This window comes from Alicyclobacillus fodiniaquatilis, from assembly GCF_042678105.1.
Classification (GTDB): domain Bacteria; phylum Bacillota; class Bacilli; order Alicyclobacillales; family Alicyclobacillaceae; genus Alicyclobacillus; species Alicyclobacillus fodiniaquatilis.
In genome coordinates this window covers 57,672-115,342 of sequence record NZ_JBHUCX010000024.1, presented here as the reverse complement: position 1 = coordinate 115,342, position 57,671 = coordinate 57,672, and the positions used below count along the sequence as shown (strand labels likewise).

Sequence of the window (57,671 nt, the reverse complement as noted above, 5' to 3'; positions counted from 1 at the left end):
CAACGACCGCCAATCATTTTTTTCATTTTCCCCCAAAACCCTTTTTTCTCTTCAAGTGACATCAGGGGCACCGCGTCGCCGAGAATGCGACGCGCAATATTGCGATAGGCGATTCCTGCCGGTGTGTCCGGCCGCATCGCACAAGGTTCGCCTAGATTCGAATTTTTAATCACAGCTTCGTCATCTGGTACGATGCCAAGCAAGTCAATCGAAAGAATTTGAACAATTTCATCAATATCCAACATTTCCCCACGCTTGACCATTTGCGGACGAATGCGATTGACCACCAGGCGCGGTGGATCGATCTGCTCTTTTTCCAGCAAGCCGATAACCCTGTCCGCATCCCGTACGGCCGCATTTTCCGGCGTGGTTACCACCACTGCGAAATCCGCTGGCGCAATGGCAACGCGAAACCCTTCCTCAATCCCGGCTGGGCAGTCGATCACGACGTAATCATACGACGCCTTCAATTCTTCGACCAATTGTGTCATCACAGCCGGTGTCAAAGCTCGCTTGTCCTTGGTCTGCGCAGCTGGCAACAACACAAGATGCTCAAATCTTTTATCGCGAATCAGCGCTTGCTGCAAACGGCAATCTTGATTTGCCACGTCGATGATGTCGTAAATGATGCGATTTTCCAACCCCATGACTACATCTAAATTGCGAAGGCCAATATCAGCATCGACGATACAGACCTTCTTGCCAAGTAAGGCAAGCGCAGTCGCTATGTTGGCTGTAGAGGTCGTTTTGCCAACGCCTCCCTTGCCCGAGGTGACCACAATTGCTGAACTCATTGTCGCCGCTCCTTCCGACTGTCAGGTTTACGCCTGCGCGACTGAAACCAATTTGAAAAATGGCGCATTTGGGCTACCGCCAGTTGACCGTGCTCCAAATAGGCAAATTCCATAAACGCCTGCAATGGCCCATTTGCGTCATTGGGTGCGCGACTGACAACATCCCCTATCCGCAGTTGCATTGGCGAAAATTCTGTAGCCGCAATGACACTGGAAGTATCTCCAGCCACCCCTGCATGGGCAATGCCAAGCAAGCGACCAAACACGAAAATATCCCCGGTCGCCTCCACCTGTGCGCTCGGATTGACATCTCCTACAATCACCACGTCACCGTCAAACAGCATCGGTGCTCCGGCTCGAACCGTACCATAGTAAATGGTCTGATCACGCGCCGACGTCTTCTTCTGAAAAAGGGACTGGCGTGCCGCGGTCCCCCCACCCCAGGCCTTAATCAGAAAGTTAGGGTGTTCCATAAATAGAGAGATGAGCCGATTGCAATGTTCCGGCGACATCCGTCTCTTTCCATAATCTATCACAATCTCGACAGTCGGTCCGTCAAAAACTTTGCCAGATTCGCCCGACAACAGCTCGTTCACATACGTGTAGAGCGCGTCAAATTCGGCGTATTCATCTAGTAGAAAAAGAAGCCCCTCCCGCGTGCCTTTTACCGTGACAAGCGGTTTTGTATCATACAATAATTCACTATTGACAATCAAAGCGGTGTCCCTCCAGCGTAGGCCCCTGCCCGCCAGCCTTTATTCGCGTTTCACAGCACAATTTCCTTCTATCTTGAAAATAAAGTCGGTACCCTGATGCGCCATTCGCGATGCTTTGATTGACACAGATTTTCATGTTGCTGGTGCAGATGCGTCGCGCCGGTTCGATACATCACCTTATCGGGCCGGGTTAAAACAAAAACAACTCGCGTGTTGCGAGTTGTTTTTGGATACGACCAAGGCGCTTTTTCGGCTTACCCTTCCGTCTGGGATGCATCATAGCGACTTCGTTGTCGCGGCGTAAACAACTTTGTCAAAAGCGGATAGAGCATCAACGTGAGAATACCATTGATGATCATCGCGACCAATGACTGCGATAGAACATAAGGCCAACGCTCTGCCGTGACATCAAACAATCGCGTCAAACCGTACGTCAGCCATGTGTGAATAAAGCTGAACAACATAGATGTCAAAAACGTGATCGCCAAGTTTCGGTGGAGAAACTGACTAAACAACGCTCCAGCAAAATAGGCAATCACACCGTAACAAAACGCGTTTAAACCGATAAACGTACCGTAACAAACATCTTGAATCAGACCGATGGCGATACCAAACAACACAGCCGTATTCGGACCGCGCATCAGCGCAATTAACACCAAAGTGACCAACACAAAACCAGGGTGAATGAGATTGATTGGCGGAATTTGAAACAATGTAGATTCCAAAATCAACCCCACCCACAAGATCACAAATGCCAACGTCAGCCTCATTGTTGACTGCCCGCCTGTTTTACTTTCAAGACGACAAATACGTCTTGCAGGTAATCCAAATTCGCACTCGGTTGAACAACCGCAGATTGCGCAGTGCTGTGTGGCCCATATTGCACCTTTGTAATTTTGCCAATGATGATGCCACGCGGAAATGTCGAGGTCAGTCCAGACGTGATGACATCGTCACCAACCAATTGTTTGGCAGGTAACTGCACCAACTTTCCCCAAAATGTCAAATCAAGTTCCCCTTGATTGCGAGTGGATCCTGTGACAATGCCGAACGGCTGCTGCGATGAAGCCTGTGTCAATGCAGAAACACCATCACCTAATTGCGTATCTGTAACTAGAATGACCTTGGAACTTTGTGATGCTACGTTGGCCACTCGGCCAACAAGGCTGCCATCAGGTGCAACCACAGCTAGATTCGGCTTTACGCCCTCTTTGCTGCCAACATCAATTGTCAACTCTGAATTCCAAAGAGACGGTTCGCGCCCTACCACATGCGCTGCGACATAATCCCAGCTTGTATGATGGTTTACGAACTTCACCATTTTTTGCAGTGTTGCCACCTGTGACTTTTCATCGTTCAACTGCGATTCTATCGACTGATAGTTTTGCATTTCATGTTTCAGTTCCGCATTTTCTTGGTACATGGAACGCAGATCGCTCAAGCCGCCAAAAAAGCCGGTCAGTTTACTCACTGGACGATAAACCCAGGAAGAAACGGTCGTCTGTACATTCATGACAATCTGCTCTGGCCAGCTGGCTACTCGCCCACCTCGGGATATGGTCAATCCAGCGATGACCATCAGTAGGATGATACTGGCTAAGAGCACAAACAATCTTCGACTTGTTAGGTAACGGGACACCCGTATCCCTCTTCCCTCAACGTTCTTTAGAGATTTTCCTCCCAAGTTGGCAGCAGGCTATTCGAGCCAACCTTGCGTTGCAAACATGTTTGAGCCAAGCGAGAAACTAGGCTCTGCCCTGCGCCTTGCGCAAGGCGACGCTGCGCTTGCGATAGACATCATAATTGTCGAGCGCTTTGCCTGTTCCCACTGCAACACAATCCAGCGGCTCCTCAGCGACCAACACCGGCATCCCCGTTTCATCGCTCAGCCGCTTATCTAAATTGCGCAGCAGTGCGCCGCCGCCAGTCAAGACAATCCCCCTGTCCATGATATCCGCAGCCAATTCCGGCGGTGATTTCTCCAGTGTCACCTTCACGGCCTCAATAATGGACCCTACAGTGTCCGCCAAAGCGTCACAGATTTCTCCAGAGCTGATGCTGAACGTCCGCGGCAAACCCGTAAGCAAATCACGTCCGCGAATATCCAAGCTCTTAGGCTCGTCCAGCGTACTGGCAGAACCAATTTGAATCTTCAATTCCTCGGACGTCCGCTCACCAATCATCAGATTGTATGCTTTTTTCACGTACTGAATGATGGCTTCGTCCATCTCGTCGCCAGCAACTCGAATAGAGCGACTTGTCACAATCCCACCTAATGAAATAATGGCAACCTCTGTGGTGCCGCCGCCAATATCTACGACCATTGAACCAGTGGGTTCTCCGACAGGCAATCCAGCGCCAATCGCGGCCGCCATCGGTTCTTCAATAATTTGCGCATCTTTTGCGCCTGCCTCCAATGCGGCATCCTCCACCGCGCGCTTTTCAACTGCAGTAATGCCAGAAGGCACGCTCACCATCACCCGCGGCTTACCCGACCAGTTTGATTTGGTCTTCATCGCCTGCCGGATGAAGTGGCGCAACATCGTAGAAGTCGTTTGAAAATCCGCAATGACCCCGTCTTTCATTGGGCGCACAGCGACAATATTTCCTGGGGTGCGGCCAATCATCTGTTTGGCTTCTGAACCCACTGCTTCAATGGCCCCATTGTCGGTGCGAATCGCGACAACCGAAGGCTCACGAACAACAATCCCGCGCCCTTTTACATAAACCAGCGTATTCGCTGTACCTAAATCAACACCCATATCACGAACTGCAAACATCGTCTGATGGATCCCCTCTCAAATCAGTTGTCCATATAACCAGCCGCTCGCAAGCTGACATAGCGCCCGTCCCCAATCACAATGTGGTCAAGCACTTCAATACCAAGTACACGTCCTGCCTCCTCCAGCCGCCTAGTCACAGCGATATCTTCGGAACTAGGGGATGGATCTCCACTGGGGTGGTTATGGACGCACAGAATTGCCGAAGCACTCCGTCGAATCGCAAACCGAAAGACCTCTCTCGGATGAACAATCGATGCGTCCAAACTTCCGATGGATGAAGTGTCTTCACCAATTAAACGATGTTTGGTATCTAAGAGCAGCGTTACAAAATGTTCCTTTTTAAGGTACCTCATCCTATCCATAACATACGTGGCAGCATCATCCGCTGTCCGAATTTGTAGGCGCTGGTCACTTGGTTTATGAACAATTCTGCGGCCCAATTCGACAGCTGCGGCGATTTGTAAAGCTTTTGCTCGACCAATTCCCGGTACAGACAACAACTCCGCGACGTCGATGTCCGCCAAGGCGTAAACCCCGCCAACGTACTGCAGAAGCTTGGTTGATATCTCGTAAACACTCTGCTTGCCATTGCCCGATTGCATAATACAAGCTAACAATTCGTCTGTCCGCAACGCCGCCGGCCCTAAGCATAGCAGACGTTCGCGCGGCCCTTCAAACTGTGCTGTGGTGCGCTGAATGGCTCCCCCACCATCTACCATAACCATCCCTCCATCGTACATCTCTTCCACTGTACGGAGGAAATGGGTTCACCACAAACCCTAAACTATATGTATCTATACCTTGTCAATCAATCGGTAAAAGTTTTATTTGACGCGTCGAGAAAGCAGATAACCAACCACAAAGCCGACAAGCGAGCCCCAGTTGACCGAGAATGTCAATGCCATTGAGAATTGAACAACCGCCAAGTCGATGCTCGGATGCCAGGAGACATGCGTATGCGGCCGCAGGAACGGCAAGCGACTGGAAACCAACGTATCCGCTAACGTTCCAACGACCGTCGACACTGCAATTAAAACAAAAGAGCGCCATGAGGTTTTGCGCACTACTTTCATACCTTTCCAGAGTCGTGCATGACAGATAGGTTTCGACAGCACAAAGGGGATTCCTGCCGAACATTGTCGGCTCATTTATGAACAAGCTGTGGCAAGTTACGAAACCAGCTCATTCACGCCTTGGATATTCAGCAGTTGCACAAAGGCGTTCAATGTTTGTTGCGCAGCGGCTGTGTTATCGTGCTTTACAAACGATTCATCAGCTGCTTGCAGCGATTGATGCAAACCCATCAACTGGTTCTGCAACCCAGTTTCCGCGACGGATGAATCGCCGGGATACGCTTCTTTGGCCGACGCAAGTGCAGTTTGCGCATCAGCAATGCGACCGTGATCGGCCAACCATGCGGTGAGCGCGAGCAATCCGCTTGTGCTGTCAGCTAGCCAGTGCTGAACCGAATCGACCGTAGTTGCTGTCGTTTTGCCTAGTATGGCAATATTTCTCGATTTCGCCTGGATTGTTTTCACCTTGGCCGCTGGCGCAACAGCCTGTGCCTGTTTGGCGATGGTGTCCGCATCAGAAGCTTGAACACACGCGGCAGAGACAACCGCAAATCCGTTTAAAGAGACGATGTACGACGTCAAGCTATGGCTTTTCAACGAAGCGACTTCCGCCTGAGCCTGCGCTGCTGTATTGTAAACGCCATATTCCACCAGATAGATTCGAAAACCTGGCACAGCCATCGCCTTCTGTGGCACACTGGCGACAATCGGGGTCGACGGTTGTTCGGTGGTATTTTGCGGCACAATGGCGCTTGTCGACAACGGCGCCATCTGATGAAAGAGGAACACAGCCAAACAGCCAAATATCATGCCGATGATCAAACCGCCCTGCAGGCTGGCAAGCAACCGATTGGCGTGTCTAGGTAGAATTGTCCGCGCAATATAAACTACGACGCGCGTGACGAATCGATAGAATGCGCGCAATCCATGACGCCTGGGACCATGCATCTGCGCATAGCGCGCCCGCGCTGGATGAACACGCTTTTGTGGACTCAATCCCCGCAGACCAATGGGCTTGTCCAACCGCAATCGAGCTGTATTTTGCACCTGCTTTTCGCTTTCAGGCTGGGCTGTTTGCGTTCGCACTACCCACGCTTCTTGACCCATGCGCACAAGCAGCGACGATGTATCCGACGACCGTTGTTTGATGTCCGCTTCTGCCACACCGTTCTCCCCCAAACTCATAGAGTCATTCCTACTCTATGTCCGGGAACTAGATTCTATGCCGGTGAGTCCAACCACTCTTTCGCGATGTCGTCAGAGATGACACCTTCTTGAACGAGATTTCGCACTGCCATGGCAAACGTCTGCATACCTACATGCCGCGAGGTCTGCATCACCGACTTCAGTTGATGTGTTTTTTGTGTGCGAATCAAATTTGCCACCGCTGGCGTGTTTACCAACAGCTCTGCAACGGCGATCCGCCCTTGTCTATCCATGGTCGGCAACAGCCGCTGTGAGATGACAGCTGATAATGTAGCGGCAAGTTGGAACCGAACCTGCCCTTGCTGCTCTGCTGGAAACATATCAATCAATCTATCGACGGTCTGTACCGCGTCGCTTGTATGCAGCGTCGAGATGACCATGTGTCCAGTCTCCGATGCGGTGACAGCCGTTTTCACCGTCTCCAAATCTCGCAATTCGCCTACAAGAATCACATCCGGATCTTGACGGAGCGCAGCTCGCAGCGCGATCGCGAAACTGGCGGTATCCGCGCCAATTTCGCGCTGGTGGATGATGGACTGAACGTGTGGGTGAATGTACTCAATCGGATCTTCGAGTGTAATGATATGTTTGCTTTGCTGGAGGTTGATGGTTTGAATCAAGGCTGCCAGTGTCGTCGATTTTCCGCTCCCTGTTGGGCCAGTGACCAAGATCAGTCCATGTGGCCGCTCAATCAGCTTCAACAAAGCGCGCGGCAGCCCCAGTGCTTCAAATGAGGGAATTTGCTGATTGATCACCCGGATGGCCATGCCGATGTTCCCCTGTTGGCGAAACACATTTATCCGATAGCGCCCGCCAACGTCATCCGTATAGGCAAAATCGATCTGACCTTCTTGCGACAAAAGCGCTGCTTGTTCTGGTTGCAGCAAGTTTTCTGTCATCTCCTGTAAAACTGTCGAAGAAAGTTCGCCTCCTTCGCCGACCAACCGACCATGAATTCGAAACATGGGCGCATGCCCGACACCAAGATGCAAATCGCTGGCCTTTAACCTCGACGCACTGGCCAACAACTCCTTGATAAGCATATGACTCCCTCCGTGCGTGTGACATGCCGATTCATTCGCCGGAACAAATAGGTTGTCCTGCTGCACCTAGACAGATGAAGACAAACTCAGCGCAAAATATATGTTGCGCCGCGAAAATACGTCCGTATTGAACAGCGTAATTTCTGCAAAACCTCGCCAAAAAAGAAAAAAGCGAAACCATATGGTTCCGCTTCGCTGCCTTTACCCTATCATACCTTCGAATTTGTTCAATGCAGTATATACACCGTGATTGTACGTTCGCCCCATGCTGCGGCTGCAGACTCCGAACTCATACAGATATCGATATGGCGACCGATAATCGCGCCACCCGTATCTGCTGCAATCACATCGCCTATGCCCGGGATGTAAAGCCGCGTTCCCAGTGGGATGACACTCGGGTCAACCGCCACAACGCCAGGTTGCGCGGGACGACCACTCGCAGTGATACCTCCAGCCGTGTAGGCTGTCGCCAATACGGTCATGGCCGACTGGACCACACCCGCTGACGGGGAACTACTACGACTTGACAAGGTGTACTGATGAACAACTGGTACGGGTTTTGCTCCTACCTCAACCAGCTCATCGACTGGCTTGCGAACAACTTTTTTCTTTACTGTTTGGGATGTTTTCTTTCCATCCCGATAGACGCTGGTGGTCTGTACTTGCAGCAACCCTTCCACACCGTGCGTCGCCACTTGCTCATGTCCTTTTAGCAAACCATCGGACTGACGGCGTATGGTCTGAAATGGTATCTTTTGCGTCTTCGTAGCTATCTTTCTCATGATGCGGTGAATCTCAATCTTTTCGCCATTGGACAGTGACGAATTCGTATCGACGTTCATGTGATCATACTTTGTGAGGGCAATGCCCTGCTGTTCGAGCAACTTGTCGACGTCGTGATCAAACGTCCAGATATCTCTTTCTTTTCCCCGATTGTCTAAATAGATCCGCTTCGGATGCACAATGTTGACAATCTGGTGGTTTTTCACAGAACTACTGAGCGCTGGGCTGACGCGATCCCGCTTGTTCACATGGATGTTATATCGCTCTAGAAACTGCCCAACGGTTCCTGTACTAAATCCATGTAAAACCTTGCGTTGCCCACTGTCTTGAACCGTCACCGTCTTGTACGTCGCCCCATACACGGTACCCGCGCCGCCAAGCAACGCTAGCGCCGATGCGGCAAAGACGTAAACGGCCTTCGACTTTGGTAGACGCACTCCATCACCTCTTCCTAACCTACCCGCGAGAGAAAGAAGGTTGATAAGGGATTAAGGCTGGGCTCAGTATATCTATCCCCTATCACAAATGCAAGCGCGCATTTGTCAACCTATTTGCTCTCGGTAATTGGGGATAGTGTATAACACACGGTATGACACTTGTTGACGAAACATGTCGGCGAATTTATCTGCAGGTATTAAACTTTTTGACAAAGTTCGTCAAAGCCTGCCCTGACGCCGTTTATCCCAGGTGAAGCAACGTGTGAATATACCATTGTGGCAACCCGTTTGCCAAAAATTCCGCTGAACCAACCCCCATGACAATGAACGGTACAAACGGTATCAATTGCTTTTTGTGAAACTGACCTGTGCAGCGCAAAAAAAGGCCAATTACGGCTCCAAAAATGGAGGAAAATACAAAGGATTCAATCGTCAACCAAGGGCCGAGTACCGCGCCAATGGATGCATATAACTTGGCGTCACCCAGACCCATTCGACCTCTAGATAAAAAGTAAACCAAAAGAGGAATGCCAAAACCAACCAACATAAAAAACAACGGCTTGACAAAATTGCGCTCCAGGAGACTCATCAGCACATAAACCACGATGGCATTTGAATAGGTCAACCAATTGGGCACCATCAAAACAATCACATCTGTGGACATTGCCACCACTAGCGTGAACCAAAGCAAAGAAGATACGAGTGCCGCAAGCCAAGATGAAGACTGCCAACAGAGCAATACTGCTACGGTGCCAAGTGTGCTTTCGGCAATTGGATAATGGATGGGAATGCGGATGTGACATCGCCTACATCGGCCCTTGAGCAAAAGCCATGACCAAATCGGAATCAATTCAAATGCAGCCAGCGGTTTCCCGCAATTTGTGCAGTGTGATCTCGGACGAATCACCGATTCACCGCGTGTCGACCGTTCGCCAAGCGCGGCGGCAAACGAACCAAACACACTGCCCGCAATAAAGAGATCTACCAACAAAAAGACATGTGTGATGTCTGGCAAACCACTCTCCCCTTTCACATCCAACAAACGTGGTTTCGACATCCAATGTCCAGCCCCTGCAAAAAAAAGATAAAGTTTACAAAATCGCATATTTACTGCTTCTTGTGCGCTTGTGGTCATACATCATCACTTCCAAACACTACTCACGTTGTGCCAGGTTTGTACGCCCTTTGAATATCAAACCGCACGAAGACAAATATTGTCGAAACGTGATATAATGTGTTTATTGGACAACCATTCTTGGAGGGATGTTGGTATGTATAACCGACCCTCGTTTTTGATTTCAGCCATTTTGTTTATCGTGCTCTTGTTTGTACTATCGGCGTTTCTTGTCTTTTTCATCAAACTGGCATTTCTTGCTTTGGTGTTAGCGGCAGCGTATTATCTGTACGCTCGAGCAGCAGCGGCACGGGGACGCCGCCCGCGTTGGCCACATCGAGATGACCGCTGAGTCAAAACGGTTTACCTACTCATGAAATAAAAAAGGTTCAGACCACACATTGGTGGACTGAGCCTTTTTGTTTTAAAACAACCCATTTTCCTTCATGAACAACCAATATCTAAACTCCAGCAACAAAATAAACCTTCTGCATTGATCTGCGAAGGCTGAAATGCTATGATTTAAAAACGAGCCAAACCAAATTCAAAAAACCATAATACTACTTGTAAAAAGTGTACTATGGCTACTCCGAATTGTCAAGTACCCTTTTACAATCCATCTCATCCCATTCGAATAGGAGCGATTCCATGGGTATCACTGAACAAGACTGGCACGAAGAAAAGAGTCGCGTGCTGGATGTTACGAACCAAATTCAGGAACGAATCGAGCAATTGACAAATGAAGTTGGCAAAATCAAAAGCGATGTCATCGATATCCGCAAAAATTTTTGGGACGAAGTGACCATCAATATAGGGACTACAGAGGACATCATCGAGACCCATTTCAGCATTCGGCAACAAGCTGAAATCCTCTCGGAACGCGAACGGCGGTATCGTCATTCCGCAGCGACGCTCAAGCAATTAACCCGTCTGGTAGACGCTCCTTACTTCGGACGGATTGATTTTCAAGAACATGGCGAACAGGAGACTGAACAGATTTACATCGGCATCACATCGTTTAGAAATCAGGACGAGAACACATTTCTGGTCTATGACTGGCGTGCGCCGATAGCTAGCCTGTACTATGATCACATCCCAGGTCCTGCGACATTTCAGGCGCCCTTTGGCGAAGTGACAGGTGATATGTCATTGAAGCGACAATACGTCATCCGCAACAAGGACATCCAGCTGATGTTTGACAGCGGCGTGACCATTGGCGACGAGTTGCTCATGCAAGCGCTGAGTCGCCATTCGGACGCCCAAATGAAAAGCATTGTCGCCACCATTCAGCGTGAACAAAACCGGATTATCCGCAATGACCAAAGCAGAATGTTGATCGTCCAAGGGGCCGCAGGCAGCGGCAAGACATCGGCCGCCCTACAGCGCGTGGCCTATCTTCTATATAAGTATCGCAAAACCTTACAGGCGGACCAAATGGTCTTGTTTTCTCCCAACCCGATGTTCAACAGCTATGTCTCCACCGTGCTGCCCGAACTCGGTGAGGAAAATATGCAACAAACGACATTCCAGGAATATTTGGAGCACCGGCTTGGTGCTGAATTTCAAGTAGAGGATCCATTTGCGCAAATCGAATATATATTGACCGCCGTCGATACGCCGGACTATCAGGCGCGCATCAACGGCATTCAGTTTAAGGCTTCTACTGATTTTTTAAACATGGTTTCAACTTATAAAGAGGTTCTGGAACAGAGTGGAATGGTCTTTTATCCCGTCAAGTTTGAAAATGAGATCATCATCACCGCCGAGCAGATCAAAACACACTTCTACGATTTTGATCCGTCCATTCAGTTGATCAACCGCATCGAACTGATTTGCGAATGGTTGCTCAACACGTTGACCGACTTCGTCGAAAGCCAATTGGATACCGAATGGGTCGAAACAGAAATCGAACTGCTGGACGCGGATGAGTATGATCGCGCTTACAAAAAATTGCTTCGAACGCAAAAAGGCAAAGACATCACATTTGATGACTTTGAACAAGAAAAACAACTGTTATCCCGAATGGTGATACAAAAACGGCTTAAGCCCCTGCGTAAGTGGATCAAACAATTTGAATTCGTCGATGTCAAAGCGCTGTATACGCAGTTGTTCTCCGACCAACAGCTATTTACACGACTCATTGGCGACGCCGCACTGCCTGACGATTGGTCAATCATTTGCCAACAGACGATTGCGAGACTGGATGAAGCATCGCTTGCCTATGAAGATGCCACCCCATTTCTCTATTTGAAAGAAATCATGTTCGGCATGCGGACCAATACTGCAGTTCGCCACGTCTTTATCGATGAAGCGCAAGATTATTCGCCATTTCAGTTTGCCTTCTTAAAGCGACTGTTCCCGCGGGCCAAAATGACCGCGCTTGGCGACTTAAATCAGGCGATTTACGCACACATGTCATCTCTAGACAGACTGGACACCATGCCCTATCTGTATGGTCCAGAGCACAGTGAGACTATCCGCCTGACGCGAAGTTATCGGTCAACACGCGAAATTGTGGAATTTACACGCGGCATGATACCTGGCGGATCGGAAATCGAGCCGTTTAATCGACATGGCGACAAGCCACAGGTGACCGCAGTGGAAACCCGCGAGGCATTGCATAGTGGCATTGTCGCGGAGATTGAACAACTGAGTAAGGATGGATACAAATCCATCGCCATCATTTGCAAGACGGCCAGTGAGAGTGCGGACGCATATGCAGCGCTGCAAAAACAAATTCAGCTTCACCTGGTGACCAAATTCACACCCACCTTTGATAAACAGACACTGGTGATTCCAGCGTATCTCGCCAAAGGTGTAGAGTTTGACGCAGTCATCATTTACGATGGATCAACCAATCAATACCACCAAGCACATGAACGCAAATTGTTCTACACTGCGTGCACGAGGGCGATGCACCGCTTGCAAATATACACGCTAGGCGAGATGAGTCCGTTCATTCGCACTCAACCCAGCGACACCTTCACATACAACAAACTCGCCAATCCTTCATAAGGATATCGTTGGCACAATTGTAAGCCGTCCATGGGCCACCCAACAAAAAACGTGAGCGCACCCCAACAACCGAAGGGGTGCGCTCACGTTTTTCGTGCCTCAAACATTTGGTGCGAGTTAAACCAGCGCCTGTGAAGACGGATATTCGAGGCCCTCGCCAACCCATTCCGCCACTTTCCAGATGTCTCCGGCGCCCATCGTCAATATCAGATCTCCTGGTTGAACCATTCCCAGAAGGTATTTTACGATTTCATCTTTACTGGCAATATAACGCGTATGTTCATTGCTTTGGACGCGAATTTCCTGTGCTAACTTTTCCGCAGTCACGCCCTCAATCTGCGCTTCTCCAGCAGGAGAATATATGTCTGAAATAATCACTTCATCGGCATCCTTGAACGATTTCGCAAAAGCATCAAACAAAAAGTAAGTGCGAGTGTATCGCTGCGGTTGAAAAACGGCTACGATTCTGCGTTGCGTCGCTTTCGCCGCGGCGATGGTCGCACTGATCTCGGTTGGATGATGCGCATAATCGTCGATGATCAAGATGTCATTTTTCTCGGCAACGACTTGAAAGCGCCGTTTTGCGCCATGAAATTCGGCGAGCGCCATCGCGATTTGGGTAAACGTAAGCCCTGCTTCGCGTCCAACCACGTAGGCGGCAAGCGCGTTATGCACATTGTGTTGACCCGGAACAGGCAACATCAACCGACCGACGAATTCTCCATCCGCATAAATTTCAGAAACGCTCGTTCGATCCAGCAGTTGTACGTTTTTAGCCTGCACATCCGCATCATCGGCAAAACCGTACGTGATGACACGCGCCTCTGCCTCCGATTTCAATTCCCGCAAGTGCGGGTCATCCGCAGATAACACGGCCAATCCGTCTGCCGGGATCTGTTGAATAAACGTTCGATACGCATTGCGCAGATTTTCAAACTGACCGTCATAATGTTCGAGATGATCCGCTTCAATATTTGTGACGACAGCGATAGAGGGACGGTAGTGCAAAAATGAGCCATCCGATTCATCCGCTTCAGCTACGACAAAACGCCCGCCGCCCGCTTTCGCGTTGTCGCCAATGTTCGATACGACCCCGCCAATGACAAACGTTGGATCCAGATGATTTCGCTCCATCATATAAGCGATCATCGACGTGGTTGTCGTCTTTCCATGTGCACCGGTGACAGCTACCCCCACCCGATCCGCCATCAGGCGAGCGAGCATTTCGGAGCGATGGATCACGGGAATATTACACGCTTTGGCCTCGAGTAATTCCACGTTGTCCGCATGCACAGCAGTGCTGTGTACGACGATGTCAGCTCCATGCACTTGCTTTTTTTCATGCCCGTAAAACACTTGCGCTCCACGCGCGGCTAACCGCTCTGTCAGCTCTTGACAAGAAACATCAGATCCGGAGACCTGATAGCCCAAATCCAACATGACGCGAGCAATGGCGCTCATCCCGTAACCACCGATGCCTACAAAATGCACGTGTTCTGAACCGCGCACGCGCCTCACCGTCCTCATATCCAGTAGTTCATTTCCAGTTTTGAAATAGTTTCCCTCGCCTGCTCCACCATATACAGAGATCCCCAAATAACCAATGCGTCTGCTTCCCGAACTGCCACACTTGTCGCTTCATGAACGTTTTCAATCACGCGAACCGGCAAGTCGGGACGCAACATGTGGACAGACGCACGAATGTCTGCAGGATCTGCTCCACGTACATGATTGGGTCGACAAATGATCACATCTTTGGCATGTGGCAACATGCTCCGCAACATCGGTGTGACATCCTTGTCAGCCAACACACCTATCAACATACTCCATTCATTTTGGCTCCCCTGTGACACAGAAAAATCCGTCAACGCACGGGAAAGCTGAAATGCCGCGCCTGGATTGTGTGCACCATCGAGCACAACGGGACCACTTGCCCCTCTGAACACTTCAAACCGAAGCGGCCAGCGCACCGTTGGCAGCGCAGCGATGGCGCGCGCCCAATGGTCTGTCTCACGGTTGTCAATTTGAGTCTCCAACATCGCAAGTGCAACCGCGGCGTTGGCCAGTTGGTGACGGCCAAACAACGACAAGTTCACTTCAGCTGTATCCCGGTGCAAACCACGATAATACCCCGTCTGGGAGAGGCCTGTTTGGCCCGTGCGCACCAGTGAAAAGTCTCGCGTGAGACGCATCAACGGCGCGCCCTGTGTTTTTGCAACTTGCTCTATCATACGGTACGCTTCACCGTCTGCTCCGGTCACAACCGGAACCCCATGTTTGATGATACCTGCCTTGTCAAATGCAATATCAGTCAATGTGGGCCCCAAAATCTGGACGTGATCGTAAGAAACATTTGTAATGGCGGTGACACAGGGCGTGACCACGTTGGTGGCATCATAACGGCCGCCAAGCCCTGTCTCCCACACCACCACATCGACAGCGGCCGCTGCAAAGTACAAGAGCGCCATCACCGTCAGCACTTCAAACTCTGTGAGGGGATCTTCCCCCCCGTCAGCTTCCATCACATCACGCACACAAGCGGCATAGCGGGCGAATTCATCATCTTCGATGCGCTGTCCATCGATGGTCATGCGCCCATTAAATCCAGCCAACCCAGGTGACGTATAGACGCCGACCCGGGCTCCTGTGGCACGCAACATGGCGGAGAGCATCGCGCAGACGGAACCTTTGCCGTTGGTGCCTGCTACATGGTAAAAACGCAACCCCTTTTCTGGATTGCCCAAAGCCGCCAATACACGCGTCGTTCGTTCGAGGCCTGGTTTGATGCCAAACCGGCGCAATGTGGAAAACCAATCCTGCGTCTCCTCAATGTTCAAAGCTCACACCTACATTATGACAAGTCTTGTATCCGCGCCTGCACTGCAGCCAATTTCTGCTCGTAGTCTTCCATTTTTGACCGCTCTTTTGCCACGACATCCGCTGGTGCCTTGGCCACAAATCCGGCATTGCCGAGTTTCTTTTCAATCCGTTCGACTTCGCCCTTTAATCGCAGTGCTTCTTTGTTCAAGCGGCCAATCTCCGCTTCTATGTCAATCAAACCCGCCTGTGGAATGTGGATTTGCGCGCCGCTCACGATTTGGGTCACCGATTTTGCCGGCGCGTCGCCGCCGACCACGATGGTCAAAGCATCACTGTTGCAGAAACGGGCAATATCTTTTTGCACCGTCTCAAACAGCGTAGCAACATCTTCATTCTCACAATTGATCTGCATGGGAATCGGTTTGCTTGGCGCGACATGCAATTCCGCGCGCACGTTGCGCACCGCACGGATGGCATCCATGACCAAGTTCATCTGCGCAACAGCCGCTTCATCTGCCAAATCCGGCTCCGCTTCCGGCCAATTCGACAAAATCAGCGCTCCATTAGTGTTCGGCAACGCTTGCCAGATCTCCTCCGTGACAAACGGAATATACGGATGGAGCAATGTGATGAGCGACGTCAAGACGCGATGGAGCAACGTCTGCACCACAGCTTTGCGGGCTTCATCCTCGCCGTACAGCGCGATCTTGGAAAATTCGATATACCAATCGCAAAAGTCATCCCAGGCAAAGTCATACATTGCCCGAGCCGCTTCCCCATAATCATAGCTATCCAAGTGGTGCGTCACGGCCGCCACCGTCTCCGACAGGCGATGCAAAATCCATCTGTCCGCCACATCCAGTTGCGCCTTTGTCAACAGAGCCGGTGTGAAATCTGCCGGTAGATTCATTGCCACGAAACGCGAAGCATTCCATATCTTGTTGATAAAATTGCGCGCACCTTCAATTTTGTCCCAGGTAAACCGTTGATCGTTCCCAGGCGATGTGGATGTCGCCAGCATAAAGCGCAGTGCGTCCGCACCGTATTGGTCGATCACGGCAATGGGATCGACCCCATTCCCCTTGCTCTTCGACATCTTCTGCCCTTGCGCATCGCGAACCAACCCGTGTAATACAACGGTTTTAAACGGCATCTCATCCGTAAATTCGAGCCCCATAAAGACCATGCGCGCCACCCAGAAGCCCAAAATATCGTAGCCGGTCATCAGGGCGCTGGTCGGATAATAGCGTTTGAAATCTGCCGCTTCTGTATTTGGCCACTCCAGCGTCGAAAACGGCCACAGCGCGGAAGAGAACCAAGTATCGAGCACATCTTCATCCTGGCGAATCCGCTCGGATTGACAGTGGGAACAACGAACCAAGTCCGTTTTGGCGACGCTGATTTCACCACAATCGTCACAGTACCAAGCGGGAATGCGGTGGCCCCACCAAAGTTGGCGTGAAATACACCAATCGCGCATATCCTCCATCCAACGAGTGAAAGCTTTGCCAAAGCGGCTCGGCACAAACTGCAAATCCCCTCGGTTGAAACCATCCAGCGCGCGGGCCGCCAGCTTCTCCATGCGGACAAACCATTGATCAGACAGATACGGTTCCACTACGGTGTCGCAACGACTGCAGTGACCCACTGCGTGTTCAATTTGCTCTCTCTGCACGAGATACCCTTCGCTTTCCAGCGCGTTGGCGACTTGTGTGCGCCCTTCTTCCCGAGACAGACCGGCGAATGCGCCAGCCAGCGTATTGAGTCGGCCATCTGCATCAATGCACTGCAAATGCGGCAAATCGTGACGATTGCCGACCTCAAAGTCGTTGGGATCATGCGCAGGCGTGATCTTCAGGCAACCTGTGCCAAACTCCATATCGACATAATCATCCGCAATCACGGGAATGTCTCTATCAGTCAAAGGCAGACGCACTGTTTTGCCGATCATGTTTTGATAACGTTCATCATCGGGATGAACAGCGATGGCGACGTCGGCAAACATCGTTTCCGGCCGTGTCGTCGCAATGACCACTTCGCCCTCGCCATCTGCCAGCGGATAACGGACATGATAGAGTGTTCCAGCAACATCCTGGTGCTCCACTTCGATGTCAGAAAGCGCAGTGGCGCAGCGCGGACACCAGTTGATGATACGATTGCCGCGATAGATCAGCTGTTTTTCATATAGTCGGACAAACACTTCCCGTACGGCTTGAGATAACCCCTCGTCCATCGTAAAGCGCTGGCGCGACCAATCACATGACGCCCCCAATGCGCGAATTTGACTCGTGATGGCGTCGCCGTACTCCTCTTTCCACGCCCAAACGCGTTCGACGAACGCGTCGCGGCCGAGATCGTGACGAGATTTGCCCTCTGTCTCCTGAATCGCCTTTTCCACGCGCGCCTGTGTGGCAATCCCAGCGTGATCCGTCCCTGGCACCCATAAGGCGTCAAACCCATGCATACGCTTGTAGCGGATGGTGATGTCCTGCAATGTGTTGTCAAGGGCATGGCCAAGGTGCAGGACGCCTGTGACATTCGGCGGCGGCATCACAATGGCAAACGGTGGGCGCTCTGGGTGTTTGCCTGCTGTGAAATGTCCGTTTTTCTCCCAGTATTCATAAGTTCGCTTTTCCACCTGTTTGGGATCATATACAGTGGACAAGGTGCGCTGTTCTGGCTTGGTCATAAATACACCCTCCATTTTCTCTATGCCGCCGGTCTGTTGCATTCTGACACTCGGACTGTTTGGACTGACCGTGTCGCAGTCAATCCCAGTATCCTGTGCCGGAGAAAAGGCGGCAGGGATTGCGAAACGCCGACGTAAATCGGCACAAAAAAGAGCCCTCAGTCCTCAGGACGGAAGGCTCCGCGGTACCACCTGAATTTTTTAACAAGCCATCAGCTTGCCAAAACGCTCGACATCGATAACGGGATGACCCGGATAATCAGCTCAAGGACGACGTTCAGGCTGGTGAATGAGGCGCGTTTCAGCACTCCGCACCCTCTCTGGGCATTCACGTAAACCCTACTCTTTCCTGTCACAGCCGTTCAGACTTCAGTTTGATGTCATGTATAGTACGAAAATATTTCCGATGTTGTCAAGGGAACTGGCATTCTTCCAAATTCTTTTTGTGTGAAACCAGCTTGTCCACTACGGTTTAATTGCGTTTGCCACGTCCGCGCTTCTTTTTGACGCGGTGAACGCGCTGCTGAACCATTTCATGCGTCTCTTCTGTTGTCGCTTGTTTCTCGCGCCGCTTTTCATCGACTTGCCGGCGGCGTTTATCTGACCAAGCCGTGGTTCTCGCATAGATGACACAAAACAGAATGCCAATGAAACCAATCACCGCATTCTGTTGGATAAAGCTGCGCACGCCATAGTGCATTGACCCGGCATAGTCCAAGGTCAACTGGAAGATGAGATTGATGATATACGTTGCAAGAACCGCGATGAGCACATTCAACGTGCGGTGCTGTTTCGCGCGTTGCACAACCAAGAGAGCACTGACAAACATCGCGAACTCACCACTCATAATGAACGAGTAGTGCCCCTTGGATAGATAAAAAGCCACAATTTCCAATATGGCCAGGACAATCACGGTCACACTGCCAAACCGCCAATACCAGCCATGCCAAATCCCTTGCTGCGCCCTTCTCTCCATGCTTTTCCTCCAAACCTCCCACTGTGTTACAGGCAAGTGCGCATTCTCGCAAAACGTTGACACGCGCCTGTGCTCTTCATCTTAGCAAAATACAATCATGCTTGTCACAGGACAAATACCAACCAGGGTCTCTGGCATATACATGTACAGATGGCCTGGAAGGAGGTTCCGCAGTGGGCTTTTTCTACTCACTCCTGCGATTTGTCAAACTGCTTTTAGCACTTGCCATATTTCTTTTGTTCCTCCGCGCGATCCTATGGCCTAGTGCCCTCGACTTGCTCATTTTAATGCTCTTGTTTATCGTCTTTGTCGCCATGTTCATTGGTGGGCCCTAGCGCGCGATTTGCCCGGCATACATGACCACATCACATCTACGCTGGCACAACCATAGGGGCGACGAATACAGTGGATTCGTCGCCCCTATGAGGATGCTCGATTTCATGGCGTAGCTGCTTTGTCTTACAGCGACACGTGTGGCAACGAAAGCGGCGGCGTGATTGGAATCTGCAGCGCTTGCCCCGGTGTCACCTGACCGTCGAGCCAATTGTTGACACGCTGTAATTCCGTCGTGCTGCAACTGCACCTATCTGCGACCGCCTCAAGCGTCTCATCTTCCATCACCACGACGTAGCGCAGCGTATAGTGCGGTTCTGGGCCGTTAAAGTCGACAAACGACCACAGTTCACTCTTGGTTACAGACTCGGCTGACGTCGGCATTTCGTGACGGACCTCATCACTTGGCGCTTCCGCTTCTGATTCCTCTGTGTCTTCCGTCGCTACGGCGCCAGAAATGGTGAATTTCGGCATCCAGGATTCGTCACCGCGCAAATCGGCTGGCTGTTCATCCTCAACGGCGGTTTCTGCACCTAACGCATGTTCGTCGTCAATTTGATGCTCAAATTCGAACGAGGCAACCGGCGTTGTTTCCGACCGTTGCGCAGGCTCTGCAGCGAACGAGTTTGTTTCATTCTGCGCATCCTCTGTCTCCGACTGCGGAACGAAATATCTGTCCAGGTTGGCCAGCTCTTGACGAACTGTTTCTTTGGGCGATGTGGGCTGTGCCACAGCGGCTGACCTGTCATCCTGCTTGTCGTTCGACTCTCCATCCGCCCATCCATGCCCACCACGCGCCTCACTCACATTCTCCAATGCGTCGTTTGCTGCGACACGCCGCGCATCCTCTGTCGAATCGTGATGTGCTGAGCTTTCTTCTGTGGGTTTGCTGGGGTTCTGTTCATCGTCGTCCGGCACGCCGCGCCAGAGATCCTCTGTGGCGCCAACTGCGGTCAATTCCCGTTCGTCGCTCTGTGCGACAGGCTGATCTTGAATTTCACCGTTCTGTTCATCCATTTCCGCGGATTCCTCGCGGGTTTCCGTCGGTTGCGCCAGCGTCTCTTCAACAGCTTCCGCTGCTGGCGCTTCATTTTCAACGAACGCCACATCTACATTCGCTGCGCTGTCCTCCACTGTTTCATCGACAGCGTTGAAAAACAGATTCCCATCTTCTTGTGCGCCACAGCGAAAATGGTAGCCTTCATCCCCGACCAAACCGTGGATTTCAAGCACACCTTTGACGTTGAGCCACTTGTCGCCAACGACGTCGAGCGCCCACCCAGACAATCGGCTTTTTACGTTGACAATCCCGGTGCCCTGCGCCGAGATCGGCACACGTAAAATAAACGGCATCCGATGGTGGACATGTTCAACCGTATCTTCCGTCTCATCTTCTACGCCAAGCGAATACGACGTGTCAGCTGTCTGTTCCGGATTGCGCAAATAACCCGCAAATACGATTGCGCCTTCCAGTTCATAGGCCTCGCCATCCCGCTGAAACGACACCACTTCCGTCGTGACGGTTGCATCTTCCAATGTGTCGTTTTGGTTGACAGCCTCCATGAAAACCTCTTGATCAATCGGTAACCGGATCAGTGGGTCGCGACCTTGTTCCGACATTTGAGTCCCTCCCTCACACGGCAAGATTCCATCACCAATGTATGTACAACAAGGCACACATATGTCGAACAGGCGCGATTATCCCCGCCAATATAGGCAAAATAAAAATCAGTCCGCTGAACGCTCAGGCAAGCCGCACCCTTATTTCAATTCGGCAAACGCGCGTTCCATCGCATCCAACGTCGCGTTCAGTTCCGTTTCCGTGTGCACAGCCGACACGAAAGCCGATTCCATCGCTGACGGCGCGAATAGAACGCCCTTCGCCAACATGGAATGGAAAAACTGAACGTACAACTCCACGTTGCTGGTACAGACATCGGCGAAATCATAAACAGGGCCTTCGTGGAAAAACAAACCGTACATGCCACCGATGGCATGTCCATAGACAGGCAGTCCGCGCGCTTGACCTAGGCGCAGAAACTGTTCGACCACCTGATTCCCATACTGCTCCATGCGTTCGTACAATCCATCATTTGCCGCCTGTTCTAGCATATTGAGCGAAACCAGCCCAGCCGACATCGCCAACGGATTGCCAGATAACGTTCCACCTTGATATACAGGGCCGCTCGGCGCAATCATCTCCATCAAGTCGCGACGGCCACCGTATGCGCCAACCGGTAAGCCAGCGCCGATCACCTTGCCAAAAGTCGTCAAATCCGGTTGAATGCCAAATCGGCCCTGCGCGCCTGACAATCCGACGCGAAATCCCGTGATGACCTCGTCAAAAATCAACAACGCGTCGTACGATCTCGTCAGTTCTCGGACCGCCTGCAAATAACCGGGTCTCGGCAGTACACAGTTCATATTTCCGGCCACAGGCTCGACAATGACAGCTGCAATCTCCTCACCGCGCGTCAAGAATAAGTCGCGCAAGGCATCGATGTCGTTGTAAGGAATGGCAATGGTGCGCTCTGCAATCTCTTTCGGGACACCCGGGCTGTCAGGCAACCCCAGTGAAGCCACACCAGAACCTGCTTTCACCAAAAACTGATCTGCGTGACCATGATAGCAACCCACAAATTTGACCACGTACGACCGCTTTGTCGCTGCGCGTGCCAGGCGGATGGCGCTCATCGTCGCCTCTGTCCCGCTGTTCACCATGCGAACGACTTCAAGAGAAGGCAGCAATTGAATCACTTTTTGCGCCATCGCCGTCTCCAACTCTGTCGGCAGGCCGAAGCTCGTGCCACGTTCGGCTGCAGAGCGAATGGCTTGGACAATTTCAGGATGCGCATGGCCCCAAATGAGCGGCCCCCACGACATCAAGTAGTCGACATAGCGTTGACCATCTGTATCATATAAGTACGGTCCTTCACCGCGATCGGCAAAAATTGGCGTACTCCCTACGGATTTAAACGCGCGCACAGGGCTGTTGACCCCACCAGGCATCAATTGCAGCGCCTGCTCAAACGCCGCTGTTGCTTTCGGTCCTGCCATAGAATCGTGACGCTCCTTCCCCTACTGTGAAAATAAAGTCGGCACCTTGGCGCCGCGCTCAATATGTCCCCTTTGTTTCGGCCAACCAACGTGCAACGTCCGGGGCGTGATATGTCAAAATAAAATCCGCACCCGCGCGTTTGAACGACGTCATCATTTCCATCACAATCGATTTTTCATCGATCCAGCCTTGTGCCGCAGCCGCTTTGACCATGCTGTACTCTGCGCTGACGTTGTAGGTCGCCACAGGCACGTCAAACGACGTGCGCACCCGCTGGATGACATCCAAATAGGACAGCGCAGGTTTGACCATCAACATGTCTGCGCCTTCCTCGACATCCGATGCCGCCTCCCGCAGCCCTTCGCGCACATTTGCCGGATCCATCTGATATGTTTTCCGATCCCCAAAAGATGGCGCCGAGTGTGCGGCTTCACGGAACGGGCCATAGAATGCCGATGAATATTTGACGGCGTAAGAGAGAATCGCCACATCTGTCAATTCATGCGCATCCAGCGTCTCGCGAATGGCCTGTACACGCCCATCCATCATGTCGGATGGCGCTACGACATCTGCGCCAGCGGCAGCGTGTGACAACGCTGTTTTGGCGATCAGTTCAAGCGAAGCGTCATTGACGATTTTGCCATCGCGCACAAGGCCGCAATGGCCTGCTGGGTTGTACTGACACAGACAGACGTCCGTCATCACAATCAGCGCTGGATTTTCTTGTTTGGCCGCCCGCACCGCAGTCTGAACGACACCTTGTTCTGCGTAGGCAGAAGACGCTAAATCATCCTTTTCAGCCGGAATGCCAAATAAGATGATTCCTGGAATACCCAACTCGGATATGCGCACTATTTCACGGCGAAACTCGTCTATCCCGTAGTGGGAGACACCGGGCATCGCGCCGATCTCCGTCACGCCCTGCAGCCCTTCTTCAACAAACATCGGATAGATCAAATCTTGTACATCCACATTGGTTTCACGTACGAGCGCCCGCATATTTGCACTTGAACGCAAACGGCGGTGTCTTCGAAAAGTCATGTCCATCATCCTTTTTTTAAACGTCCATACAGTGCCGATACCGTCTCTATCAACGCCTCGTGCGTGATGGTAGATGGCACGGCCGCCACTGGCACATCTGCCGCGTTAAGCGCATTGGTCGTCGTTCTGCCAAAAGATATCACCTGATGCCGCTTTGCCGCCGCTAGATTCGCTAACCTGGGCAAGCTGGACAACAGCGCCTGTACACCTGACGGGCTAAATAGCAGCCAAATCACCTGTCTGCTTGTCCAATCCAGCTCCGGTAATGCTTGCGCTTTTGTGTCGTAGACGACCAAGGATTCGACGCGATGGCCAGCGTGCCTCAGTTTATCGGGCAATTCTGTGCGCGCTTTTGCGCCGCGAATAAAGAGAAACGTCTTGCCACCTCGCGGCCACAGTCCAATCATGGCATCGGCGAGATCGCCACCGTCCCGCACACCTGGAAACACGCGCGTCTTGCCACCAGCTTGTTGCACCGCTTGCGCCGTCGCTTCTCCTATACAATAGCAAACTGTCTGTGGCCATTGCCAATCCGGCATTTGCTTCTGTAAAGCGAGCATGACGCGCGCCGCTGGCGCCGACGTGATGATGACCCCATCTACAGCAGGCAAGCGGGACAGATGCTGCACAATTTCAGCAAATGGGCGCTCCACCGTTTCAATGATCGGACAGTGAAATGCGGGGATGGAGAGCTGACACAGCTGTGTCGTCAGTTCTCTTCCCCGCATCCCGGACTGCGTGACGACCACCTGCCAAGCAGGCACAGAAGCCGTTTTTTGCACATCCATATCAACGACCAGCAGGCAGGAATGCATCTGCGCCTTTTGCCAATAAGCCAGCAGCCACATCTTGCCCCAAGCGTTCTGCCTCACTGCCTGTCGCCTGATGCCACAAGATGTGGTTTGCATCCGCATCCGCGACCATCCCGGTTAACGTGATACATCCATCCGCATCCACTTCGGCATACCCAGCAATAGGCACCTGGCAACTGCCTTGCAGCGTGCGCAACAAAGCGCGTTCTGCAGTGGCCTGCAGCCGCGTAGGCGCGTGCGTCCAGGCCTCTAATTCTGTCACCAATTCCTGGTCTGTCTCCCGACATTCGATGGCCAAAATCCCTTGTCCAACTGCAGGAATGCAGCAAGTTGGCGATAGATACTCTGTAATTTCCGCCGCCCAGCCCATCCGGATGAGTCCAGCGGCCGCCAAAATAATCGCGTCAAATTCCCCTTCGCGCACGCGACGCAAGCGCGAATCGACATTGCCGCGCAGTGGTTCAATGCGCAGATCCGGTCGTTTTGCCTTCAACTGCGCCATACGCCGCAGACTGGATGTGCCGACAACGGCACCTTGTGGCAGTTCAACCAGCGTTTGACCCTGATGCGAAATCAGCGCATCCCGTGGATCTACACGCGCTGAAATCCCTGCCAAGCGTAAACCTGCGGCCAATTCAAACGGTACATCCTTGAGGCTGTGGACAGCGATATCCGCCGCCTCTGATGTCAATACCTCCTCGATCTCGGTGACAAACAGCCCCTTGCCCCCAACCTTGGACAATGTGACATCAAGAATTTTGTCGCCTTTAGTCGTGATCGGCACAATTTCAAAAGACCAATCCGACCGTCTTTTTTGTAATTCTGCGATGACCCAATTGGTCTGCGTCATCGCAAGCTGACTGCGCCGCGACGCAACGCGGATTTGCCGCATATGTATCCCTCTCTTTTTAGAACGCATCATGTGTTGGGGTGACGTCGCTGACAAACAGCAAATTGAACAGTGTCGCTGCGAAACAAATGACCTGATAGATCATCATATTGCGCGATCCACTCTTGTCACGCACGCGCAGGAACAAGTACACCCCGTACATCAGCCAAGTCAGAACCGTGACAATCGTTTTCTCGGAAAAAACCACCCACTCGTGGAGAACGAGTTTTCCCCAGACAAACCCCACGGCCATGGCCGCAAACAACAGAAAAAAACCGATGGACGTCAACACAAAACACAAATTGTCCAATCGCGCCAGCGATGGCAACAAAAGAAACCAACGGTTCCAGCGCTTATGTGTCAGGTTGTTGTGCTGCAGGATGTGCATCACAGCAAAAGCAAAACTGAAGGCAAAAGCGGTTTCGCTAAAGATCGCCAAAAGGACATGCAACAAAAGGAGATCCTGTTTCGGAAACCACTCTGCAGATTGCCCCCCAGGCTGATAACCTGCAAGCAAAAAAATAAAAAAACCAACGACGTTTGTAAAAAAAAGCACCAGACCAATTCGAAAAAAAGTGTCCAGCACAAGTGTCGTGATCAACAATATCCAAGCAATCAACAAGAGTAGATCCGAACGCGTATAGGCGGGGAACATGTGCATCATTTGAAACCGCGCAAGCAACAAACCTGTCACAGTCAAAAAAGCGACGAACAGCAACAAAAGCGCCATACGGTTTACACTCCGCCGGGAACTGGGTTGCAGCACGTCGCTGAAAAACAAAGTTAAACTGCCTGCATAGGCAATGACCGTCCAATCATAGAGCCAACGCGTCCAACCAAAATGCATCATCGCAAAACCGGATGTAACGCGCGCTTCTCATCTGTCGTGTCGTCTGGCAAGTTGCCGCGCAAGCGTTGAAACAGCTCGACAAGCGTTCCAGCCTTCTGGTTCGACGGCCTTCTTGTCAGGCATTTTTCCGCATCGGCGACGCCAGCAAGCACGGATTCATCGATACCAAACAGATAGGCGAACATCTCAACATACTCTGTGTCCCCAGTGGCAATGGCCAACTCTTTCACATTCTGAATCGGCTCCCGCAAAAGTTGATTGACAATACTCATCGTGTGCTTATTGAGGAGCTTTAAATCATGTTCACTCATATGTGGCATTTTATTTGCCAAGCTGTCCATCACATCATGCTGGATGGCTTGTCCTTTGCTGCGAAGCGCCGCAATCAAAGGCACGACTTCTTGTTCAGTCAACCAATCGGAAAATGCCCCCACCCCCGCTGCAATCATCTCTTCCACAATCGCCGCTTGGCGCTGACGCTCTTGGCGATTGGCTTCAATGACACCGGCGAGATCATCCACATCGTAGAGGTAGACGCCTGGTTGCCCGCTGATGACGGGATCAATATCGCGCGGCATCGCAATATCCACCATGACAACTGGACCCTTGCGGTGCTTTTTCAACGCTTTCTTCATTGTCGCAGCGGAAATGGTGAACCCTGGCGCGCCAGTCGCCGAGACAATCACATCCACGTCCGCGAGATGGGATGGAATCTCTTCAAGCGAGATGGCTGCAGCATTCTTCCCTTTGGTGATATCCACGGCGCGCTCCACAGTTCGGTTGGCCACCAGCACATGCTGGGTACCTTGCGCAACCAGGTGCTGCACCGCAAGTGCGCCCATATGACCTGCGCCAACCACCAGCGCCGTGCGCGTCGACATATCGCCAAGGATTTTGCCTGCCAGTTGAACTGCCGCATAACTCACAGATACGGGACTTTGTCCAACGCCCGTCTCCGTTTGCGCACGTTTGCCTGTGTGAATCACTTCGCGGAATAAGCGATTGAACATCGCTCCAGTGTTGCCTGCCTCAAAAGCGACTTGAAAAGCGGTGCGCATTTGGCCGAGAATCTGTGTCTCGCCGATGACCACGGAATCCAAACCGGAAGCCACGCGCATCGCGTGCGAGACCGCTTGTTCCCCTTGCAGCACATAGGTGCTCGCTTGCAAGGTTCGCTTTTCTATGTCGGAAATCTGCGCGAGCAACGTCAACAGATAATCCGATCCCGCGCGAACGCTACTGACAAGCGCGTATACTTCGGTGCGATTACAGGTTGACAAAACAACGCTCTCCATCACAGTGCGCGCCTGGCGTAACTGCGTCAACACATGCTCTAGCGCCGCCTCGCTCAAACTCACGCGCTCACGCAGTTCAACCGACGCGGTATGATGGTTCATGCCAACAACCATGATGTGCATTGTACTGCCCCCTTTCTTTGTCCACCCGAAATTATACCACTTGTCATTGCGTCAGACAGGCTGTAATTGTGACACCTCTATGGCAAAATCCTCTTTATACCACTTAAGGTTCTTCAATTGGTACTACATTGTCGAGATCCGCCTCTAGTATTGCCCAAATTTCTTCCAATCCTGTGCGTTTTTCAGCCGATACCGGCAAAATGCGCACATCTGTTTGCAACCCCTTGCGAATCTGGCGAACATGCGCGTCAATCTGCGACTTGCCAATCTTGTCCGCCTTTGTGGCGATGACAATCAAAGGCACATCCAGTGTACGCAACCCTGCATGTACTTCCACGTCATCCTTGGAAGGTGCGTGACGGATGTCGACGAGTTGCGCGATGCGCAACAGCGGTTCGCGATCGATGAGATAGCGGTCGATCATCGCCGCAAACTGCGCCCGCTCTTTTTTACTGACCGCAGCGTAACCGTAGCCAGGCAAATCAACAAAGCGAAATTGTTCATTGATTTGATAGAAATTGATCTGACGCGTCTTCCCAGGCTGGGCGGAGACGCGCGCGAGCGATTTACGGTTGAGCAGGCGATTGAGCAATGTCGATTTGCCGACATTGCTCCGCCCTAAAAACGCAAATTCAGGCAGTCCACCCGTAGGCCATTGGCTCGGGCGCACTGCGCTGATTTCAAATGTCGAACTGTGAATGATCACTGATGGGCTTCCTCCCCACCGAATTTTTCAGCAGAGAACATGCCTGTAAACCAGTCCTCATTGTGTAGTGGATGATTTTCATCCAAGGTGCCCTCCGGCCCCAAGGCCACTGCCAAAACGTCGTCCATGTGCGCGACAGGGATGAATTTGACATGTTCCTGCACGATTTCGGGAATATCCACGAGGTCTTTTTCGTTGCCCTTGGGCATGATGATGGTCGATATCCCCGCCCTGTGCGCGGCCAAGCTCTTTTCTTTCAACCCGCCAATTGGCAACACGCGCCCACGCAAGGTGACCTCACCAGTCATTGCCACATCCCGGTAGACAGGCCGATTTGTCAACGCTGAGGCAATCGCGGTGGCCATGGTGATGCCCGCCGATGGCCCATCCTTCGGAATGGCCCCTTCCGGAACATGGACATGAATGTCCACCTTCTCGTGAAAGTCAGCTGGAATCTGCAACTGCCGAGCGCGCGATCGCACATACGACAGCGCCGTCTGGGCGCTCTCCTTCATCACGTCGCCAAGTTGCCCTGTCAAGACCACCTTGCCTTTGCCAGGCACAATGGAAACCTCGATGGTCAACATGTCGCCGCCCATTTCCGTCCAAGCCAAGCCAGCAACCACACCAACCTGGTCTTCGACTTCCATCTGGCCAAACTCAAACTTGTGCGGCCCCAAAAACGTCTGCAGCATGTTTGATGTCACTGTAATTCGCTTCTGTTCGCCTGAAGCAATCATGCGCGCCGTCTTGCGGCAAACGGTCGCAATCACGCGCTCCAGTTGGCGAACGCCAGCTTCACGCGTATAGTGGCGGATGGCCTCTTGCAGCACCTCGTCGCTGATGCGCAGCCGATCCCCCTTCAAAGCATGCTTTTCCCGTTGGCGCGGCAACAAGTGCGCACGTGCAATATGCAACTTTTCGATCTCGGTGTAACCCGAAAGCGAAATCACTTCCATGCGATCCCGCAACGGCGCCGGAATTTGGTATAAGTTGTTCGCCGTCGTAATGAACATCACGTTTGAGAGATCAAACGGGATTTCAATATAGTGATCGGAAAATGTGTTGTTTTGCTCTGGATCTAGCACTTCCAACATGGCGGATGCAGGATCCCCACGAAAATCGCTGGCCATTTTATCGATCTCATCGAGCAAAAAGACCGGATTGCTCACATCAGCCTGCTTCATCCCCTGAATGATTCTGCCAGGCATCGCGCCGATATAAGTCCGTCTGTGCCCGCGAATTTCCGCCTCATCGCGCACACCGCCAAGCGATGCCCGGACGAAAGGCCGTTTCAGTGATTTGGCGATGGAGCGCGCCAGCGATGTCTTCCCGACACCAGGCGGGCCAGTCAAGCAAATCACAGGGCCAGCTTGTTTATCCACCAATTTTTGCACCGCGATAAATTCGAGGATACGCTCTTTGATCTTTTCAAGCCCATAGTGTTCCTCGTTCAATATCCGCTCTGCACGGGCTAAATCAACGACCGCTTTGCCCTCTTGCACCCATGGCAGACAAAGCAGCCAGTCGATGTAAGTGCGTGCCACTGTGCCCTCTGCTGAAGAGGCAGGGATGCGCTCAAGTCGATTGATTTCCTTTTCGATCTTTTCGTACACATTCGTCGGGAACTGCTTCTCGGCGAGTTTCGCTCGCAGTTCTTCAATTTCCGCCGTGCGCCCTTCACGGTCACCCAACTCGCGTTGAATGGCCTTCATCTGTTCACGCAAATAGTATTCCTTTTGCGTTTTCTCCATCTGCTTACGCACACGCTGATGAATTTTGCGTTCAAGCTCCAGCACTTCGCGCTCATCCGAAAGAATCTGGAGCAACCGCTCCAAACGCAGTTCAATGTCAAACGCCTCGAGAATGTCTTGCTTTTCTTTCACTTTTAACGGTAACTGCGACGCGACCAGATCTGCAAATCGCCCAGGATGGTCGATATCCACCACCGCCGCATATGCTTCTTGATCCAACTTGCGAGAGAGTTTGACATACTGCTCAAACTGCTGTGCGACAGAGCGAATCATCGCCTGCATCTCGGCAGTTGTTCGCACTGAGTCAGGTTCGTTGTGCAACTCCACATTTACTTTAAAATAATCATCCGTCTCGACAAACGAGTCGATTTGCGCACGCGACAAACCTTCGACGACTACGCGGATGGTCCCATTTGGCAACTTCGACATCTGCTTCACGCGAGCCAATGTTCCTACACGAAATAGATCTTCAGCTTTCGGTTCGTCAATTTGCCCATCCTCTTGTGAAGCCAGCACGATGAAATTATCATCCACCATCGCCTGCTCCAATGCGTTGACAGACTTCGGACGACCAACATCAAAGTGTAGCACCATTGAGGGATAGACGAGCAAACCGCGCAGGGGCAACAGTGGATAAGTGCCACGGCGCGACAATGTTTCGCTTTGTTCGATTGCCATCTTCCCACCTCCGATTTCACACGCTCCTTGCGGATTGGCCTTTATTGTACAAAATGAAGAAACCGAAGTCTAATTTTCACACACATCAACTTCGATTTTGCCAAAATAGACGTCCGAATTCAGCAACTTGTTTACTGGGCAGATGTCAGACCGCCATCTACCGCCGGTGCCGATACATCAGGACGATATGCAAGGCGACCATCGTCAAGACCACCGACAATGGCCAGACGTAGCGCATCTTCCAAGCGTTCGACAGGCACAACCTTCACCCCGTCGAGGTGGTGAAACGTCTCTTGCCAGTTGTCTTTCGGAATGAGCACCACAGTCGCTCCCGCTTCGTGCGCTGCATCCACCTTAGCCGGCACACCACCGACTGGACGAATCAAGCCACGGATTGAGAGTTCCCCCGTCATGGCAATCGTATTCAAAACGGGGCGGCCTGTAACGGCTGAGTAGATGGCAACTGCCATCGAAATGCCAGCGCTCGGGCCATCCACAGGCATCCCGCCTGGAAAGTTGATATGCAAGTCGTAATTGGCACAGTCAACGTGCAGCACACGCTTTAACGTGGTCAATACGTTGTCCAGCGACCCCTTGGCCATGCTCTTGCGCCGCGTACTCCGCTCACGGCTGCCAATCGTCTCCTCTTCTACAAGGCCAGTGACCATGATTTTACCCTTGCCAGGAGCGACCGCTTCAGCCGTCACTTCAATTTCCAACAAGATGCCCTGTTGTGGACCGAACACAGCCAAACCATTGACAACGCCAACCTGAGATTGTTCGGATATTTTTCGATCCGGTCGTGGACTGATATGACTGAATTGAATGACCCACTGGACATCCTCTAGCGAAATTTCGTTGCGCCCATCGGACAACGCCACACTGCCGGCCATTTGCACAATATTGACCGCATCGCGACCGTTGGTGGCATATTGCGTCACTTCTTCAATCACATTTTCCGCCATGGGCATCCCCAATTTATTGCCTGCCCCGATGACCACCTGAGCGATTTCCGCCTGCGACAGAGATTTAAAGTAGATCTCCACGCAGCGGGATCGAAGCGCTGGTGGCAACTCTTCGGGTGAACGGGTAGTTGCCCCGACCAAGCGAAAATCAGCCGGCAAACCGTTTTGGAAAATATCGTGAATATGCACCGGGATATGCGTATCCTCGCTGCTGTAATACGCGCTTTCAAGAAACACTTTGCGATCCTCAAGAACCTTCAACAGCTTATTCAGTTGAATTGGATGTAACTCTCCAATTTCGTCGATGAACAACATGCCACCGTGCGATTTTGTCACTGCCCCTGGCTTCGGTTGCGGAATGCCCGCTACACCCATCGCGCCAGCGCCTTGGTAAATCGGGTCATGTACTGCCCCAATCAATGGATCTGCAATGCCCCGTTCATCAAAGCGCGCCGTGGTCGCGTCAAGCTCCACAAATTTCGCATCACTGCGAAATGGCGAAGACGTGTTCTTTTTCGCTTCCTCCATGATGACTCGCGCTGCGGCCGTCTTGCCTACACCAGGTGGTCCATAGACAATCACGTGTTGTGGATTGGAGCCGCACAACGCCGCTCGAAGCGCACGAATCGCGTCCTTCTGCCCGATGATATCCGTGATGACCGCTGGACGCGTCCTTTCGGCCAGCGGGACGGTCAGTGAAATAGACCGCATTCTACGAAGCTTTTCCAACTCTTTTTTAGATTCCCGTTCAATTGCATGTTTGTTGTGATTTTGCGTCCTTAACAAATTCCAAAAATACATCCCGATCACGATGCCAAAGAAGATCTGGATGGCCGCAAGGATCCCAGCAGTCATATATGTCCCTCCCCAATACAATCGACGAAACAATATGACCAGTATTTCCTTGCACACCCCTACATAAACCAAAAACGGCGCCCTTTGGACGCCGCTTTGCCAATCTTTTTTACTTATCCGAGCAACAAGACCTCAAGCTGTTTCTTCCGATTTGCGCGTAAACGGAATGGAACTGCCATCCTTTTTGAGCACGATGGGCGTATCTTCCCGCAGTGCAGCCTCTTTGGTGATGATACACTTTTGAATATCATCCCGTGACGGCAATTCGTACATGACATCCAACATGATGGACTCAATAATCGCGCGCAGTCCACGAGCACCAGTGCCCCTGCGAATGGCTTCTGTCGCAATGCTCGAAAGCGCATCCTCATGGAATTCCAACACGACATTGTCCATATCCAGCAACTTTTGGAATTGCTTGACCAAGGCATTCTTGGGTTCTGTCAGAATCTGTTTCAAAGCCGCTTCATCCAATGCGTCCAATGTCGTCACCACTGGAAGACGTCCAATGAACTCCGGAATCAAGCCGAACTTCAACAGATCTTCAGGGAGCGCTTTGTGCATGATGCCGATGTCTTTCGCATCCTGCCCCGCAATGGCGCTGCCAAAACCGATGACCTTGCTGCCAAGACGACGTTTGATAATCGGTTCAATCCCGTCAAAAGCGCCGCCGCAAATGAACAATACATTTGTGGTGTCAATTTGAATAAATTCTTGATGCGGATGCTTGCGGCCCCCCTGCGGCGGTACACTAGCCACCGTGCCTTCAAGAATTTTGAGCAACGCTTGCTGCACGCCTTCACCAGAAACGTCGCGTGTGATGGACGGATTTTCCGACTTACGCGCAATTTTATCGATTTCATCGATGTAAATAATGCCGCGTTCGGCCTTTTCGATGTCGTAATCCGCTGACTGAATGAGCTTCAGCAAAATGTTTTCGACATCTTCGCCAACATAACCAGCCTCAGTCAAAGACGTCGCATCTGCAATCGCAAAAGGAACGTTCAAAATCTTCGCCAGTGTTTGCGCAAGCAACGTCTTACCGCTACCCGTCGGCCCAATCAGCAGAATGTTACTTTTTGCAAGTTCAATATCTTCACTTTTTTGCGTTCCAGCATTAATTCGCTTGTAGTGATTGTACACCGCAACAGACAACGACCGTTTCGCCTGTTCCTGCCCAATCACATATTGATCTAAAATGGATTTGATTTCTGTTGGTTTAGGTACATCCTTGAGTTCGAAATCCTCTTCCTCACCCAACTGTTCCTCAACAATTTCGTTACACAATTCAATACATTCATCACAGATGTATACGCCGGGACCGGCAACCAACTTGCGCACTTGCTCCTGTGTCTTACCACAGAAGGAGCACTTCAGTTGACCCTTTTCCTCGTTAAACTTGAACATGAAATGTTCCCTCCCCAAGAATGAGGTTACCACGACTTTGAGTTCTAGACAAAACGACCGTCCAAAGCGACTCCTCGTATTCCTTGAACCATCACACTTGCAGGGACCCTTTTGCCAATACCTCGTCAATCAGTCCATACTCTGCTGCCGCAGCGGCTGATAAAAAGTTATCGCGATCCGTATCACGTTCAATACGCTCTAGGGGTTGCCCTGTCCTCTCAGCTAAAATCTGGTTCAATTTAAACTTGGTCTTCAGCATCCAGTCGGCATGAATCTGAATATCAGATGCTTGCCCCTCGACACCACCAAGCGGTTGATGAATCATAATCTCAGCGTTCGGCAGTGCATACCGTTTTCCCTTCTCACCAGCAGCCAACAAAAATGCGCCCATGCTCGCAGCCATCCCCACGCACATCGTGGATACGGCTGGACGAATATGTTGCATGGTATCATATATGGCTAGTCCTGCGGTTACAGAACCTCCAGGACTGTTGATGTACAACTGGACATCTTTGTCTGGATCATCCGCGGCAAGAAAAAGCAGTTGCGCAATAATCGCATTTGCAACATTGTCGTCAATTGCGGTTCCAAGCAAAACAATTCGGTCCTTGAGCAGACGCGAATAAATGTCATAAGAACGCTCACCGCGACTGGTTTGTTCAATCACATATGGCACAAGACTCACACTGCCGCCCCCCATCAACCATCAAGGTATACCTCTGTGTGTGACAAGACAAGGTGACATGTCACCTTGTCTTGTCACACACATCATTCGGTTTTTACAGTGTACCGCTTTTTAAGCCAGTTTGCTATTTTGTACGAGCAATTCAATCGTTTTACGCGTTGCCAAATCATGCTTGAACGACTCTAAATTCGGGTCGCGAACGCCCATCAGCTCACGAACTTTATCCAACTCCAGACCTGTGTTGGCAGCCACTTTTTCAAGTTCTGCATTCAGGTCATCGTCGTTCACAGTCACGCCTTCAGCCTCTGTGATGGCTTCAAGCACCAAACTTGTCCGAACGCTCTTTTCTGCCGCCTCACGGAACTGATTGCGCATTTCCTCCATGCTTGTGCCGGTAAACTCAAGATAAGCGTCAAACGGAATCTGCTGCATCTGTAACTGTTGTGAGAAAGAATTGAGCTGATGATCAATTTCATGCTCCACCATTACGCTCGGCACGTCAATGGTAGCATTTTCCGTGACCTTTGAGACCACTTCGTCTTCAATAAACCGCTTGTGATCCTGCTCGGCACGTTCTTCCAGGCGTTTTTTCAAATCAGCTTTGTATTCATCCACGGTCTCGAAATCGCTAATTTCCTGCACGAACTCATCGTCCAATTCACGGAGCACTTTCCGCTTGATATCGTGCAACACGACATGGAACTTAGCCGCTTTATCTTGCAATGACTTTACGTGGTAATCCTCTGGGAAAGTCACTTCGATATCGCGCGATTCTCCTGTTTTCAGACCAATCAACTGATCTTCGAAGCCGCCGATGAACGTGCCAGATCCGATTTCCAATTGGAAGTTTTCAGCTTCTCCGCCTTCAAACGGTTCATCATCCACAGTTCCGCGGAAATCAATGCTCACTGTGTCCCCGTTTTCAATGGCGCCATCTTCCACAACTTCGATTTCAGCATGGCTTTTGAGCACCTGCTCAATTTCTTGGTCGATGGTCTCATCGGTGACATCGAATGACTTATCTTGAATTTCGATACCCTTGTACTCGCCCAATGTCACTTCCGGTTTCACCGTGACAGTCGCTTTAAAAATGAACGGCTTTCCTTGTTCTAGCTGAACGACATCCACACTTGGACGATCCACCGGTTCAATTCCAGCTTCCTCCACAGCTTCTTGATAAGCTTGTGGCAAAAGCAAATCAACCGCGTCTTGGTACAGTGCTTCCACACCAAACTTCGCTTCAAAAATCCGGCGCGGTACTTTGCCTTTGCGGAACCCTGGAATATTTACATTTTTACTCACCTTTTTGAAAGCATCGTTCAATGCGTTGGCAAATCGGTCACTTGCGACCTCTACTTCCAATACGCCAACGTTGACCTCTGTCTTCTCCCACTTTGCTGTCATGAAAAAACGTCCTCCTAACAGTCAATGATCTGCGCATAAGCAAACCACAATCTTCAAATCGCCAACAATATCCTTATATAGCCCGGCTCATGAGGACTGATATAAAGCAGACCCCGCCCCACAGCGCGAGCCTATGTATCGCAAGCTGATGCCCAATCTGCGAAGTGAGCATCCCAGCGTGGGATGCTCACGAAATTGCCAGCGTGGCGTCCCAGAAGGGGCTCAAACCCCTGACCCACAGCTCACTTTAGAAGGCCGATAAAGCCACGTGGCAAGAGTAACCCAATTGGCGTAAATCCCCCGGTTTTATAGGGGTTTGCGATTTTTGATTATCCATTACTTATCATCTTTTGTCAACCGTATTCAGTCTTTGTGCCCGTATCGTTCCCAAGCGATAAGATGCAGATGCATGTCTATACTGATATCTCCAAAGCCGAGTTTCCTGGCGTCGCGCCATCTGCAATACAGGCAATTGATTACTTGGGCAATTGAAAAGGCAATGTGCTTACAACGACTTCACGGTGTCTCAACATCCACGCCCGTATCAGTAACGACGACTGATTATGCAGAATTTGGTGCCACCATTTTTTAGGGATGAATTGACCGATCAACAGTTGGATATGATCAGGTTTCCCGTTTTCATAATTCTCCAGTCTCTTGATAAAGCGAGACAGCGGGATAAGCAGCGAGCGATACTCGCTCTTCACAGTGACTAGGCGACATGGCGCTCCCCACTCCGCCCACTTCTTTTCCATCAGTTCAATAGACTCATCATCAAATCCGATATATAGCGCTACCACATCGGTTGTCGTACTCAAGGCAAAAGATACCGTTTGTCGAACAATCTGGTGGACACTTGACACAAGTACAATCGAAATGACGCGATGCTTCAACGGCGGTGAATGTTCGATATCAATTCGAAGGGCATCTGCCACGTCGTTGTAGTGCTTGCGAATTCGCATCGCCAGAAAGACCAAAATCGGCAGAATGACAAGAACGATCCACGCTCCGCTTGTAAACTTTGTCACAGCAACCACGACGGATACCACCGCGGTTACGATCGCGCCGATCAGATTGATAACCGCCTTCACTTTCCAACCGCGCCCCTTGACCTTCGTCCAACGCCGTGTAAGGCCGAGTTGAGCAATCGTAAATGCAAGAAATACGCCAATAGAGTACAAGGGAATCAGGGCGTTTGTCTGAGCGCTAAAAACCTCTACTAAAAGGATGGACAATGCAGCCAGCACAATCATGCCATTCGAGTAGCCTAGTCTGTCTCCTCGTATGACCAATGCCCGTGGCAGAAAACCGTCGGCCGCAACGAGCGCTGAAAGCTGTGGAAAACCTGTAAATGTGGAGTTTGCGGCCAAGATTAAAACAAGGAACGTGGCCCATATGATGACTTGATAGATAATGCCGTGTCCGAAGTATATCAAAAGCAGTTGCGAAAGCATGGTGTTATTCTGACTGACAGAGACACCCTGTACGTATAAACTGTATGAATAACCAAGCAGTGTGACTGACGTCACAATCCCTAAAGACACGTAGGCTTTTATGGCGCCTGATTTTGATTCGCGGAAAATGGGAACAGCATTCGAAATCGTTTCTATACCTGTCAACGACGAACAGGCCGAACTGAATGCCTTTAGGAGAAGCAACAGCGTCAGCCCTTGAGGGATCGTTCCCCACGTGGGCGTGTGTGTTTGTACAAACCCATGCTTCAATTCATTCGCAAAACCCGTTCCGACCAAAAACAACATGCATACCATAAAGAAGATGGTTGGCGCGGAAAAGATTTTTGCAGATTCGCTCACGCCACGCAGATTGACAAAAAGTATAATCAGTACACAGAGCACCGAAAGAGATGTTTCATGCGGAGCTAAAGCTGGGTACGACGATGCCATCGTCTGAATGCCAGATGAAACCGACACTGCTACGGTTAAAACATAGTCGATGAGCAGCGCGCTTGCAGCAATCAAGCCAACCCATTTGCCCTTAAAGTTATCCTTTGCGATAGCATAGGCGCCACCGCCACTCGGATAGGCAATGACACCCATGATATAAGACGTGATGAGAATGACCAACAACAGAACGGTCGAAGCCGTGATGGGCACAATCATCCATTTCACACCAGGCCCAAGCTTGCTTAATTCCGTAATGCCAGCCTCAGGACCGTACGCGACGGACGAGTACAAATCGGCGGCAAGAATGGGCAACGCAATTCCCCAAAACAACTTCATATGCGATTGGTTCAATTCTCTGGTTCGCAATGGTCTGCCAATCAAGAGTCGCTTTACGTTTCCAAAATTGAATAATGCAAACATCACGGCGACAACAGCCAAACTAATGAGCACGGGGTGCACCCAGGGGATGTCTTTTGTCATTTTTATCTATAACCTCCATTAACTCCTTCTTGATTATTCGTCTCTAGGTTTTTGTTATACATAAAAATGCATAGGAAGCACCCCTCCTGCAACGCCGACGAAGTTAGCTGACGGGTTCGGGTGGCAGTATCACCCGTCCATTTGGATTCACCCCATAATACGTGGTTCCTCCGCTCCCATAGCGGGATTAGGCGTATATCAAATCAACATAGATATTTTACTCCCGTTGTAGAGGATATCAACATGGACGGTTTTTGCGACCTTCATTTACTTAGCGCATTTGGAGCGTGATCGAACCTAGCGTCGTGTGGGAATGAATTTAAGATAGGTGGTTGAGGGTGTTTCGCAAAAAACGACTACAAGATACTCGTTTTTGGTAACGGTTACAAAATTGATGTTCACAATGCAAGCGATTTACACGGAGAAAAGTTCACATTGCAAGCGTTTCACTCCCAACCGCTGTTGGTTGCACAGCCATATACTGTAGTCAACAAGAAGAAAGAGGTGCTGTACCATGCAACCATTCGATACGAAAGCAATGCAATTCGTATACCAAGCTCGGCTAGAATTGGCCGCAAACAATCGCCGTGGTTTTGGGATTGTGAAACCGGCAAACACAAACAACTTTTTCCGCAAGCTGTGGAAGACAATCACTGAACCAAACTCACGAGTCGAAACCAACCGCAAGTTCGGAAAGAAGTCAATTTCCTGATGTAGGGAATTGGCTTCTTTCTTTTTTACGCTTGCACATTTACCTCTACCCTGCTTCACCTCCTATATACGTCACTCCAATCGTGAGAATAAGATCGGCACTTTGGTGCCGTGCCATCCGCAATGCCTTGATTGACTGGCATTTTCATGATTCTGCTTGTGCAGGACGCATCACGCATGGCGGTCTGCAAAAAGCATGCCGCTTTTATTCTGCTTGCACTTATCCATTCAGTTCATTTTTCCGAATCACTACTGAGCGGTCGCTGTTTAAATTCCACCTTTGCACTGGTGTACATGCCCGTACAAGCCTTTTGAAATCCACATAAGATGTGGCATCAAATAAAAAGAGGTGAAAACAGATGACCGCTTTACTTGATGCTCGTACCTCCCAAAACGCCAGCACTGCGGGTTCTATCGCCGTCCCTATCCTTGTAATTGATACACCACAACTATTCGGTCAAGTCGGGTTGAATCTGTACAATGCGCCAACAGACAGCACAATTGACGTACAATTTTCAGGAGTCATTGCGGTACAACTCCCTCTTGCGCTCGTCGCCATCACCATCACAGTTGTCCGTGGAACATTGTCAACTGATCCAGTCGTATTCTCGCAGAGTTCCACATTTGATCTATCCGTCTTGGCGCCGCAAGATATTGCTTTCAGCGGTTCGGATTTCAATGTACCTCACGTTGCCAACCAGCCGTATACCGCATTTATATCCTCAAACCTGCTGGGTACCATTCGTGTAGGTCCTGAAAGTTTCAATGCATCAGCTTACACGTCGTAAATCGTTAGATGAGGTATGGAGCAATTCCATACCTCATCTAAACAGTCCAGGACAAAACCCATCGATTCTGAAGTGGATGATTCGACGTGCTGACACCTCCGCAAATTCCTTGATATTTCACCACTGCAAAAAACGGATCCAACATTGCCGCTCCAGCGACCAAACGCTGATATAGCGATACCACTGACGACATCCCCCATCACAGTCATTGGGCATACAATACTGGCCACACGCCCTAAAATTTCGATCCCGCCCCTCTCTTTCAGCATGAGTACCCAAGGATGTCATCATCAGGGCATTAGCCGTCTCAGGATTGATCGCGCCTTCATATCTTACGTTGAGGATATACGAGGGGAGGGCGTTTTCATGGATGGACTACTTGGTGGATACACACGCTGGGCAATCGTGTTCTTGATCATTTTCGTGCTGTTCTTCTTGCTTGTGCCAGCTGTTGGTTATGGTGCAGCTACCAGCTGTAGCTGTGCAGGTGGAGTCGGATACTAATTAAAATAGGCCCTCACTACCCAGGTGAGGGCTGAGTTTTTTTGACGTGTAAAGGATGTAAACAAGTCTGGATGCCAGAGGAATGCGCCCGGGAATACCAATCTGCGCAGTAAGTTTGGTAACCAGGTGCATCACTTTTCGCATTGGAATCGATTATCCCCACGCGTCAACTCGATCAATTGCAAGTCCTAAAATGTGGCGCGATCCTCAATCCAATTCGAATCAATAAATGGAATAAATATAAAAATTATATATCAAGATAACATATTGGAACTTAGAGACAATAGCCGTCTCAGGATTGATCGGGTCTCCATATGTTACATCCATGACATATCGAGAGGAGGGCATTTTCATGGGAGCGTTTGGAGGATATACGCAATGGGCAGTTGTGTTCTTGATCATCTTCGTGCTCTTCATTTTGCTCGTGCCTTATGCAGGCGGTTATGGTGCAGCTACCAGCTGTGCGTGAGCAGGCGGCGGATACTAAATAAAAATGCGCCCTCACCTTCATGGTGAGGGTATTGAGTTGGATTTAGCGCCGTCATTACTGTACAGATACCATCTCCAAGTAATCATTGCCAAGCAGTGATGGCACTTCTTCAAATAAACAAAGAAAAGAGCTCCTCGAAAAGTACCGAGAAGCTTGATACGATGGGTATCTCTCTTGGCGTCCCAGGAGGGGCTCGAACCCCCGACCCACAGCTTAGAAGGCTGTTGCTCTATCCAACTGAGCTACTGAGACAAATGGAGCGGGTGATGGGAATCGAACCCACGCTATCAGCTTGGAAGGCTGAAGTTCTACCATTGAACTACACCCGCATTCAACCACATTTGACAGTGTAGACGAAAGTTCGCCGAATATCAAGACTGTATATATCGTTCATTTTGTAATGGAAGTAACGAAGCTAGAGAGCGTTCTTCCATCGGTGGTCTGATGATCGACCTTACAGACAACTTTTCCTGCTTGCACATCCACGGTTAACACTGCATAAGTACACACTTTAAACCCGCCTCGTGATGCGGACAAACTCCCAGGATTGATGAGCAGCACACCGTCTACTTCCTTCACCATTGCAATATGTGTATGACCATATACCGCAATCGTTGCGCCTATTTCCCGAGCGCGGGCGGCAAGCGCATCCAACGAAGAATTGACGCCTAGACGATGGCCATGCGTGAGATAGATCCGTACCCCAGCATCAACCACCCGTTCTATTGGGTAGGTTGATGTAGGGACATCACAGTTGCCTGCCACACCCTGAACAGGCACATCCACCTGCTTCGCCAACCAAATCGCATCAACAGTCTCATCACCAGCATGCAAAAACAAATCCACATCAGGGGACAAAAGCGCCGCAGCATGAAGTTCATGCTGCAACAGGTGCGTATCACTGACAATACACAGTTTCAAAGCGAAACAATTCCTTTCCAGCCCTCAACGAGACGATGGACTGCCCTTGCACGATGTGAATATGCTGCTTTTTCCGCAGGCGTCATTTCACCAAATGTCAAAGTGCTGCCTTCTGGGACAAACAGTGGATCATAACCAAAGCCAGCTTGTCCATGCACAGTGTCTTTTATGGTTCCTTGGACGACCCCTTCGACAGTGAGGAGCACTTCTCCGCGACAGCACAGAGACAACGCGCAGACAAACTCTGCCACTGCGCTTTTTACACCACATTCGTGCAACCGCGCAATTAACTTGTCATTGTTTGCTTTATCATCCCCATGCCGCCCAGCATAGCGGGCCGAATATACACCAGGCTCGCCGTTCAACAAAGGGACGCGCACTCCCGAGTCATCCGCAAGGACGAGATCCGGCAGCAGTTTTGAATAAAAAAGCGCCTTTTGCTCAGCATTGGCCACAAACGTGACACCTGTTTCGGGAGATTCGGCAATTTCATCCGGCAAGAAGTCCAAGTCGAGATCTGGAACTTGGAGTAAATGACGAAATTCTTCTGCTTTGTGCCGATTGTGCGTTGCAATCACGACTTTGGGCATATGCAGCACACGCCCCCTTCTCTTTCAGATAGGCTGTTTTCATCAGCCAAATCACGTAAAGCTACTGGTGCAAGAAATTCAAGATGAGCTATTGCACGATGACACGTTGAATCTGCTGGCGGGATGACAGAGGTAATGTGACTTGTGTCACAGCCTCCGCCTTGACAGATGCTGAAAACCAGTTTGCCAAAGCCAACCGCATTTTGCTGCCGTCTCCTGTTGTGAAATACGTATGCGTTGGCATCGCCAAGGAGCGATTTTGCATCTCCCGCGCCGCCAGCATCGACTCCACAGCGGAAGCCGTCGCATCGGCCGAAGAAATCACCGACACCGCAGGTCCCATCGCACGACGAATGACCCCGGCAAGCAAGGGGTAATGTGTGCATCCCAAAACCAGTGTATCAATCTCGGTGCTTTTAAACACTTCCAGCGATGTGCGAACCGTATGCTCCACAACCGCGCCGTCAAAAAGCCCTTGTTCGACCAGCGGCACAAAAGCTGGACAAGCGTGTTCGTAAACCTCAATGTCTGGCGCCAGTTCCCGAATCGCCGTCTGATACGCGTGACTGCCAATGGTCACGCTCGTGCCGATCACGCCGATTTTCCCGGATTGGGACGCCGTAACCGCCGCGTGCGCCCCCGGCTTGATGACGCCGAGAACAGGCACGGAAAACATCCTTTGCAGCGTCGGTAAAGCTGCCGCTGTAGCTGTGTTGCATGCGACGACAATGCATTTAACGCGCTGTTCCAAGAGAAATTGTGCAATTTCAACAGCATAGCGCGTCACATCTTCTGTGGACAGATCCCCATAGGGACATCTTGCCCTGTCGCCAAAATAGACCACAGACTCGTACGGCAACTTTGTCTGAATCGCTCGCGCTACCGTTAGACCGCCTACCCCAGAATCAAATACACCGATAGGTTGTTCCCCATTTTTCACCGGTAACGCTCCTTGCCGCTCTGCCCGTTTTACTGATTAGACATATTCAAATGAAGCAGCTCAAGTGAATCCAAAATGTTTTTTCGCGTAGGTTCGTCCACTGCAGCCAGTACACTGTCCAGATAAGCCCGCCGCGCGCGCAACACCGCTTCAATCAATTCAGCGCCATGCGGTTGCAGCCGAACACGAACCACACGCCTATCCTCTAAACAGCGATGACGGGTGACATACTCGGCCTTTTCCAGTCGATCCACCAAGTCAGTCGTCGTGCTGTATGCCAAATACAGCTTACCACTCAACTCGCCGATGGTCAGTTCCCCATCACGCTCCAAAATCACCAGCGCATCAAACTGTGGCGGCGTAATTCCGTAATCCCCAAGGAGCATCCGCCCCTTGCGGCGGATGACTGTTGCGACAGAACGTAAGTATTGTTCGATCTCCATAACATACTGTGCGTAGCCATGTGACAAATTGCGCACCTCGTTTAGATCCGAATAACATAAATAGTACCATTCGACAAAATGCGAGGTCAATTGACGTCGTTCGCTTTGTCTGAATGTTTAACTGAAACATGCTGTATTATCGAGTAGACATCACCTTTGTCAAAAAAGACTCAAGCGGCTCAACAGCCTTTAACCGTTGGTTGCACGCATTACTGTCTAAGCACATGTAGTTGCCGACGGACTTGTATGCCGCTGATCGCGTGCGCGCCACAAGCAAACCGACTTCGCTGCCTTTGAGCGCCCCATGGCAGAGGCTGCACGTGCCCTGCTTCGTGTCGTCGCATGCCAGATACTTAGATTTGACGCCAACCATTTCGCCAAGATACGGATAGACAAAGTAAATGGAATGCGTCTTGACATCACGCCAGCCGAGGTAGATTAAATGCGTCCACTCGATTTGCCCCAAGTCAGGCGGAGAAAACCGCTTATCTTTTTTAAAAAGTTTCTTCACTTCATCCAACGTCAATCGCGGAAACGGAATCACATACGGTTTGAGATGGTCTAAGCAAGCGTTCAGTTCCTTCTGTCCTTTGATATCTTCTATTCCTTTGAACAAAGACGCCTGATCAGATGAAATATCAGGGAAAAGCGACATAATTTTATCAACAACCATCAGCTTTGTCGTCGCATATACGCGATAGTCCCCGACAAAATATACAACCTGCAGCAATCTAGCAAGTTCATTTTTCACAATATTAAATTGATATGGACGAATAAATTGTTCCATTTGAAGTACCTCCCGGTAGGCGGGCGAGATCGTCACGATCACGCCAATCGTCGTTGGGTACTCCAATGCATGTTCAAGAAGCCAAATTGAAGTATCATTCGAAAAAGATACTACGCATTTAGGAGTGAAGCACATTTGAACAGCTTTGGAGATACCAAAAAGAACGCGTACAATCTGCAAGATCCGCGAAAAGGACATACGATTCCCTTTGTGATGTTGAAGCGGTCATAAGCAGCAGACGATGGACGCCATTCTCAATGGATACCTCCTAAAATGTGCGAGGGTTGATGATAGACCTAGCATTGCATGTTGATGCCCTAAAGTCAATCCCCTACAGGCATGAAAGAGGGGTTCGAGGATCCCGAAAACCCTTGCTATGACTGATATCCCAGGGGGGCTCGAACCCTCGACCCACAGCTTAGAAGGCTGTTGCTCTATCCACACAGACAATCATGCGTACAAAAAACACCCCCTGCACTCACGCTACGAAATCGCCAACGTTCCAACCGAGAAAACGCAAAGTCGGCCGATCACGCTGAATAGCGGATCGGCCGAACTACGGTTGTTGATGTGAACTAAAGCTCAACCATCGCGCAAGACGCTGATTATTTCACGCCTTCCAAAGGCTTTGCGTTGCCATAAACGGGTTTTGGACCATGATTGGGACTTGCCCAGTTGACCGCATTGGCAATGACTTTCTGAATATCCGCCTGATGATATGTCGGGAACGATTCATGACCAGGACGGAAGTAAAAGACGCGACCACGGCCACGATGGTACGTACATCCGCTACGGAACACTTCTCCACCGGTAAACCACGACACGAATACGATTTCATCAGGTGTCGGAATGTCAAAATGCTCGCCGTACATTTCTTCGTTTGCCAACTCGATGTACTCTCCCAGTCCACTGGCAATCGGGTGGCCCGGATCTACTACCCATAACCGTTCGCTATCATTCGCTTCACGCCACTTCAAATCGCAAGAAGTGCCCATCAAGCGCTTAAAGACTTTGGAAAAGTGTCCGGAGTGAAGCACAATCAGCCCCATACCATCCCATACACGTGCGACCACCTTTTCAACAATGGCGTCATCGACTTCATGATGCGCCATATGCCCCCACCAGATCAGTACATCGGTAGATTCGAGAACATCGTCCGTCAACCCGTGGCTTGGCTCGTCCAGCGTCGCCGTGCGAACTGCAAACCCCTTGTCTGCCAGCGGTTTAGCAATCGCCTGATGGATTCCTTCCGGGTACACTTCTTTAATTTCTGCATGCAGTTTCTCGTGTCGATATTCATTCCACACCGTAACACGTGTTGCTGTACTCAATCACGTCATCTCCCCAGCATTTGATCATAACTATGCGCTCATTTACTTATGCAAATCACCATCGCGTGAAACGCCTTACACTATTAGTTATACCACAGCTATGCGCATGCTTTGCTATGAAAACAATGTTTTCACCAAATCAGTTGCATATGTATCCCAACTACTTCATCATGATAGTGTTTGGCACAGAACACAGCACGCATGGTGGTTTAAGTTTAAGTATCCCCCCTTTAGAAAGCGATTTCAAGAGAAATTTTTTGCAAAGACATATGTAAAGAAAATACGTCCCATACACACGCGGAACACCCCTACGGTCGGTAGGGGTGTTCAATTTTAAATCGCTAATTCGCCAAGACGAACCAATTCGACAACCGCTTGCGAGCGACCTTTCACATTCAACTTCTTCATCACGTTAGATAATCGGACACTGGGGTATATGAATCAGGGTTCCACGTATATTCAACCTGCACCCTTCCGTCTGCATAGAACTTGATGCCGCCAATGAGCGTTGAAAGTGCCGTCCTAACCATGATTGGTTCGTATTCATCAAGGTGATCGAAGATGGACACGATTTCAGCGATTTCCTTTGTGCGGTTCACTAGCTCCGCTTGTTGTTCGCGTGCAGCGGCGACTTCACTTAATTGCATTGTCAGACGTTCTTGCTCTGCCCGCAAATCAGCGTAGTGCTGTGCAAGTACCTCCGAGTCTAGGGAGTCGTCATCATCCGTCATCATCTGAACGAGTTTTAGTTGCCGCTTTTTGTTCTTTTCGAGTGCTTTACTGACTTCCTGCTCCCGACTATCCCAGTCCGCACCTTCTACTCTCCCGACAAACCGCTCCGCCATTTCAGCTTGTAGCTCCGGGGACATCGCCATTCTGCGCAACGGGTCAATAACTGCTTGAAGAATCTCATAGTATTTGTGCTTGCGGTGGTTGCAACAAGCGTCTTTTGAAACTCTGCCGACAGCCAAACAAGCGACATATTTGTAAGGCTGACCATTTCGATTCGCTTTGCCGCTCCGAACACACATCGCACCACCACACTCAGCGCATCGCATCAGTCCTGCCAGCATGTTGCCTGTTGTGCGCTTCATCGCCTTGTGTCGCTCTTTGGTGGATAGCATTGCTTGAACAGCTTCCCATCTTTCCTTGTCGATGATCGGCGGGTGCGCATCATCAACCATCACCCAGTCATCCTCATCTCGCGTCTGCCACCGCTTGATTTTGCGATCCATGATTCGACTTAGAGTGATGTCAACATCATTGCGCCATTTTGACGCTACAATGCTTCCTTTATATACGGGGTTTCGGAGAATGGCGTTGATCGTGCTGTTTTGCCACGTCCCGCCCCGCGCCGCAGGGATGCCCCGCTGATTTAATTTCGTTGCAATTGACCGTGAACCCAATCCAGACAGGTACATGTCGTAGATGTCACTAACGATGCCTTGTGTCTCTGGGTTAGGTATCAGGTGCTTGTCTGGCCCTTTTAGATAGCCATACGGAGTCACATTGCCAATGTGACGGCCTTTCTTGGCACTTTGGCGCAAACCGCGCCGGATCGCCTTAGACATTTCTTCCGACTTGTGTGCAGCCAGCATCGCATGAACGGTGAAAACCATTTCGGAGTTCCGTCCCTCAATTGCCGTGTCGTAGCCTTCTTCGACCGAAATGATGCGAATGCCATACACCGTTTCCAAGCGTTTTTTCAACGCAAGTGCATCGGACAAATCACGTGCAAAACGACTAATTGCCGTAAACAACACAGCGTCAAATCGGCCCAGTCGCGCATCTGCGACAAGTCGTTGCACTTCGGGGCGATTCAGCATTTCAGTGCCGCTGATGCCCGCATCGTTGTAAATTAACGTGGGGTCAATTACTTCTAGGCCAAGGTCTGCCGCATATTCTTGGCAGGTTGCGATTTGGTTTTCGGGACTGAGTTTCTGTTCGGCATGATCGGTACTCACACGAACATAGATAGCGGCTCTCATTTACTATCACCATCCTTTGATAGAGATGATAGCATGTTTGTGTCGCCAGAAGACGTTGGTGCAGTAGGGTTCTGAGAGAATTTTGCAAGCATAGAATCAGTAGCGAGACGATAAATAGGCTCCATCAGTTCCTTCAGTGACGGGCCACCCGCTGTGCAAAAGTATTCGATGCGACTGCCACTGGGTGTCAGCCTCTCTTCCATCTTTACTTTTTCGCCTGATGCCATCCCCATCACTCCCTTCAAGGGAGCGTATGCGGTACTGCTTTTCCGCCTTTCATGACGAGCCTTCTGAGGATATATTACCGTTTCCACCTTTTAACACTTCCCTTTGAGCAAAGTGTCAAAGTGTAGACGTGAGCCTCTTTGGAACGTCGCCCCAAAGGACAAAAACTGAGCCAAAAGCACCACCTGTCACAATTTAGACATAATCAACTTTCATGGAACACTGTGAACACGAATAATCAAGGTATTTTGGCATTGCCCATGCGACTCCGAAGAGTTATGGTCTTCCCGTATTTTTAACGCACGGGAGATGGTGTAGATGGCGTTTATGGTTGTTTGCAAATCATGCGGACATGAGCAAGTGTGGAAAGATGGCGCGGAATACGGAAAGATGTACATAGAGGCAGTCGGCAGCACTATCATTTGTGGCTGTGGACACGGAATTGGGGATGATGGAGGGGTTATGAAGGAGTTTAAGGTGCCTGACGTTGACCCACTCGATCCCCGCGACTGACACTCTCCGAAGAGGAACAACTACCCATCACAACACGAAGACAGGCCGCCACATCGGGCCTGTCTTCGACGTTCTCATGCCTGCACACCCATTACACAAAATGACCCTGAACGCCTGAGAACCGCCTTCAAACGCCGCAAAATTGATGCCGCTTGAAATCACTCGTGAATGGGGTTCCAGAATCACCCGCGTGTCCATTGTTATCATACTTCCATCGCTTCGCAACGTTTGGAGTCAAAAATTCCAGTTTTCCAGTGTCATAAACCCTTCCAAGTCAGTACAATTCACTTGAAAATGTTCGCACACGTTTGGTATTTTGGCGGAGTTCGGTTTATATTCCTCTTGCGTAATCAAGTAACAGTTAGCAGTCTTTGCTCTAGCAATAAGGAACGGATCAGCGCACGGTTTGCCACTTAAAATAACTTTACGAGAAACTAGGTCATTAAAATGAGAAACCTGAAATATCTGTTGTACCACCCGCTGTTCTTCTAGAGTGGGAATAGAAAAAATACTGGAATTAGATTTTGCCCACACCATTAAGCGATCAACTTCCGGGTAACTGTTTATCTCATTGGCAACTTCTCTAACTGACTCAATTTTCCCCGCTTTAATTAAGCTAGCGAAATTGTCCCACAGTGTTGGAAATCTCGACTCGTAGTAATTTTTAAACAATGTTCTAAATGCACTTGTGTCAAAAATATACTCCACCATTATCTTCCCCTCCCAAAGAACTTAGATTCAAGCTTTGGAAGGTTAGCCACGCTTATGTCAACGTAATCAGCCAACTGGTACTCTGAAATTGTACCCCCGTAATAATTTCCAAAGGCGAGGTTTAGGTAATTGTCGCCGAGATAAGTGATTTTGGTAGCGTAATAATTGCCACCTCCACTCTGTGACTTCCCCTTTGCAGCTTGATCAGTCCATTTTTGAGCAAGTTCTAAATATCTCGATTTAGAAAGGATACCTCTGTCAAGCATTTTTCTTGAAATTACTTCTCGGCTCACACAATACAGTCTGGCTAGGGAGGATATTGATAGCTCCGAGTTGTCAAAATTAATTATTGTCCTGTCAAAATCAGCGTTCGGTATCAAAAATTCAGCCGCGAACTGATTACAGAAGGTTTCGATCTGTTTTTCATAGCTGGATAACTGAACTATAAAACCATCATCGAGTTTGTCTATCCCACCAATGTTGAACATCAGGTGTGCAAGCTCGTGGAACAAAGTAAATATCTGTCGAGTCTTCGGCATACTATTGTTTATGTAAATAACAGGAAATTCGTCATCGAACAGGCAAAAGCCCGATATGCCATCCTCCTTAAAGGCGTTTTTAAACACAAAAATACCGGCCTTTTCTATAGCCTCTCTCCATATTCTGAACGCAATGTCCTCGTTCTGAAAGGCTTTTTGTTGATCTAGAGAAATGCCTATGATGCCCCGGATGTCCTCCGCAACCTTATGTATCGACGTCGTGTTATTAAATTTGTAGCTTTTGAGAATGTGATACTGAGAAGGGTTTCTGTTTTTACACAATTCGTGCAATGTTATTTGTTTCACAGAGGCATCTCTGAAAATCTTAATTACATTATGATTGATGGATTGATATTCTGCGTCGGGTAAAGTTCTAAATGCTTTTCTTATTTTATCTTCATGGGGTGGCTTGGAAAAGTAAAAAACTGCTATCGGTCTTTTAAAGACGTTGTACGCCAAGTTTTCTAGCTGGACGTAGGTTGGAACATCTCTGCCCTCTTCCCACGACACTATAGTATCAACATCTTTATTCATCCTACTCGCTACCTCTTCGAGCGATAGATTTAACGTCACCCTTGCCCACTTCAAGATTTCGTGGTTAATGGAGGTGAGATTAGACATTATCATACCCTCACAAACCGTTACATTTTTCTACATGTTACCACAACGAATCGGATGGCGGTCAGAGTAAATTCTTCGCTGAGTTCTACAAATTTATATGTTGCTGTCGGTTGCGTCATCGACACCCCTCGTTCCCTGCTGTATCCTCATTTCATCAATCACAAGGGAGCGATGCTCAGTGTTCATCATTAAATGCACAAACTGTGGCCGGGAGCAATACTGGGGTGAAGATGTGAGCGTTGGTCAGGGTACGGTGATTGAGGTGGCGGACAAGGCGGTGTATTGCACTTGTGGGGCGGGTGTGGAAGAGGAAAACGGGATACTTGTAGTGCTTTAAGCCAGCGTACAGTAGTGGCAATGGACATGGAACAGCCGCTCGGTGTACGAGCGGCTCATGTACGTTTGGGTGCAATATATGTTTATCGCCGAAAATATGTCGATTTATTTGTCATAGACCTGTATTTTTCTAATTCTTCAGGGGGTAAAACGTAGGTGACTATCAAATCATGTCCGTTGTACTTCAGACACTCGTCCCGCTGTTCATCATTATCAAACGGAAATCCTTGCGACACGGGACTGGTATCTTCCCTAACCGTGTAGAACAGGGAGAATAAGTACCTGTATAACTCAAAAGGCGTTTTATACCGCTTCTTGTTCAGTTTTTGCCCTTTCAATTGGCAAATCTCTTCGGCGAAAGCCCATTGCTTTTCAGATATTGTTGGTTTTACGGAGGCTGTTCTCGTCCGAACATTTGTCACACCTATATCTAAAACATCATTGCCGTTCGGCACTAAGTCGTCAGACAGAAGAGGTGCAATCGATAGTTCACTACGGTCGTACGTTGCATATTCCACACCACTACTTCGATTGAATCGAGACGCAATAAACGTCCTCACATCATCGACAGACCTTGTAAATCTGTAACCCATCGCTTCAAAGACTCCACGCACCTCCGTACCGTATTCATCACTTGTAAAAACGCGTGAGTCCAAAATGGAAATTACCCCATAATCACTAATGTCGCGAATCAACCGTCCCACGGCTTGCTTCAGCTTAACCATCATGTGAGGGAACGTCACTTGTTGGAAACGGTTGTCTAACCCCTCACTTAATAGCTCCAAATAAGGATCATTCGGAACGGGGAACGGCAGTCTGGTCAAGATGACAGAAATAAGTGCTTGGCCGGGGACGGAGAAACCAGAAAAGAAGCTCCCTGAGCCAACTAGAACGCTTCGTTCATCTTCCTTGAACATCCGTGTTAGTTGTTCGACAGCTCCCTTCGTCTGCATTAGCAACGTAAAGTCCTTCTCCTTGGCGTAATCCATAAGCCCTTCATGTATATCATTCATGTGTACTTTGGATGTGCAAAGTATCAAGGTTCGCCCGTCAGTGATGTCGAGTAATGATTGAATGTGAGAAATTTGATTAGGTAAATAGTCTGGCCCCGTTGACTCTTGCGCCGCTACCAAGTCGTTAGGGACGTAGATCATGGCTTGCTTAGAAAAGTCGAACGGTGTGGGCAGCGTCTTACAGGACGCATCCTTCGGATTGATTCTCCACTGAGTAAGAAAATTCGTAAAGTCTCCATCTGGGGTCAGCGTCCCTGACATCACTATTACCTTGTTCCTCCGGGTTAAATGATCAAGCGTTTGGCGGAATTGTTCTGGAAAATGTGTACTCACAGCACAGAAGGCATCCTCTTCATATTCGATCCACGTTACATATTCGGCGTCCCAGATCACACGCAGGGATTCTAACATTTCTGCCAATTCATCTTGTGCGAGTAGGTTTTGATTACGCGCCACTAGAGATGTCAGAGCATCATCGATACACCTATATACTGTTGTGAGAAGCCCTGAGATTTGGTCGGAAATCGGATACCTACCTCCTGTGGTTTCTGCCTTCTCCGCGTCTGCGGTCAATCGATCCTGCAATTTTTTTAGAGAGGCAACATAGGTTCCCCGAATCCTCTTCGGTACAAATGGAATTTTCGATCTCAAATCTTCAATGGTTACTTTTGCTGTTACCTGCCCTAAGAAGTTCGTTTGAAAGTCGTGAGCTTCGTCGATAACTATGATTCCCGGATTGAGTGGAACGATGGGGCTATGAGGGATCTCGCTGGTCACGTTCAATACTGACCGAATCAATTGGTCGTGGTTCGTTATTATCAAGTCGTTCTCTGCGCTGAGGAATGACGAACGATGCTTATAAGTGGCACAATTGTACCTTAGTTCGCATCGATCACATTCACCCTTTGATCTAGTAAGAGACCAATACTTCCACGTGGCTTCATCCACTGGGCCAAATCGCGATTCAAACTCATCTCGGTGTCCAGTCTGTGATGTCGCATTGAAGAAGTCCAAACGATCCTCATACTGTTGAAATCTGTGCCTATTACGCCGAAACTCTTTCATACAGAAATAATGCGTCTTACCCTTTGCCAAAATAGGTTGGTCTACGAACCCAAGTTTATCTAGCAAGGGTGTTTCATCTCGCATGAGTTGCCCTTGCAGGTTTATGGTTGCAGTCGCGTAAAGAACCCTCTTATCTTGGAGCCGCTTTTCCAGCATTGACGGAATTAACGCTCCGAGCGATTTGCCAGTGCCGACCGGGGCTTCAATTACGAGTATTCTCTTGCCAGAGTTGTCGTTTAGAAACTCTGAAATGTCGAATGCCATTTGAACCTGTGACGTTCGAACTACCTCCGTTTGGTAGTGATCCGGTAGGCTCTTCTCAAACAAGCTTAGAAGTATGCTCTTTCGATTTGTAAGCTTTTGTCGAATCATCTCGCTCAGAAAAGGGCTGTTCTTTCGCAATCGGGCCGTCACCACTCCACATTTTGATCTCTCTTATCGCATCTAACACGCGGAATTATATATCAATTAACCTTAGATGCAAACATATGTTCCTTCCAAAGTGATTATGGATGTCCTGTCTTCCTCACACGGTAGACTGTTGTTGCTCTGGACGTTGGAGAGCAGTCTCCTTGGTGTTGCGAAGTCCAATTGCACGAGCAGAGCCGTTTTCTGTCTTGCACCTTATATATTGGAACACGGTCACGCACAGATTGTGCGGCAACGAACGATACACCTGCGGTGACAACTCCCACGTTATTCGATGATGTCATAATTCTCTAGGGGTGCATTGAATCCTCTTCGTTGGTAACAGACAAACGCAAAAAAGCCGCCCACTATCCGGGGCGGCTTCGGTCTTCACTCTGTACGAGACTTGTACACTTCAAGGTCATCACGACTAACATCGTCCGGTGGTACGAGTCGAAAATGACGTTCCGATGATAAAGAAACCTTGCCGTCATTCTTCTCGAATGCAAACAAAGCGATCACATCGTTTTGCATAAACTGTGCCGCTATTGGTATGCAAATCAGGTCGGGGAATTTCGTCTCGCACACCATAAAGTCCTGTTCTACTTGCGCTATTCCGAGCATATCGTTATGCCCTTTCGCCTGCACAGGGAAAACATAGTGTACACCTTTCTTGTCCACACCTACATAAATCTCATCGGTTTCAACTTGTCCCACGCCGGGAACCGTAGTTCTCAGGTGATTCTGCAACGAGAAGGCCGCCACCCCTGTAAAGATGTCGATGAGCCTGTTATACCTCAACTTCGCAAGCAGGGCTTGTTCATCTTCACCTGCGTACTTCAGGACAAGTCCCGGCGTGGCCTCTGGAATTTTGGTTTCGGACATCAACTCATTCGGCAACATACGCGCCAAATTCGATGATTGCGGGACAAACTTGTACTTTCCACGACCATCAGGGTAAATTACCCATTCCATTCCCTCTGGTGCAAGTTTGCGAATGGAATCCGGCAACGTAGTCCGGTATCGAAAGCTATACATGATGTCTCCCAGATTCTTGGGGAGTTTAACATCTAGTTCCCTTGCCACTTCCTCTAGTTCTTCTCTCATAAACGACACTTCGGTGTCACCGTCTTTATAGTGCCGAAAAAAGACAGCCTCGATCAGTTGAGAGTAACGATTGGCACGCTCCACCTTATCCCCTCCAACGTAAAACAACGACTTCTTCCCTCATCTGCTGTTTGGTTGCAGTTGCTATCCGCGTTCTGAACAGATCGATGGACTCGACTTCATAACCAAGATTTTCGGCGATGTCTGCCAATAGTTGCCCCGTTCGTATGAGGATTCGAAAATAGCTGGCCTGATCCCCAACAACATAGGCCAACCTTGCACCGGGTCTTAAAATGGTTTTCAGTTCATTCAAGTGCCTCGCCATGCCACCAAAATAGAGCCTTGTCACTTTTGCATACAGCTTTTCGAATCCAGAGGTTTTGCCTAATTCGATTCGGCGTTGTTCGATGGCATCTGCAATTCGCTGGATTTCAGGGAAACGCTCCATCCATACATCGTCAGAATCACCTTTGTACACACCACGGGTGTTCGACCGAACTAAGCCCTTTTTCAGATTTCGCAGGCTTTCTTTGTCACGAAGGAAGCCTAATATAACCGACTCCAGCCGAGTGGTTCTGGTGTAGTCCTTCTCGTTCGGATACGGCGGTGACGTGATCACCGCGTCTACGGAGTGCGGTTCGAGAACACGCGTTGCATTTCTCGCATCATCAAGGTGAACCGAACTTGGCACCATTCGGTACGCCTGTTTGTTGTTGATGTCATTGACCATCGTTTCGACGTTCCCTAACCATGAAAAAACTACACGCGCATCCTCTTTGACCTTCCCTACACCGACTTCTGGGCCGAAATGCAGGTTTCCGATTGTAGTCACCAGTGCTTTCGCAAGAGCTAATTTTTCGTATCTGACTAACCTCGGATCATCATAGCGGCGAATCACTTCAAGCAGTTTCAACGTCTTGTGCAACGGCAGAGGACTGATGGATCGTGCTAACAGAAGTTTTTCGGCTTCTTCTGGCAGGGTTTCTAGCCGTTCTGAATCACCGTGCCACGTCATGCCGATGTCGTCTATGCCTTCCTCTCGGAGTTCATGTATGACTGTATCCGCGATGAAGCGTGCGTGATTCAAAAGTTCATCGGTGTTTACTTCCCATGACACTTTCGTTTCCGATGCAAAATGGGCAACAGGGTTCCGCTCGATACCTACGCTCGGAATGCCGTTCAACTTAGCCTCTACAAGCGTTGTGCCCGTACCACAGAACGGATCGAGTAACACCGTGTCTTGATTCAGCCCGAATCTAGTTATGTACTCGCGAACTAAATGCGGCGGGAATGACAGCACGAAACGATACCAGTCATGAATAGGCTTATCCTCTGTTGCTGTTTGATTGATCTTTGGGTTTGAGAAATCTAGCCTGTGAATTTCTGTGCTTTGAATAGCCAATTCATTGCCTCCCACTTGTTGTCTCGTGAACCACTCCACCATCGTACCTCATTACCCACTTCGACAGTATTCGCGACGACTTGGGTGAATCCTCTTCGATCCAGCGATACAGGTTGTCAGTTTTGGATCTACCCTAGAGAAAGAAAATCCGCCCACTACGCGGCGGAAGAGAGAAAAGTTTTTGGTTGTGTGCAAATCGGCTCTCTACCGCTCTGATGACGACTGCTCAAGTTTGCAAACATCCGTTCGCATTTATTCTATCGTGTCAATGAGACACAATGGATTATCAGTTCTGTCCCAATGCTCCAAAATGCACTTGTGGAACATAAGAAAAATACCAGCTAATCCTTATCACACAAGGGATGGCGGGTATTTTGCATGTTTCCTAACCTTGCCCTTGCCCCTCGAATGTTCCAAAAACGCTTCTTTGTCATACAAAATGCGACATTACGAAAGGGGATGTTCGTGATGCAGTTTGTGGAGCCAATTCGAGATCGCAACAAAGTAGAAGCCATCAAAAAATTGTTGCGCGGAAGTAATTTGAGAAACTACGCTATGTTTTGCCTCGGTTGCAATTCGGGGTTACGTGTATCTGACTTGTTGCACCTCGTCGTTTCAGATGTGCAGGACGAGAAAGGAAGGATTCGTGACAGAGTTCAGGTCAAGGAAAGCAAAACCGGGAAGACCAAAGACTTTCCCATCAGCGAATCGGCTGCTAAAGCCCTTGCAGAATACCTTTCAACTCGCAAGGGGGCGCAGCAGAGTGAACCTCTCTTCCTTAGTCGCAAGGGTGGGCACTTAACAAGGCAACAGGCTCGGCGAATCATCGCGGATGCAGCGAAGTCGGTTGGCGTGCGGGATCGAATCGGAACTCATAGCCTCCGCAAAACTCTTGCATACCATGTCTACAAAGAACAAAAAGACATCGCACTCGTCCAAAAATTGCTGAATCACAGCAATACTGGCGTGACTTTAAGGTATATCGGTGTGACGCGAGAAGAGGTTGATTCCGCTGTACTTCGGATTAACCTATAATTGCCGTCCAATGGGCGAGTTTAACAAAAGCGAAGAAACGCCACCTAATCTCCGTGTCGCTCGATTTGGTGGCGTTTCTATGTGTTTTTTTCTTAATCGTTCCCCTTTGACCGCTGGCCGAATAAAAATCCAAGAACCGCAACGATAATTGTCTTGAGCAGATCAAAGACTTGCGTGGCAAAAGTGCCATCCTTAAACCGGAAAACCTCCACAAAAAACACGATCATTACAAAAATCAAACACCAAAACAGCAGGTTGCTGGCGATTTTCATTTCTCTTGTTTTGAGCCAGCGTATGAAGTGCTGAGCACGGTGTTTTTCTTCTTGAGCAGCGCGCCTTATTTCTGTCATTACGGTTGCACGGTCAGTATTAGTCCCTGACACCTCAACCTCATCTCTCGGCGTTTCTATTTCTCGAACCTGCGTTTCACCATTCATAATCGGCCAGAATATCCTCGTCCATCAAAAAGTCATTATATGTTTGCCACGCTTTGTACCACGGCGTACCGATGCGAT

Annotated in this window: 53 protein-coding genes, 2 tRNA genes, 1 pseudogene, 1 riboswitch and 1 other annotated feature (2 of these 58 cut by a window edge); of the genes and pseudogenes, 9 read left to right on the top strand and 47 right to left on the bottom strand. The window is 49.9% G+C overall.

The features are described 5' to 3' along the window. The 11 genes from minD to ACFSB2_RS09805 form a co-directional block, all read right to left on the bottom strand. Positions 1 to 794 carry the 5' portion of a septum site-determining protein MinD gene (gene minD, locus ACFSB2_RS09855; protein WP_377942866.1) on the bottom strand. Its footprint begins 1 nt before the window's first position, so only the first 794 of its 795 coding nucleotides appear in the window; the start codon lies at positions 792 to 794; the stop codon is cut by the window's left edge — 2 of its three bases fall inside, at positions 1 to 2. Then, the gene (locus tag ACFSB2_RS09850) at positions 791 to 1,510 is read right to left on the bottom strand and encodes a septum site-determining protein MinC (RefSeq protein ID WP_377942865.1); all 720 of its coding nucleotides are present in this window, start codon (positions 1,508 to 1,510) and stop codon (positions 791 to 793) included. Before ACFSB2_RS09850 ends, minD begins: the two co-directional genes overlap by 4 nt. A gap of 254 nt (positions 1,511 to 1,764) precedes the next feature. Next, a complete protein-coding gene (mreD, locus tag ACFSB2_RS09845; RefSeq protein WP_377942864.1) occupies positions 1,765 to 2,268 on the bottom strand; it encodes a rod shape-determining protein MreD in 504 nt (167 codons plus the stop codon). Positions 2,269 to 2,276: 8 nt separating this feature from the next. Next, positions 2,277 to 3,149 carry a rod shape-determining protein MreC gene (gene mreC / locus ACFSB2_RS09840; protein ID WP_377942863.1) on the bottom strand — a complete coding sequence of 291 codons (873 nt, stop codon included), beginning with the start codon at positions 3,147 to 3,149 and terminating at the stop codon, positions 2,277 to 2,279. Positions 3,150 to 3,255: 106 nt separating this feature from the next. Beyond that, positions 3,256 to 4,290, bottom strand: a complete 1,035-nt coding sequence (locus ACFSB2_RS09835; RefSeq protein WP_377942862.1) for a rod shape-determining protein — start codon at positions 4,288 to 4,290, stop codon at positions 3,256 to 3,258. Between the two features lie 23 nt (positions 4,291 to 4,313). Beyond that, entirely contained in the window at positions 4,314 to 5,012 is a 699-nt protein-coding gene (radC, locus tag ACFSB2_RS09830) for a RadC family protein (protein WP_377942861.1), read from the bottom strand. 105 nt (positions 5,013 to 5,117) lie between these two features. After that, a complete protein-coding gene (locus ACFSB2_RS09825; protein WP_377942860.1) occupies positions 5,118 to 5,408 on the bottom strand; it encodes a DUF4321 domain-containing protein in 291 nt (96 codons plus the stop codon). Between the two features lie 54 nt (positions 5,409 to 5,462). Further along, entirely contained in the window at positions 5,463 to 6,551 is a 1,089-nt protein-coding gene (locus ACFSB2_RS09820) for a hypothetical protein (protein WP_377942859.1), read from the bottom strand. A 35-nt stretch (positions 6,552 to 6,586) separates the two neighbouring features. Continuing rightward, the gene (locus ACFSB2_RS09815) at positions 6,587 to 7,615 is read right to left on the bottom strand and encodes a type IV pilus twitching motility protein PilT (protein WP_377942858.1); all 1,029 of its coding nucleotides are present in this window, start codon (positions 7,613 to 7,615) and stop codon (positions 6,587 to 6,589) included. Positions 7,616 to 7,842: 227 nt separating this feature from the next. Then, complete coding sequence (locus ACFSB2_RS09810) at positions 7,843 to 8,835, bottom strand: 3D domain-containing protein (protein WP_377942857.1); 993 nt, start codon at positions 8,833 to 8,835, stop codon at positions 7,843 to 7,845. A 241-nt stretch (positions 8,836 to 9,076) separates the two neighbouring features. After that, entirely contained in the window at positions 9,077 to 9,892 is an 816-nt protein-coding gene (locus ACFSB2_RS09805) for a prepilin peptidase (protein WP_377942856.1), read from the bottom strand. A 214-nt stretch (positions 9,893 to 10,106) separates the two neighbouring features. Between ACFSB2_RS09805 and ACFSB2_RS09800 the strand changes: the two genes are divergently transcribed. Together ACFSB2_RS09800 and helD are read left to right on the top strand one after the other, a co-directional pair. After that, complete coding sequence (locus tag ACFSB2_RS09800; RefSeq protein ID WP_377942855.1) at positions 10,107 to 10,301, top strand: hypothetical protein; 195 nt, start codon at positions 10,107 to 10,109, stop codon at positions 10,299 to 10,301. A 296-nt stretch (positions 10,302 to 10,597) separates the two neighbouring features. Further along, positions 10,598 to 12,964: an RNA polymerase recycling motor HelD gene (gene helD / locus ACFSB2_RS09795; RefSeq protein WP_377942854.1), complete on the top strand. Its 2,367-nt coding sequence runs from the start codon at positions 10,598 to 10,600 to the stop codon at positions 12,962 to 12,964. A 117-nt stretch (positions 12,965 to 13,081) separates the two neighbouring features. Here helD and murC read toward each other — a convergent pair whose 3' ends face one another. The 4 genes from murC to ACFSB2_RS09775 form a co-directional block, all read right to left on the bottom strand. After that, positions 13,082 to 14,473, bottom strand: a complete 1,392-nt coding sequence (gene murC / locus ACFSB2_RS09790; RefSeq protein ID WP_377942853.1) for a UDP-N-acetylmuramate--L-alanine ligase — start codon at positions 14,471 to 14,473, stop codon at positions 13,082 to 13,084. Positions 14,474 to 14,487: 14 nt separating this feature from the next. After that, the gene (locus ACFSB2_RS09785) at positions 14,488 to 15,801 is read right to left on the bottom strand and encodes a bifunctional folylpolyglutamate synthase/dihydrofolate synthase (RefSeq protein ID WP_377942852.1); all 1,314 of its coding nucleotides are present in this window, start codon (positions 15,799 to 15,801) and stop codon (positions 14,488 to 14,490) included. 14 nt (positions 15,802 to 15,815) lie between these two features. Further along, positions 15,816 to 18,473 (bottom strand): valine--tRNA ligase, encoded by a 2,658-nt coding sequence (locus ACFSB2_RS09780; RefSeq protein ID WP_377942851.1) that lies wholly within the window; start codon positions 18,471 to 18,473, stop codon positions 15,816 to 15,818. A gap of 163 nt (positions 18,474 to 18,636) precedes the next feature. Then, positions 18,637 to 18,838, bottom strand: a binding site (T-box leader). A 107-nt stretch (positions 18,839 to 18,945) separates the two neighbouring features. Further along, positions 18,946 to 19,449, bottom strand: a complete 504-nt coding sequence (locus ACFSB2_RS09775; protein WP_377942850.1) for a hypothetical protein — start codon at positions 19,447 to 19,449, stop codon at positions 18,946 to 18,948. Positions 19,450 to 19,622: 173 nt separating this feature from the next. Between ACFSB2_RS09775 and ACFSB2_RS09770 the strand changes: the two genes are divergently transcribed. Then, positions 19,623 to 19,784: a hypothetical protein gene (locus tag ACFSB2_RS09770; RefSeq protein ID WP_377942849.1), complete on the top strand. Its 162-nt coding sequence runs from the start codon at positions 19,623 to 19,625 to the stop codon at positions 19,782 to 19,784. Between the two features lie 124 nt (positions 19,785 to 19,908). Here ACFSB2_RS09770 and ACFSB2_RS09765 read toward each other — a convergent pair whose 3' ends face one another. The 14 genes from ACFSB2_RS09765 to ACFSB2_RS09700 all read right to left on the bottom strand — a co-directional run bounded on the left by ACFSB2_RS09765 (position 19,909) and on the right by ACFSB2_RS09700 (position 38,688). Next, positions 19,909 to 21,402, bottom strand: a complete 1,494-nt coding sequence (locus tag ACFSB2_RS09765) for a hypothetical protein (protein WP_377942848.1) — start codon at positions 21,400 to 21,402, stop codon at positions 19,909 to 19,911. A gap of 141 nt (positions 21,403 to 21,543) precedes the next feature. Then, on the bottom strand, positions 21,544 to 22,839 hold the full coding sequence (gene hemL / locus ACFSB2_RS09760) for a glutamate-1-semialdehyde 2,1-aminomutase (RefSeq protein ID WP_377942847.1): 1,296 nt from the start codon (positions 22,837 to 22,839) through the stop codon (positions 21,544 to 21,546). A gap of 58 nt (positions 22,840 to 22,897) precedes the next feature. Then, positions 22,898 to 23,890, bottom strand: coding sequence for a porphobilinogen synthase (hemB, locus tag ACFSB2_RS09755; protein WP_377942846.1), 993 nt, complete (start codon positions 23,888 to 23,890; stop codon positions 22,898 to 22,900). After that, a complete protein-coding gene (locus tag ACFSB2_RS09750; RefSeq protein ID WP_377942845.1) occupies positions 23,887 to 24,753 on the bottom strand; it encodes a uroporphyrinogen-III synthase in 867 nt (288 codons plus the stop codon). The genes hemB and ACFSB2_RS09750 overlap by 4 nt, the downstream gene beginning before the upstream one ends. Continuing rightward, positions 24,671 to 25,585 (bottom strand): hydroxymethylbilane synthase, encoded by a 915-nt coding sequence (gene hemC / locus ACFSB2_RS09745; RefSeq protein WP_377942844.1) that lies wholly within the window; start codon positions 25,583 to 25,585, stop codon positions 24,671 to 24,673. Before hemC ends, ACFSB2_RS09750 begins: the two co-directional genes overlap by 83 nt. 16 nt (positions 25,586 to 25,601) lie before the next feature. After that, complete coding sequence (gene ccsA / locus ACFSB2_RS09740) at positions 25,602 to 26,429, bottom strand: cytochrome c biogenesis protein CcsA (protein ID WP_377942843.1); 828 nt, start codon at positions 26,427 to 26,429, stop codon at positions 25,602 to 25,604. After that, complete coding sequence (hemA, locus tag ACFSB2_RS09735; protein ID WP_377942842.1) at positions 26,429 to 27,850, bottom strand: glutamyl-tRNA reductase; 1,422 nt, start codon at positions 27,848 to 27,850, stop codon at positions 26,429 to 26,431. Before hemA ends, ccsA begins: the two co-directional genes overlap by 1 nt. A gap of 103 nt (positions 27,851 to 27,953) precedes the next feature. After that, on the bottom strand, positions 27,954 to 28,556 hold the full coding sequence (gene yihA, locus ACFSB2_RS09730) for a ribosome biogenesis GTP-binding protein YihA/YsxC (RefSeq protein WP_377942841.1): 603 nt from the start codon (positions 28,554 to 28,556) through the stop codon (positions 27,954 to 27,956). Then, complete coding sequence (lon, locus tag ACFSB2_RS09725) at positions 28,553 to 30,988, bottom strand: endopeptidase La (protein ID WP_377942840.1); 2,436 nt, start codon at positions 30,986 to 30,988, stop codon at positions 28,553 to 28,555. Before lon ends, yihA begins: the two co-directional genes overlap by 4 nt. A gap of 131 nt (positions 30,989 to 31,119) precedes the next feature. Next, positions 31,120 to 32,808: an ATP-dependent protease LonB gene (gene lonB / locus ACFSB2_RS09720; RefSeq protein WP_377942839.1), complete on the bottom strand. Its 1,689-nt coding sequence runs from the start codon at positions 32,806 to 32,808 to the stop codon at positions 31,120 to 31,122. Positions 32,809 to 32,940: 132 nt separating this feature from the next. After that, entirely contained in the window at positions 32,941 to 34,215 is a 1,275-nt protein-coding gene (gene clpX, locus ACFSB2_RS09715) for an ATP-dependent protease ATP-binding subunit ClpX (RefSeq protein WP_377942838.1), read from the bottom strand. A 91-nt stretch (positions 34,216 to 34,306) separates the two neighbouring features. Then, the gene (clpP, locus tag ACFSB2_RS09710; RefSeq protein ID WP_377942837.1) at positions 34,307 to 34,900 is read right to left on the bottom strand and encodes an ATP-dependent Clp endopeptidase proteolytic subunit ClpP; all 594 of its coding nucleotides are present in this window, start codon (positions 34,898 to 34,900) and stop codon (positions 34,307 to 34,309) included. Between the two features lie 111 nt (positions 34,901 to 35,011). Beyond that, entirely contained in the window at positions 35,012 to 36,304 is a 1,293-nt protein-coding gene (tig, locus tag ACFSB2_RS09705; RefSeq protein WP_377942836.1) for a trigger factor, read from the bottom strand. 476 nt (positions 36,305 to 36,780) lie between these two features. Beyond that, positions 36,781 to 38,688, bottom strand: coding sequence for an APC family permease (locus ACFSB2_RS09700; RefSeq protein WP_377942835.1), 1,908 nt, complete (start codon positions 38,686 to 38,688; stop codon positions 36,781 to 36,783). 77 nt (positions 38,689 to 38,765) lie between these two features. Next, positions 38,766 to 38,892: riboswitch (cyclic di-AMP (ydaO/yuaA leader) on the bottom strand. A 310-nt stretch (positions 38,893 to 39,202) separates the two neighbouring features. On the opposite strand from ACFSB2_RS09700, the gene ACFSB2_RS09695 reads away from it, so the two are divergent. From ACFSB2_RS09695 to ACFSB2_RS09685, 3 genes are all read left to right on the top strand, one after another. Continuing rightward, positions 39,203 to 39,400, top strand: a complete 198-nt coding sequence (locus ACFSB2_RS09695) for a hypothetical protein (protein WP_377942834.1) — start codon at positions 39,203 to 39,205, stop codon at positions 39,398 to 39,400. Positions 39,401 to 39,758: 358 nt separating this feature from the next. Beyond that, entirely contained in the window at positions 39,759 to 40,187 is a 429-nt protein-coding gene (locus ACFSB2_RS09690; RefSeq protein ID WP_377942833.1) for a hypothetical protein, read from the top strand. A gap of 366 nt (positions 40,188 to 40,553) precedes the next feature. Next, positions 40,554 to 40,691 carry a hypothetical protein gene (locus ACFSB2_RS09685; RefSeq protein WP_377942832.1) on the top strand — a complete coding sequence of 46 codons (138 nt, stop codon included), beginning with the start codon at positions 40,554 to 40,556 and terminating at the stop codon, positions 40,689 to 40,691. 665 nt (positions 40,692 to 41,356) lie between these two features. Here ACFSB2_RS09685 and ACFSB2_RS09680 read toward each other — a convergent pair. The 11 genes and pseudogenes from ACFSB2_RS09680 to ACFSB2_RS09630 all read right to left on the bottom strand — a co-directional run bounded on the left by ACFSB2_RS09680 (position 41,357) and on the right by ACFSB2_RS09630 (position 48,408). Further along, a tRNA-Arg gene (locus ACFSB2_RS09680) sits at positions 41,357 to 41,433 on the bottom strand. A gap of 3 nt (positions 41,434 to 41,436) precedes the next feature. Further along, positions 41,437 to 41,510: transfer RNA gene (locus ACFSB2_RS09675), tRNA-Gly, on the bottom strand. A gap of 61 nt (positions 41,511 to 41,571) precedes the next feature. Continuing rightward, positions 41,572 to 42,102 (bottom strand): YfcE family phosphodiesterase, encoded by a 531-nt coding sequence (locus tag ACFSB2_RS09670; protein WP_377942831.1) that lies wholly within the window; start codon positions 42,100 to 42,102, stop codon positions 41,572 to 41,574. Further along, the gene (rdgB, locus tag ACFSB2_RS09665) at positions 42,099 to 42,692 is read right to left on the bottom strand and encodes an RdgB/HAM1 family non-canonical purine NTP pyrophosphatase (RefSeq protein WP_377942830.1); all 594 of its coding nucleotides are present in this window, start codon (positions 42,690 to 42,692) and stop codon (positions 42,099 to 42,101) included. Before rdgB ends, ACFSB2_RS09670 begins: the two co-directional genes overlap by 4 nt. Before the next feature lie 88 nt (positions 42,693 to 42,780). Next, complete coding sequence (gene murI, locus ACFSB2_RS09660) at positions 42,781 to 43,632, bottom strand: glutamate racemase (RefSeq protein ID WP_377942829.1); 852 nt, start codon at positions 43,630 to 43,632, stop codon at positions 42,781 to 42,783. Positions 43,633 to 43,661: 29 nt separating this feature from the next. Beyond that, a complete protein-coding gene (locus tag ACFSB2_RS09655; RefSeq protein ID WP_377942828.1) occupies positions 43,662 to 44,102 on the bottom strand; it encodes a MarR family winged helix-turn-helix transcriptional regulator in 441 nt (146 codons plus the stop codon). A 109-nt stretch (positions 44,103 to 44,211) separates the two neighbouring features. After that, the gene (locus tag ACFSB2_RS09650; protein WP_377942827.1) at positions 44,212 to 44,862 is read right to left on the bottom strand and encodes a FusB/FusC family EF-G-binding protein; all 651 of its coding nucleotides are present in this window, start codon (positions 44,860 to 44,862) and stop codon (positions 44,212 to 44,214) included. A gap of 605 nt (positions 44,863 to 45,467) precedes the next feature. After that, positions 45,468 to 46,193 carry a ThuA domain-containing protein gene (locus tag ACFSB2_RS09645; protein WP_377942826.1) on the bottom strand — a complete coding sequence of 242 codons (726 nt, stop codon included), beginning with the start codon at positions 46,191 to 46,193 and terminating at the stop codon, positions 45,468 to 45,470. 333 nt (positions 46,194 to 46,526) lie between these two features. Further along, a pseudogene (locus ACFSB2_RS09640) lies at positions 46,527 to 46,613 on the bottom strand (helix-turn-helix domain-containing protein); the annotation flags it as partial. Then, entirely contained in the window at positions 46,601 to 48,181 is a 1,581-nt protein-coding gene (locus tag ACFSB2_RS09635) for a recombinase family protein (RefSeq protein ID WP_377942825.1), read from the bottom strand. The pseudogene ACFSB2_RS09640 and the gene ACFSB2_RS09635, both read right to left, overlap by 13 nt. Then, positions 48,178 to 48,408, bottom strand: coding sequence for a hypothetical protein (locus ACFSB2_RS09630; protein WP_377942824.1), 231 nt, complete (start codon positions 48,406 to 48,408; stop codon positions 48,178 to 48,180). The genes ACFSB2_RS09635 and ACFSB2_RS09630 overlap by 4 nt, the downstream gene beginning before the upstream one ends. Positions 48,409 to 48,724: 316 nt before the next feature. Here ACFSB2_RS09630 and ACFSB2_RS09625 point away from each other — a divergent pair, with 316 nt between their 5' ends. Continuing rightward, positions 48,725 to 48,919, top strand: coding sequence for a hypothetical protein (locus tag ACFSB2_RS09625; protein ID WP_377942823.1), 195 nt, complete (start codon positions 48,725 to 48,727; stop codon positions 48,917 to 48,919). A 234-nt stretch (positions 48,920 to 49,153) separates the two neighbouring features. On the opposite strand, the gene ACFSB2_RS09620 is transcribed toward ACFSB2_RS09625, so the two are convergent. Next, positions 49,154 to 49,630, bottom strand: a complete 477-nt coding sequence (locus ACFSB2_RS09620; protein ID WP_377942822.1) for a PIN domain-containing protein — start codon at positions 49,628 to 49,630, stop codon at positions 49,154 to 49,156. Beyond that, positions 49,630 to 50,703, bottom strand: coding sequence for an ImmA/IrrE family metallo-endopeptidase (locus tag ACFSB2_RS09615; protein WP_377942821.1), 1,074 nt, complete (start codon positions 50,701 to 50,703; stop codon positions 49,630 to 49,632). Before ACFSB2_RS09615 ends, ACFSB2_RS09620 begins: the two co-directional genes overlap by 1 nt. 265 nt (positions 50,704 to 50,968) lie before the next feature. Here ACFSB2_RS09615 and ACFSB2_RS09610 point away from each other — a divergent pair, with 265 nt between their 5' ends. After that, positions 50,969 to 51,127: a hypothetical protein gene (locus tag ACFSB2_RS09610; protein WP_377942820.1), complete on the top strand. Its 159-nt coding sequence runs from the start codon at positions 50,969 to 50,971 to the stop codon at positions 51,125 to 51,127. An 82-nt stretch (positions 51,128 to 51,209) separates the two neighbouring features. On the opposite strand, the gene ACFSB2_RS09605 is transcribed toward ACFSB2_RS09610, so the two are convergent. The 3 genes from ACFSB2_RS09605 to ACFSB2_RS09595 all read right to left on the bottom strand — a co-directional run bounded on the left by ACFSB2_RS09605 (position 51,210) and on the right by ACFSB2_RS09595 (position 56,121). Next, positions 51,210 to 53,606 carry an ATP-dependent DNA helicase gene (locus ACFSB2_RS09605; RefSeq protein ID WP_377942819.1) on the bottom strand — a complete coding sequence of 799 codons (2,397 nt, stop codon included), beginning with the start codon at positions 53,604 to 53,606 and terminating at the stop codon, positions 51,210 to 51,212. Positions 53,607 to 54,002: 396 nt separating this feature from the next. Next, positions 54,003 to 54,803, bottom strand: coding sequence for a hypothetical protein (locus tag ACFSB2_RS09600; protein WP_377942818.1), 801 nt, complete (start codon positions 54,801 to 54,803; stop codon positions 54,003 to 54,005). Position 54,804: 1 nt separating this feature from the next. Continuing rightward, positions 54,805 to 56,121: a DNA methyltransferase gene (locus ACFSB2_RS09595; protein ID WP_203114247.1), complete on the bottom strand. Its 1,317-nt coding sequence runs from the start codon at positions 56,119 to 56,121 to the stop codon at positions 54,805 to 54,807. A gap of 468 nt (positions 56,122 to 56,589) precedes the next feature. Here ACFSB2_RS09595 and ACFSB2_RS09590 point away from each other — a divergent pair, with 468 nt between their 5' ends. Next, entirely contained in the window at positions 56,590 to 57,156 is a 567-nt protein-coding gene (locus ACFSB2_RS09590; protein WP_377942817.1) for a site-specific integrase, read from the top strand. 92 nt (positions 57,157 to 57,248) lie between these two features. Here the strand turns inward: ACFSB2_RS09590 and ACFSB2_RS09585 are convergent, their stop codons facing one another. Beyond that, positions 57,249 to 57,593, bottom strand: coding sequence for a hypothetical protein (locus ACFSB2_RS09585; RefSeq protein WP_377942816.1), 345 nt, complete (start codon positions 57,591 to 57,593; stop codon positions 57,249 to 57,251). Beyond that, positions 57,583 to 57,671, bottom strand: partial view of a Panacea domain-containing protein gene (locus tag ACFSB2_RS09580; RefSeq protein WP_377942815.1) — the 3' portion only. 364 nt of this gene lie beyond the right edge of the window; only the last 89 of its 453 coding nucleotides appear in the window; its start codon lies off the right edge, out of view; it ends in the stop codon at positions 57,583 to 57,585. The genes ACFSB2_RS09585 and ACFSB2_RS09580 overlap by 11 nt, the downstream gene beginning before the upstream one ends.

Coding starts and splice junctions, on each gene's coding strand:
- ACFSB2_RS09835 (WP_377942862.1), bottom strand. CDS start 4,290: ATGTTTGCAGTTCGTGATATGGGTGTTGATTTAGGTACAGCGAATACG.
- radC (WP_377942861.1), bottom strand. CDS start 5,012: ATGGTAGATGGTGGGGGAGCCATTCAGCGCACCACAGCACAGTTTGAA.
- ACFSB2_RS09820 (WP_377942859.1), bottom strand. CDS start 6,551: ATGAGTTTGGGGGAGAACGGTGTGGCAGAAGCGGACATCAAACAACGG.
- ACFSB2_RS09815 (WP_377942858.1), bottom strand. CDS start 7,615: ATGCTTATCAAGGAGTTGTTGGCCAGTGCGTCGAGGTTAAAGGCCAGC.
- ACFSB2_RS09805 (WP_377942856.1), bottom strand. CDS start 9,892: ATGTCGAAACCACGTTTGTTGGATGTGAAAGGGGAGAGTGGTTTGCCA.
- ACFSB2_RS09800 (WP_377942855.1), top strand. CDS start 10,107: ATGTATAACCGACCCTCGTTTTTGATTTCAGCCATTTTGTTTATCGTG.
- helD (WP_377942854.1), top strand. CDS start 10,598: ATGGGTATCACTGAACAAGACTGGCACGAAGAAAAGAGTCGCGTGCTG.
- ACFSB2_RS09780 (WP_377942851.1), bottom strand. CDS start 18,473: ATGACCAAGCCAGAACAGCGCACCTTGTCCACTGTATATGATCCCAAA.
- ACFSB2_RS09775 (WP_377942850.1), bottom strand. CDS start 19,449: ATGGAGAGAAGGGCGCAGCAAGGGATTTGGCATGGCTGGTATTGGCGG.
- ACFSB2_RS09765 (WP_377942848.1), bottom strand. CDS start 21,402: ATGTCGGAACAAGGTCGCGACCCACTGATCCGGTTACCGATTGATCAA.
- hemL (WP_377942847.1), bottom strand. CDS start 22,839: ATGGCAGGACCGAAAGCAACAGCGGCGTTTGAGCAGGCGCTGCAATTG.
- hemB (WP_377942846.1), bottom strand. CDS start 23,890: ATGATGGACATGACTTTTCGAAGACACCGCCGTTTGCGTTCAAGTGCA.
- hemC (WP_377942844.1), bottom strand. CDS start 25,585: ATGCGGCAAATCCGCGTTGCGTCGCGGCGCAGTCAGCTTGCGATGACG.
- ccsA (WP_377942843.1), bottom strand. CDS start 26,429: ATGCATTTTGGTTGGACGCGTTGGCTCTATGATTGGACGGTCATTGCC.
- hemA (WP_377942842.1), bottom strand. CDS start 27,850: ATGCACATCATGGTTGTTGGCATGAACCATCATACCGCGTCGGTTGAA.
- lon (WP_377942840.1), bottom strand. CDS start 30,988: ATGGCAATCGAACAAAGCGAAACATTGTCGCGCCGTGGCACTTATCCA.
- lonB (WP_377942839.1), bottom strand. CDS start 32,808: ATGACTGCTGGGATCCTTGCGGCCATCCAGATCTTCTTTGGCATCGTG.
- clpX (WP_377942838.1), bottom strand. CDS start 34,215: ATGTTCAAGTTTAACGAGGAAAAGGGTCAACTGAAGTGCTCCTTCTGT.
- tig (WP_377942836.1), bottom strand. CDS start 36,304: ATGACAGCAAAGTGGGAGAAGACAGAGGTCAACGTTGGCGTATTGGAA.
- ACFSB2_RS09700 (WP_377942835.1), bottom strand. CDS start 38,688: ATGACAAAAGACATCCCCTGGGTGCACCCCGTGCTCATTAGTTTGGCT.
- ACFSB2_RS09695 (WP_377942834.1), top strand. CDS start 39,203: ATGCAACCATTCGATACGAAAGCAATGCAATTCGTATACCAAGCTCGG.
- ACFSB2_RS09690 (WP_377942833.1), top strand. CDS start 39,759: ATGACCGCTTTACTTGATGCTCGTACCTCCCAAAACGCCAGCACTGCG.
- ACFSB2_RS09685 (WP_377942832.1), top strand. CDS start 40,554: ATGGATGGACTACTTGGTGGATACACACGCTGGGCAATCGTGTTCTTG.
- rdgB (WP_377942830.1), bottom strand. CDS start 42,692: ATGCCCAAAGTCGTGATTGCAACGCACAATCGGCACAAAGCAGAAGAA.
- ACFSB2_RS09650 (WP_377942827.1), bottom strand. CDS start 44,862: ATGGAACAATTTATTCGTCCATATCAATTTAATATTGTGAAAAATGAA.
- ACFSB2_RS09635 (WP_377942825.1), bottom strand. CDS start 48,181: ATGAGAGCCGCTATCTATGTTCGTGTGAGTACCGATCATGCCGAACAG.
- ACFSB2_RS09630 (WP_377942824.1), bottom strand. CDS start 48,408: ATGGCATCAGGCGAAAAAGTAAAGATGGAAGAGAGGCTGACACCCAGT.
- ACFSB2_RS09625 (WP_377942823.1), top strand. CDS start 48,725: ATGGCGTTTATGGTTGTTTGCAAATCATGCGGACATGAGCAAGTGTGG.
- ACFSB2_RS09620 (WP_377942822.1), bottom strand. CDS start 49,630: ATGGTGGAGTATATTTTTGACACAAGTGCATTTAGAACATTGTTTAAA.
- ACFSB2_RS09615 (WP_377942821.1), bottom strand. CDS start 50,703: ATGAATAAAGATGTTGATACTATAGTGTCGTGGGAAGAGGGCAGAGAT.
- ACFSB2_RS09590 (WP_377942817.1), top strand. CDS start 56,590: ATGCAGTTTGTGGAGCCAATTCGAGATCGCAACAAAGTAGAAGCCATC.
- ACFSB2_RS09585 (WP_377942816.1), bottom strand. CDS start 57,593: ATGAATGGTGAAACGCAGGTTCGAGAAATAGAAACGCCGAGAGATGAG.